General features: G+C 66.3%; 29 protein-coding genes and 1 pseudogene (2 of these 30 running past the window's edge). 9 read left to right on the top strand and 21 right to left on the bottom strand.

All coding sequences use genetic code 11. The annotated features are described in order from the left end of the window. From ACQP2U_RS17865 to ACQP2U_RS17850, 4 genes and pseudogenes are all read right to left on the bottom strand, one after another. A protein-coding gene (locus ACQP2U_RS17865) for a type I polyketide synthase (protein ID WP_433715686.1) crosses the window boundary here: on the bottom strand, window positions 1-1,186 show its beginning. It extends 4,028 nt beyond the left edge of the window; 1,186 of the gene's 5,214 nt are visible here — the first part of the coding sequence; it begins with the start codon at window positions 1,184-1,186; its stop codon lies beyond the left edge, outside the window. 73 nt (window positions 1,187-1,259) lie between these two features. Further along, complete coding sequence (locus ACQP2U_RS17860; protein ID WP_433715685.1) at window positions 1,260-7,541, bottom strand: SDR family NAD(P)-dependent oxidoreductase; 6,282 nt, start codon at window positions 7,539-7,541, stop codon at window positions 1,260-1,262. A gap of 292 nt (window positions 7,542-7,833) precedes the next feature. Next, window positions 7,834-18,819, bottom strand: a pseudogene (locus ACQP2U_RS17855) (SDR family NAD(P)-dependent oxidoreductase); the annotation flags it as partial. 253 nt (window positions 18,820-19,072) lie between these two features. Further along, window positions 19,073-21,574, bottom strand: a complete 2,502-nt coding sequence (locus tag ACQP2U_RS17850) for an FtsX-like permease family protein (RefSeq protein ID WP_433715684.1) — start codon at window positions 21,572-21,574, stop codon at window positions 19,073-19,075. Window positions 21,575-21,812: 238 nt separating this feature from the next. Here ACQP2U_RS17850 and ACQP2U_RS17845 point away from each other — a divergent pair, with 238 nt between their 5' ends. After that, window positions 21,813-22,355 carry a YaeQ family protein gene (locus tag ACQP2U_RS17845; RefSeq protein ID WP_433715683.1) on the top strand — a complete coding sequence of 181 codons (543 nt, stop codon included), beginning with the start codon at window positions 21,813-21,815 and terminating at the stop codon, window positions 22,353-22,355. An 11-nt stretch (window positions 22,356-22,366) separates the two neighbouring features. On the opposite strand, the gene ACQP2U_RS17840 is transcribed toward ACQP2U_RS17845, so the two are convergent. Continuing rightward, window positions 22,367-22,693, bottom strand: a complete 327-nt coding sequence (locus ACQP2U_RS17840; RefSeq protein WP_433715682.1) for a hypothetical protein — start codon at window positions 22,691-22,693, stop codon at window positions 22,367-22,369. A 257-nt stretch (window positions 22,694-22,950) separates the two neighbouring features. On the opposite strand from ACQP2U_RS17840, the gene ACQP2U_RS17835 reads away from it, so the two are divergent. Continuing rightward, window positions 22,951-23,286 carry an RNA polymerase-binding protein RbpA gene (locus ACQP2U_RS17835; RefSeq protein WP_387293736.1) on the top strand — a complete coding sequence of 112 codons (336 nt, stop codon included), beginning with the start codon at window positions 22,951-22,953 and terminating at the stop codon, window positions 23,284-23,286. Between the two features lie 240 nt (window positions 23,287-23,526). On the opposite strand, the gene ACQP2U_RS17830 is transcribed toward ACQP2U_RS17835, so the two are convergent. The 9 genes from ACQP2U_RS17830 to ACQP2U_RS17790 all read right to left on the bottom strand — a co-directional run bounded on the left by ACQP2U_RS17830 (window position 23,527) and on the right by ACQP2U_RS17790 (window position 45,854). Further along, window positions 23,527-24,309 (bottom strand): ABC transporter permease, encoded by a 783-nt coding sequence (locus ACQP2U_RS17830; RefSeq protein ID WP_433716508.1) that lies wholly within the window; start codon window positions 24,307-24,309, stop codon window positions 23,527-23,529. Between the two features lie 83 nt (window positions 24,310-24,392). Further along, the gene (locus ACQP2U_RS17825; RefSeq protein ID WP_433715681.1) at window positions 24,393-25,379 is read right to left on the bottom strand and encodes an ATP-binding cassette domain-containing protein; all 987 of its coding nucleotides are present in this window, start codon (window positions 25,377-25,379) and stop codon (window positions 24,393-24,395) included. Window positions 25,380-25,625: 246 nt separating this feature from the next. After that, on the bottom strand, window positions 25,626-39,275 hold the full coding sequence (locus tag ACQP2U_RS17820) for an amino acid adenylation domain-containing protein (RefSeq protein WP_433715680.1): 13,650 nt from the start codon (window positions 39,273-39,275) through the stop codon (window positions 25,626-25,628). Window positions 39,276-39,663: 388 nt separating this feature from the next. Next, window positions 39,664-41,364: an apolipoprotein N-acyltransferase gene (gene lnt / locus ACQP2U_RS17815; RefSeq protein ID WP_433715679.1), complete on the bottom strand. Its 1,701-nt coding sequence runs from the start codon at window positions 41,362-41,364 to the stop codon at window positions 39,664-39,666. Further along, complete coding sequence (locus ACQP2U_RS17810) at window positions 41,354-42,946, bottom strand: amidohydrolase (protein WP_433715678.1); 1,593 nt, start codon at window positions 42,944-42,946, stop codon at window positions 41,354-41,356. Before ACQP2U_RS17810 ends, lnt begins: the two co-directional genes overlap by 11 nt. Before the next feature lie 27 nt (window positions 42,947-42,973). Further along, window positions 42,974-43,261: a hypothetical protein gene (locus ACQP2U_RS17805; protein ID WP_397038503.1), complete on the bottom strand. Its 288-nt coding sequence runs from the start codon at window positions 43,259-43,261 to the stop codon at window positions 42,974-42,976. Between the two features lie 124 nt (window positions 43,262-43,385). Next, complete coding sequence (locus ACQP2U_RS17800; protein ID WP_433715677.1) at window positions 43,386-43,862, bottom strand: FxsA family protein; 477 nt, start codon at window positions 43,860-43,862, stop codon at window positions 43,386-43,388. Between the two features lie 83 nt (window positions 43,863-43,945). Then, window positions 43,946-44,605, bottom strand: coding sequence for a response regulator (locus ACQP2U_RS17795; RefSeq protein WP_397038507.1), 660 nt, complete (start codon window positions 44,603-44,605; stop codon window positions 43,946-43,948). A 70-nt stretch (window positions 44,606-44,675) separates the two neighbouring features. Further along, on the bottom strand, window positions 44,676-45,854 hold the full coding sequence (locus ACQP2U_RS17790) for a sensor histidine kinase (protein WP_433715676.1): 1,179 nt from the start codon (window positions 45,852-45,854) through the stop codon (window positions 44,676-44,678). 55 nt (window positions 45,855-45,909) lie between these two features. On the opposite strand from ACQP2U_RS17790, the gene ACQP2U_RS17785 reads away from it, so the two are divergent. Next, complete coding sequence (locus ACQP2U_RS17785; protein WP_433715675.1) at window positions 45,910-46,677, top strand: TSUP family transporter; 768 nt, start codon at window positions 45,910-45,912, stop codon at window positions 46,675-46,677. A 5-nt stretch (window positions 46,678-46,682) separates the two neighbouring features. Here ACQP2U_RS17785 and ACQP2U_RS17780 read toward each other — a convergent pair whose 3' ends face one another. Then, complete coding sequence (locus ACQP2U_RS17780) at window positions 46,683-47,336, bottom strand: TetR/AcrR family transcriptional regulator (protein WP_433715674.1); 654 nt, start codon at window positions 47,334-47,336, stop codon at window positions 46,683-46,685. A 76-nt stretch (window positions 47,337-47,412) separates the two neighbouring features. Further along, complete coding sequence (locus ACQP2U_RS17775) at window positions 47,413-47,736, bottom strand: ArsR/SmtB family transcription factor (protein WP_433715673.1); 324 nt, start codon at window positions 47,734-47,736, stop codon at window positions 47,413-47,415. A gap of 86 nt (window positions 47,737-47,822) precedes the next feature. Here ACQP2U_RS17775 and ACQP2U_RS17770 point away from each other — a divergent pair, with 86 nt between their 5' ends. The 3 genes from ACQP2U_RS17770 (at window position 47,823) to ACQP2U_RS17760 (ending at window position 51,631) form a co-directional block, all read left to right on the top strand. Beyond that, window positions 47,823-48,590 carry a glucose 1-dehydrogenase gene (locus ACQP2U_RS17770; protein ID WP_433715672.1) on the top strand — a complete coding sequence of 256 codons (768 nt, stop codon included), beginning with the start codon at window positions 47,823-47,825 and terminating at the stop codon, window positions 48,588-48,590. A gap of 111 nt (window positions 48,591-48,701) precedes the next feature. Continuing rightward, entirely contained in the window at window positions 48,702-50,231 is a 1,530-nt protein-coding gene (locus tag ACQP2U_RS17765) for a TldD/PmbA family protein (protein ID WP_433715671.1), read from the top strand. 8 nt (window positions 50,232-50,239) lie between these two features. Next, window positions 50,240-51,631 (top strand): metallopeptidase TldD-related protein, encoded by a 1,392-nt coding sequence (locus ACQP2U_RS17760; RefSeq protein WP_433716507.1) that lies wholly within the window; start codon window positions 50,240-50,242, stop codon window positions 51,629-51,631. Here ACQP2U_RS17760 and ACQP2U_RS17755 read toward each other — a convergent pair whose 3' ends face one another. Continuing rightward, window positions 51,632-52,015 carry a PPOX class F420-dependent oxidoreductase gene (locus tag ACQP2U_RS17755; protein WP_433715670.1) on the bottom strand — a complete coding sequence of 128 codons (384 nt, stop codon included), beginning with the start codon at window positions 52,013-52,015 and terminating at the stop codon, window positions 51,632-51,634. A 45-nt stretch (window positions 52,016-52,060) separates the two neighbouring features. Then, window positions 52,061-52,609 carry a PadR family transcriptional regulator gene (locus ACQP2U_RS17750; protein ID WP_433715669.1) on the bottom strand — a complete coding sequence of 183 codons (549 nt, stop codon included), beginning with the start codon at window positions 52,607-52,609 and terminating at the stop codon, window positions 52,061-52,063. 108 nt (window positions 52,610-52,717) lie between these two features. Here ACQP2U_RS17750 and ACQP2U_RS17745 point away from each other — a divergent pair, with 108 nt between their 5' ends. Then, complete coding sequence (locus ACQP2U_RS17745) at window positions 52,718-53,440, top strand: glyoxalase (RefSeq protein ID WP_433715668.1); 723 nt, start codon at window positions 52,718-52,720, stop codon at window positions 53,438-53,440. Window positions 53,441-53,445: 5 nt separating this feature from the next. On the opposite strand, the gene map is transcribed toward ACQP2U_RS17745, so the two are convergent. Next, window positions 53,446-54,210, bottom strand: coding sequence for a type I methionyl aminopeptidase (gene map, locus ACQP2U_RS17740; protein ID WP_433716506.1), 765 nt, complete (start codon window positions 54,208-54,210; stop codon window positions 53,446-53,448). Between the two features lie 193 nt (window positions 54,211-54,403). Here map and ACQP2U_RS17735 point away from each other — a divergent pair, with 193 nt between their 5' ends. Then, window positions 54,404-56,032: a hypothetical protein gene (locus tag ACQP2U_RS17735; RefSeq protein ID WP_433715667.1), complete on the top strand. Its 1,629-nt coding sequence runs from the start codon at window positions 54,404-54,406 to the stop codon at window positions 56,030-56,032. Window positions 56,033-56,069: 37 nt separating this feature from the next. Continuing rightward, a complete protein-coding gene (locus ACQP2U_RS17730) occupies window positions 56,070-56,333 on the top strand; it encodes a helix-turn-helix domain-containing protein (RefSeq protein ID WP_433715666.1) in 264 nt (87 codons plus the stop codon). A gap of 1 nt (window position 56,334) precedes the next feature. Here the strand turns inward: ACQP2U_RS17730 and ACQP2U_RS17725 are convergent, their stop codons facing one another. Continuing rightward, window positions 56,335-56,712 (bottom strand): PPOX class F420-dependent oxidoreductase, encoded by a 378-nt coding sequence (locus ACQP2U_RS17725; RefSeq protein ID WP_433715665.1) that lies wholly within the window; start codon window positions 56,710-56,712, stop codon window positions 56,335-56,337. Window positions 56,713-56,822: 110 nt separating this feature from the next. After that, window positions 56,823-57,671, bottom strand: partial view of an epoxide hydrolase family protein gene (locus tag ACQP2U_RS17720; protein WP_433715664.1) — the 3' portion only. It continues 318 nt past the right edge of the window; only the last 849 of its 1,167 coding nucleotides appear in the window; the start codon falls outside the window, past its right edge — the gene reads right to left on this strand; the stop codon is at window positions 56,823-56,825.

Below are 57,671 nucleotides of genomic sequence, written 5' to 3'. Positions count from 1 at the left end.
CCCGATGCCGCATCGCCTCGACCATCTTGATCACGCCTGCCATGCCGGCCGCGGCCTGGGAGTGCGCGATATTCGATTTCACCGAGCCCAACCACATCGGCCGCTCCCGGCCACGGCCGTAGGTGGCCAGCAACGCCTGCGCCTCGATCGGATCGCCGAGCGTCGTTCCGGTGCCGTGCCCCTCGACAATGTCGACATCGGCCGGCGACAATCCGGCATTCGCCAGCGCGGCTCGGATCACGCGTTCCTGCGACGGGCCATTGGGCGCGGTCAGTCCGTTACTGCCCCCATCCTGGTTGACCGCACTGCCACGGATAACGCCGAGCACCCGATGCCCATTGGCTTGGGCGTCCGAGAGTCGTTCCAGGACAAGCACTCCGGCACCCTCACCCCACGACACGCCGTCGGCGGAATCGGCGAACGACTTACAACGGCCGTCCGGTGCGAGCCCCCGCTGTCGGCCGAAGTCGGTGAACATTGTCGGCGTCGTCAACACGGTCACCCCACCCACCAATGCCAGGCCACATTCGGCCGCCCGCAGTGCGGCGCACGCCTGGTGGATCGCGACCAGCGACGACGAGCATGCGGTGTCGAGGGATACCGCAGGCCCGACCAAGCCCAAGGTATAGGCCACTCGACCCGACACGATGCTGGGCAGATTGCCGCTGATCCGGTAACCGTCGAGCCCGTCGTCGTCATTATCCAGTCCGTACACGCAGCCGCTGACGCCGGCGAAGACGCCGGTATCGCTGCTCCGCAACGACATCGCGTCGATACCGGCGTCCTCGAGCGCCTCCCAGGCGACCTCGAGCAGCACCCGCTGTTGCGGATCCATCGCCAGCGCCTCACGCGGGCTGATCCGGAAGAACTCGGCATCGAATTCCGCGGCGTCATAGAGAAACGCACCGGCCCGCGTGTACGTTTTGCCGTGCGTATCCGGGTCAGGGTCGTACAGGTCGCCCCAGCCGCGGTCGGTCGGGAAATCGCCGACAACGTCGCGTTCGTCGGCAACCAACTGCCACAGCGCCGCCCGCGATCCAACGCCACCCGGGAACCGACAGCCGACGCCCACGATCGCGATCGGGCCCTGCAACTGTTCGAACTGCTTGAGCCGCCGCTTCGTGCTCTGCAATTCGAGGGTCAGCCGTTTGAGGTAGGCGAGTGTCTTCTCGTCGCGATCGGTCACAGCCGCGCCTCGCTAACGGTCGGCGTCGCTGCGACCGTTGGTGCTGTACTGATGGTTCCCTCGCTGCGCTCGGTCACAGCAGCTCCTCATCGATGAGTTCGAACATCTCGTCGAAGCCCGCCTCCTCGATCGCATCCGCGGAGATCGCGTCCGGCTCTACCGCGGCGTCGAGTTCGTTCAGCGCGCGGGCGAGCCTGGCCGAGATCGCCTTTCGGGTGTCGTCGTCGAGCGATCGGTCACGCAGTAGCGTCAGCGTGCGATCCAGTGTCGACAAGATCTCGGTGTCATCATCGGTGGCGGCGTGTCCGAGCCGCGCCATCAGATACTCGGCGATGGCGGTCGGCGTCGGCTGATCGAAGACAGTGGTCGCTGGAAGCTGCAGCCCGGTCGCGGCTGCGAGGCGGTTGCGGAGTTCGACCGATGTCAGCGAATCGAACCCGAGTTCACGGAAGTTCACATCGGTGTCGACCTGTTCTGGGCCGCGGTGCCCGAGTACGGCGGCGACCTGTGATCGCACCAGCTCCAGCAACCGCTTGGCCTGCTGCTCGGGCGTCAACCCGGCGAGCTGTACCCCCTGATCCGCGAACGTGCCGGTATCGGCGGGCGGCCGACCGCCCAGCAACCTGCGCACCATCGGATGCAGCGCGGCCATATCCGCCGCTCCGGGCGGACGGAATTCGGTTGCCACGATCGATGGTGCGGGCTGGCCCACCGCCGCATCGAACATCGCCAGCCCGGCTTCGACACTCAACGGTGACAGACCCTCTCGGCCGATCCGCGCGGCATCGGCGGTATCCAACGTGGCGCCCATCCCCGATTCGGTCGTCCACAGGCCCCAATCGATCGATACCGCCGCCAGCCCCGACCGCTGCCGCAACGCCGCCAGCTCATCCAGAAAGGCATTCGCCGCCGCATAATTCGCCTGCCCCGGCGAACCGAGCACACCGGCAACCGAGGAGAACAACACGAACCACGCCAAATCCAGCCCACGCGTCAACTCGTGCAAATACCACGCAGCATCGACCTTCGGCGCCAACACATTCCGCAATCGCTCCGGCGTCAGCGCACCGAGCACACCGTCGTCGAGCACGCCAGCCGTATGAACCAGCGCGGTCAGCGGGTGCTCGCGCGGTATCTGCGCCAACAACTGCTGGCACGAATCGCGGTCGGCGACATCGCATTCCACAATGCGCACCTTCGCGCCTAGCTCGGTCAATTCGGCCGCTAACTGTCCCGCGCCTGGTGCCGCCCGGCCTCGGCGGCTGGCCAGCACCAGATGGCGCACCCCATGTGTAGTCACCAAATGCCGCGCCAAAAGCGCACCCAACCCACCCGTACCACCAGTAATCAGCACCGTCCCACCCGGATCCGGCCGCCGCGGCACCCTCAACACGATCTTCCCCACATGACGCGCCTGCCCGAAAAACCGGAACGCCGCACCCGCCTGCCGCACATCCCACACCGAAACCGGCAACACAGGCAGAACACCCCGCTCGAACAATCCAGCCAACTCACCGAACATCCACCCGACCCGATCAGCATCCACCCGGGTCAAATCAATCGCCTCATACCGCACACCCGGATAGGTGTCCGCAACCGTCTCTGGGACACGGATATCGGTCTTGCCCATCTCCACAAACCACCCCCCACGCGGCAACAACCGCAAACCCGCATCAACGAACTCCCCCGCCAACGAATCCAACACAACATCCATCCCCGCACCACCAGTCACGGTCAGAAACCGCTCCTCGAAACCAGTTGTGCGCGAATCAGCAATCCGATCGGCGTCGACCCCCCAGTCGCGCACTGTCGCCCACTTACCACGACTCGCCGTCGCATACACCTCGAGCCCCAGATGCCGCGCCAACGCCACCGCCGCCATACCCACCCCACCAGCAGCAGCATGAACCAACAACCGCTGCCCCACCCGAACCCCAGCCACCTCCACCAACGCCAACCACGCCGTCAAATACACCGTCGGCACACCAGCTGCTTGGACAAACGACCAACCCGACGGAACACGCGTCAACAAGCGACGATCAGTCACCACCACCGAACCACCCGCAGGCGCAAGCCCCATCACCGCATCACCCACCCGAAGACCCGACACCCCCACACCAACCTCGACAACAACACCGGCCACATCCGACACCAAACCCGCCCCATCAGCGACCACACCCAAACACACCAACACATCCCGAAAATTCACCCCCAACGCCCGAACACCAACCCGCACCATCCCAGCACCCAGCTCACCGCCGCCAGGTGAACCACTCACCACCCCAACCCCATCCAACACACCACTGTTCGCCACAGCCAGCCGCCACTCCCCCTCCGGCAGCACCAGGGCACCGGTATCCGCCGGTGCCAACCTGGGCACGAACACCTCGCCGTCGCAGATCGCGACCTCCGGCTCGCCCAACGCCCACAATCCGGCGAAATCCAGCTCACCGGCATCGCCGCGCAGGTCCACCAATAGGATTCGCCCCGGCTCCTCGGCCTGGGCGGAGCGCACCAGACCGCGCACCGCTGCGCCCGCGAGTCCGCCGGTCACGACGACCAGCCGTGCATGGTTCAACTGTTCGTCAGCCACGAACCACTGCACGAGCTCCAACGTGTCGACGACCGTGTCCGAAACGCTGCCCCCACCGGAGCAATTCACCACGAGCGCCTCCGGCGCCGCCCCGGCGTCGATGGCTGACCGCCAATCGGCAAGGTCCACGACCCGACCCGCGTCGCTGTCGGTGACGACGTGCCGACTGTGCACCGCGAGCCACTGCACCTGTTGCAGCGCAACCGTTTCCCGGTCACCAACAAGTGCCAGCTGGTCCGCGGTGACGGGTCGGGTCACCAGCCGCCGCACCGACACCACCGGACGGCCCGCACTGTCGAAGCCATCCAGCTGCCCGATATTGTTGTCCGACAAGGTGATCCGGACGCGAAGTCGACGCGCATCCCCCGCCGACAATGCCGTTCCCTCCCACACGAACGGTAACCGCAACTCCGCGCCCACATCCAGCGACCCGAGCGCGGCCGCATGTACGGCGGCGTCGAGCAACGCTGGATGGATACCGAACCCGGCGACCTCCACCGAATCGGGCAGGGCCACCTCCGCGAACAATCCATCGTGGTTGCGCCAGATACGGTGCACCGCCCGGAAAGCCGGGCCGTACCCGTATCCAGCTGCCGCCAACCGCTCATACGCGGCCTGCGCGTCCAGTTCCACCGCATCGGAGGGTGGCCATGCCGGGGCCATCGGGACCGATACCGTCTGTTCAGTGGCCAGCACTCCCTCGGCGTGGCAGACCCACCCGCCGTCGCCACCTTCGACCCGCGCGTACACCGACAGCGAGCGCTCCCGCGCACCTGAGTCGCCGCGGACGACCACTTGCACAGCTACCGCACCCTGATCGGGAACTACCAGTGGCGCTCGCAGTGTGAGCTCGCGAACGACCGGGCACTCGCACGCCGCACCGGCCTGCAATGCCAGCTCCACGAAACCCGTTGCCGGAAACAGCACGTACCCCAGCATCCGGTGATCGGCCAGCCACGGCTGACCCGCCAACGACAGACGACCGGTCAGGCGCAGCCCACCCGAGTCCGGTTCCTCCAACCCGGCAGCCAACACCGGATGCCGCCACTCGATCAGCCCCGAACCCGACACATCACCGCGCGACGCGGTCAGCCAATAGTGCTGCCGCTGAAACGCATACGTCGGCAGATCCACCCGCCGCGCACCTGTTCCCGCGAAGCAAGCGGCCCAGTCGACCGCACCGCCTGCGGTGCACAGTCGACCCACTCCGGATATCACCGAACGCGCTTCCGGCTGTCCGTGCCGCAGCAGCGGGATCGTCGTCGCCGCGGCGTCCGCCGTTTCGGCAACCATCGCCGATGCCGAACTGCCGGGTCCCAACTCCACGAATCGGGTCCCACCGGCGGCCAGTGCCGCGGTGACGCCGTCGGCGAACCGCACCGGCTCACGCACATGCCGCACCCAGTATTCGACCGTGCCGTACTCGGCGTCGGCCAACCGACCGGTCACATTCGAGACCACCGGGATTCGCGCCCGCCCCGGCCTGATCTCGGCGATTGCCGCCGCGAACTCGTCGAGCATCGGCTCCATCAGCTCGGAGTGGAATGCGTGACCGACCCGCAGCCGCCTGGGGCCGCGTTCCGCCCAACGCCGCTCGAGTTCGGCTATTGCGGGCTCCGGACCCGAAACCACCACCGATCCCGCCGTATTCGCCGCCGCGATCGACACACCCGCGGGCAGCTCACCGATCTCGTCGACCGCCACCGCGATCGAAGCCATGGCACCGCCGCTCGGCAGCCCGGCCATCAACCGCGCACGCACGCCGACCACGCGCGCCGCATCCGCGAGCGACAACACCCCGGCGATGTGGGCGGCGGTGATCTCACCTACCGAATGCCCGATCGCAAGCGCGGGCCGGACACCCCACGCGGCCAGGAGTCGGGAGAGCCCCACACCCATCGCGAACAGTCCGCACTGCGCGACGATCGTCGCCGCGACCGCTTGTTCGTCGTTGCCCCACAGCGTATTTCGCACGGGCACGGCGCCGACGAGCGGCTCGACCGCGGCCAGTGCGGCGTCGAAGCCCTCCGCGAATACCGGGAACACCTCGGCGAGCGCGCGGCCCATACCCGCCCACTGCGCACCCTGACCGGGAAAGACGAATACGGTTTCACCGGAAATGCCGCGCGCCGCGGCGATATCGGCCAACGCGACGACCAGTTCCGCGCGGTCCTCGCCCACGATCACCGCGCGATGTCCGAGCTGAGCCCGTCCGGCGAGGGAGACTCCGACATCGAGCGCCGTCGCCGCGGGGTTGGCGGACAGCCAGTTGCGCAGCCGATCGGCCTGGGCGGCAACCGCCTGCGGGGATCGACCGGACAGCACCCACGGCACCGCAGGTAGCACCGCCACCGGTGCCGTTTCGGGAGCCGGTGCCGCTGCCTCCTCGAGGATCACATGCGCGTTCGTGCCACTGATCCCGAACGACGATACGGCCGCCCGCCGCGGCCGCCCCGGCGACTCCTCCCACGCCCGCGACTCGGTGAGCAGTTCCACATTGCCCGCGCCCCAATCCACATGCGAGGTCGGCGCGTCCACGTGCAACGTGCGCGGCATCATCCGATGGCGCATTGCCTCCACCATCTTGATCACTCCGGCGATGCCGGCCGCCCCCTGAGTGTGGCCCATATTCGACTTCACCGAACCGAGCCATACCGGCTGATCCCGATTGCCTCCGTAGGTGGCCAGCAACGCCTGCGCCTCGATCGGATCGCCCAGCCGCGTTCCGGTCCCGTGTGCTTCGACGAGATCGATGTCCTCGGGCGCCAAACCCGCATTCGCCAATGCCGTGCGGATGACTCGTTCTTGCGACGGACCATTCGGCGCGGTCAACCCGTTGCTCGCACCGTCCTGGTTGACCGCACTCCCGCGGATCACCCCCAATACCTGGTGTCCCTCGGCTCGAGCGCGCGACAGCCGCTCCAGCACGACGATCCCCGCGCCCTCGCCCCACGCCACGCCGTCGGCGGACTCCGCGAAGGACTTACATCGTCCGTCCGGCGCCAGCGCGCCCTGCCTGCTGAATTCGATGAACATCGGCTCGGCCGTGGCCATCACCGTGACGCCACCGGCCAGCGCCATATCACAGTCATCGGAGCGCAGCGCCTGACATGCCTGATGCAGTGCCACCAGCGAGGACGAACACGCGGTGTCGACCGTCACGGCGGGGCCGATCAAGCCGAGTGTGTAGGCGACTCGACCCGATACGACGCTTGCCGTCGCGCCGACCGTAATATAGCCCTCCACTTCGTCGCGGCGCTCACTGCGCAAGGCCGCGAACCCGTAGTCGTGCTGCATGACCCCGGCGAATACACCAGTGTCGCTACCGCGCAACGAGTGCGGATCGATACCCGCGTCTTCTAGTGCCTCCCAGGAGATTTCGAGCAGCAATCGTTGCTGGGGGTCCATCGCCGCCGCCTCGCGCGGGTTGATGCCGAAGAACTCGGCATCGAATTCGGCAGCGTCATAAAGGAATCCACCCGTCCGGGTGTAGGACTTGCCGCGTGCGCCGGGATCGGGATCGTACAGGTCATCGGCCCAGCCGCGGTCGACCGGGAACTCGCCGACGACATCGCGGCCCCCGGCTACCAGATCCCACAGACCGTGCCGCGACGACACCGGCCCCGGAAACCGGCATCCGATACCGACGATCGCCACCGGCTCCCGCGCGGCCTCGACCAGCTCACGCTCGCGCTGGCGAACCTTGCGCAGTTCGGCCGTGACCCACCGCAGATTCTCGAGGAGTTCGTTCTCGGTGACCACTACGGTGCACTTCCCTTTCCCACTGCTTGCGCGCTGGTCATGACTTGCCGAACTCGCGTCGGATCATGTCGACGAGTTCATCCGCGCTCGCCGAGCGCAGATCGTCGTCGTCCGGGGGCTTCGGCCGGCCGCGCGCAGCGATTTCCCCTACCAGCGCCTCCAACCGGGCCGATACCTCCATCAGGACATCGTCGTCCGGCTCGAGCTGTGCCAGCGACGCCTCCAGACGTGTCAGCTCCCGTATCACCCCTGCCGGCCGCTCACCGACGACCTGCCGGTGTAGGTACTGCGCGAGCGCGGTGGGTGTCGGATGGTCGTAGACCGCGGTTGCCGGAAGCTGCAGCCCAGTCACGGATTTGACGCGATTGCGAAGTTCGACCGATGTCAGCGAATCGAATCCGAGGTCGCGGAAGTTCGCGACCGAATCGATCTGGTCGGACCGTCCATGCCCGAGCACGATTGCGATCTGTGTCCGGACGGTCTCCAGCAACTGCTTGACCTGCGCGTCGTCCGTGAGCCCGGCAAGCTCCAACCGAGCGTGCGCGACAGGCCCCTGCGCCGCGGCCGGGCGACCGCCGACAAGGTCACCGAGAACCGGCACCACGCGTGCGGCATCACGTAGTGCCGCCGGATCGAAGTCGGCCGCGACCACGACAGGATCGGCCTGTGTCACGGCGGCATCGAACAAGGCCAGCCCCGCTTCGGTCGACAACGGCCGCACACCGTCGCGCCCGATGCGTGCGGTATCGCCGGTATCGAGGGTGCCCCCCATTCCGGCCTCGGCGGCCCACAGGCCCCAATCGATCGATACCGCCGCCAGCCCCGACCGCTGCCGCAACGCCGCCAGCTCATCCAGAAAGGCATTCGCCGCCGCATAATTCGCCTGCCCCGGCGAACCGAGCACACCGGCAACCGAGGAGAACAACACGAACCACGCCAAATCCAGCCCACGCGTCAACTCGTGCAAATACCACGCAGCATCGACCTTCGGCGCCAACACATTCCGCAATCGCTCCGGCGTCAGCGCACCGAGCACACCGTCGTCGAGCACGCCAGCCGTATGAACCAGCGCGGTCAGCGGGTGCTCGCGCGGTATCTGCGCCAACAACTGCTGGCACGAATCGCGGTCGGCGACATCGCATTCCACAATGCGCACCTTCGCGCCTAGCTCGGTCAATTCGGCCGCTAACTGTCCCGCGCCTGGTGCCGCCCGGCCTCGGCGGCTGGCCAGCACCAGATGGCGCACCCCATGTGTAGTCACCAAATGCCGCGCCAAAAGCGCACCCAACCCACCCGTACCACCAGTAATCAGCACCGTCCCACCCGGATCCGGCCGCCGCGGCACCCTCAACACGATCTTCCCCACATGACGCGCCTGCCCGAAAAACCGGAACGCCGCACCCGCCTGCCGCACATCCCACACCGAAACCGGCAACGGAGCCAGGCCACCCTTGTCGAAGAGCTCGGACAGCTCCCCGAACATCCGCGCGATCCGATAGGGGGACACTCGGGTCAGATCGATCGCCTCATAACGCACACCGGGGTAAGTGTCATTTATCGTGTGCGGGTCGCGGATATCGGTCTTGCCCATCTCCACAAACCAGCCACCACGCGGCAGCAACCGAAGTCCCGCATCAACGAACTCGCCTGCCAACGAATCCAATACAACATCCATCCCGGCACCGCCGGTCGCTGTCAAGAAAAGTTGTTCGAAATCGGTTGTCCGAGAATCCGCGATCCGGTCAGCATCGACACCCAGGCCGCGCACCGTCGCCCACTTGCTACGACTCGCCGTCGCATACACCTCCAGCCCCAGATGTCCCGCCAACGCCACCGCCGCCATACCCACCCCACCGGCAGCGGCGTGCACCAACAACCGCTGCCCCACCCGAACCTCAGCCACCTCCACCAACGCCAACCACGCCGTCAAATAAACCGTGGGAACACCAGCGGCTTCGCTGAACGACCAACCCGACGGGATACTCGTCAGCAGCCGACGATCCGTGACCACCATCGACCCACCCGAGGGCGCAAGCCCCATCACGGAATCGCCAACCCGAAGATCCGACACCCCCGAACCGACCTCGACGACAACACCGGCCACATCCGACACCAACCCCGCCCCATCAGCCACGACACCGAGACATACCAACACGTCCCGGAAATTCACCCCCATCGCCCGAACATCAACCCGCACCATCCCGGTGCCGAGTACTTGACCGGACTCCAAAAGCCCCACTACTCCAACGCCATCCAATACACCGCTATTCGTCACCGCCAGCTGCCAGTCCCCCTCGGGCAGCACCAGTGCGTCGGTTTCGGCGGCGGCCAGCCGCGGAACGAAGACCGCACCATCGCGAACAGACAGTTCCGGCTCGCCCAGCACCGACAGGTGCGCGAAATCGACACCTTGCGCAGCACCGTCCAGGTCCATCACCGTGATCCGGCCCGGCTCCTCCGCTTGCGCGGAGCGCAGCAGGCCCCGCACCGCGCTCCCGGGCAGACCGCGCGTGAGCAGGACCAGTTGCGAGTGGCCGAACCGTTCCTCGGCGAGGAACCGCTGCACGAGCCGCAATACGCCGTCGAGCAAGGCGTGCACCTCGGCCACGACATCGGCAACGCCCACCGTGGCAACGCATTCGACAGCAAGGACGGCAGGAACGTCCGCTGTGCCCGCGACGAGCGCAAGCGCGTCCGCCAGACCCAGGACGGGCACGGTGCTCTCGTCGCGGTGATCCGGCACCGCTATCCAACGTAGCGTCTGCAGGCGCGATGGTCGGCGCACCACCTTGTGCGTCAGCTGCGCCAGCGGAACGGGTCGCGCGACCAAGCGGCGCACCGATACCACCGCACGGCCCGACGCATCAAATGCCTCGAAACTTCCTGCGTCACTGCCGGTCACAGCGATCCTAGCCCGCAACTGCCTGGCACCTCTGGCGTGCAGCGCCACGTCCTCCCATGCGAACGGCAATTGCACTTCGCCCTCGGACGGTGTCTCGTCCGCGCCGAGCACCCGCGCGTGCACGACCGCGTCGAGCATTGCCGGATGGATGCCGAATCCGGCGACATCGACCGAATCGGGCAGCGCGATATCGGCGTACAGCTCGTCGCCATGCCGCCAAAGGCGTTGCACAGCAGTGAATGCTGCGCCGTACCGATATCCTGCCGCAGCGAGCCGCGCGTAGCCCGCGCGAACATCCACCTCGGTCGCCCCCGACGGTGGCCAGGCACCCGACTCGAGACCGGCCACAACGGGCGGGCTGGCAGCCAGCTCCCCCTCGGCGTGCCGAACCCATTCGGCATCGGAGCGGTCTGGTCGTGAGTACACCGAGAACGACCGCTCGCGCAGCACCACCTGTACCGCGACCCCACCGCCCCGCGACAGCACCACAGGTGCCTGCAGTGTCAACTCTGTGAGCTGCCCATACCCGGCTTCGTCGCCCGCGCGAATGACCAATTCCACCAGTGCCGCACCGGGCAGGATGATCGAGTCGCCGATGACGTGATCGGCCAGCCACGGCTGCGCCGCCACCGACAGTCGACCGGTGAACACCCGATCGCCGCCCGGGACACCGGCCATGGTGCGCAGGATCGGGTGGTCCACTTCGGTGAGTCCCAGGCTGCCTACGTCACCGAATCCCTCGGACGAGGTGAGCCAATAGTGCTGCCGCTGAAATGGATACGTCGGCAAATCCACCCGCCGGGCACCTGTCCCGGCATAGAACTCAGCCCAATCGACATCGATACCGGTGCAATGCGCTTCGGCGACGGCGCGGACGAGGGTTTCGACCTGATCCCGCCCGCGACGCTGAGTCGCCACCACCGCCTCGGCATCGATCAGCCCGGCCAGCACCGCATCCGGACCGACTTCGATGAATCGCGACCCCCCAGCCGCCCGAGACGCGGCGATACCGTCGGCGAACCGAACCGGATCACGCACCTGTCGCACCCAATACCTCGGGTCCGCCATCAGGTCCGACTCGAACTCGCCGGTCACATTCGATGCGATCGGGATCTCCGGTGAATGCCACGCGAGCTGCGCACACACTGAGGCGAATTCATCGAGCATGGGCTCCATCAACACCGAATGGAACGCATGACTGACCGTCAGGCGGCGGGTGCTCCGATCCGCCCAGCGTCTTTCGAGTTCAGCGATGCCCGCCTCCGGGCCCGACACCACCACCGACCCTGGTGCATTGATCGCCGCCACCGAAACCCCATCCGGCAAGTCGTCGACCTGATCGACCGCATCGGTCTTGCCGTCTGCGCTGATCTGGACCGCCAGCATCGCCCCACCCGCAGGGAGCCCCGCCATCAAACGACCACGAACAGTCACTAAACGCACTGCATCCTCCAGCGACAACACCCCCGCCACATGCGCGGCGGTGATCTCACCGACCGAATGCCCGACCACCAAATCCGGTACCACACCCCAGGATTCGAGCAATCGCGTTAGCGCAACCTCGACGGCGAACACAGCCAACTGCGTGTTCTCAGTGCGATCCAAATCAGTGTCGTCCGCGAAAAGCCAAGTCGGATCACAGATCTCACGCACCGCCTCCGCGAACACCGGGAACGTGTCGAACAGCTCACGACCCATCCCCGAGTACTGCCCGCCCTGCCCCGGGAACACGAACACCGTCTTCCCGTCGACTACCCGTCGCGGTGTCACAGCACCCAGTTCGGATCGGTCCAACACCGCCGCCCGCCACGGCAAATGCGCCCGCGTCGTCGCCAACGAAAACCCCACATCGGACGCCGAGATCTCCCCCAACGCCGATAGTCGACCTGCTTGTGCCACAACAGCTTCAGCCGACCGACCGGAGATCAGCCATGGCACCACCGCCAACCCGAGCCCAACATTGCGCGACGCCGACCCATCCCTAGCTTCTGGCGACGCCCACTCCGCAGGGGCCTCCTCCACAATCACATGCGCATTCGTCCCACTGATCCCAAACGACGACACCCCAGCACGCCGCGGCCGACCCACCGACTCCCACACCCGAGCCTCCGTCAATAGTTCAATTCGACCCGAAGTCCAATCCACATGCGAACTCGGCAGCTCCACATGCAACGTCGCAGGCATCACCTCGTGCCGCATCGCCTCCACCACCTTGATCACACCCGCGACCCCAGCAGCCGCCTGCGTATGACCCAAATTCGACTTGACCGACCCCAACCACACCGGCTCGTCTCGGCCCTGCCCATACGTCGCCAACAACGCCTGCGCCTCAATCGGATCACCCAACCGCGTACCAGTCCCATGCCCCTCCACCACATCCACATCAGCCACACTCAGCCCCGCATTAGCCAATGCCGCCCGAACCACCCGCTCCTGCGACGGACCATTCGGCGCCGTCAAACCATTCGACGCACCATCCTGATTCACCGCACTCCCACGAACCACACCCAAAACCCGATGACCATTAGCCCGAGCATCCGACAAACGCTCCAACACCAACACACCCGCACCCTCACCCCAACCCACACCATCAGCCGACTCCGCAAACGACTTACACCGACCATCCCGCGACAAACCACGCTGACGCGAAAACTCCACGAACACAGCCGGTGTGCCCATCACCGTCACCCCGCCGACCAAGGCCAGACCGCACTCCCCCATACGTAAAGCCGCGCACGCCTGGTGCATGGCGACCAGCGAGGACGAACATGCCGTGTCCACCGAAACGGCCGGTCCGAGCAGTCCCAACGAGTAGGCGACGCGGCCGGTCACCAGCGATCCGGCAGGTGTCGGCACCCCATAGTCGTGGTACATGACGCCCGCGAATACGCCGGTATCGCTGCCCCGCAACGACATCGGATCAATCCCCGCGTCCTCGAGCGCCTCCCACGCCACCTCGAGCAGAATGCGCTGCTGCGGGTCCGTCGCCAGCGCCTCACGCGGGCTGATTCCGAAGAATGCGGCATCGAAATCACCGGCGTCGTAGAGGAATCCACCGGCGCGGGTGTAGGACTTGCCCTGCGCGTCAGGATCCGGGTCGTAGATGTTCTCGGCCCAACCCCGATCGGTGGGGAACTCGCCGATCACGTCGCGTCCGTCGGCGACCACCTGCCACAGGTCTTGCCGAGATCCGACGCCGCCGGGATAGCGACATCCCACACCGACGATCGCGACCGGTTCCGCCAGCTCGACGGAGCGCACCGCATCGGTGCGGTTCGGCTCGGTGGCGCCGCCGAGCCGTTCGCGTACATGCTCGGCAAGCGCGGTAGGTGTCGGGTAGTCGAAGATCACCGTCGCAGGCAGCGTCAACCCGATCGTCTCCTTGAGACGGTTGCGGACCTCGAGCGCTGTCAGCGAGTCGAACCCGAGGTCGCGGAAGTTCCGGTCGGGATCGACACTGTCCGGACCTCGGTGTCCGAGTACCGTCGCGGCTTCGGCGCGGACGAGCTCGAGTATCGACGAAAGCTGTTCTTCCGCATTGCCTTTGGTGTAGGCGGGGTGACGGTAGGCCCGCGCCGCGGGTCGTCGGGCGGGCGCGATGGTCTGCCAGATCGGTAGTCGATCCTGGCTGGTCCGCGTATCGAGCACTGCGGCAACTACTTCGGGGCGGCCTGAACTGATCGCGGCATCGAACAGTGCCAGACCGTCGCGCCGCGACATCGGCATGAACCCGAGGCGCTGGATGCGGGCGGTGTCACTCGCGCCGAGCATGGCCGTCATTCCCTGGTCGGCGGTCCACGGTCCCCACGCGATCGAGGTCGCCACCGAACCGGTCGTGTGGCGATGCCGGGCGAGGGCATCGAGAAACCCATTCGCCGCAGCGTAATTCGCCTGCCCGGGTGAACCGACGACGCCCGCCGCCGACGAGAACAGCACGAACAGGCGCAAGTCGCCGGTGAGCGTGTGCAGGTGCCAGGCACCATCGACCTTCGGCCGCAGCACGCGATCCAGCTGGTCGGGACCCAGTGACTCGAGCACACCATCGGCGAGCACACCGGCGGCGTGCACGACACCGATCAACGGCAGGTCGGCGGGGATCGACGACAAGATCTCGGCGACGGCGGCGCGATCGGCGACATCGCACGCGACGATCCGCGTGTCGGCCCCGGCCTCGCTCAGTTCGGCCTGTAGTTCCCTTGCACCCGGCGTCGCCACACCGCCGCGGCTCGCCAGCAGCAGATGCCGAACGCCGTACTCCCGCACAAGATGCCGCGCGACGACCGCACCCAGTCCGCCGGTGCCGCCGGTGATCAGCACCGTTCCGGTCGTCAGGTCCGGCGACAACCGCTCGGCCGGGGTGGCGGTGCGGGCGAGTCGCGGCACGTACACTGTCGCGTCCCGCAGTACGAGCTGCGGTTCTTTCGAAGCCACGGCGACAGCGACGATCTCGGCGAGGTCCGCTGCGGCGGTGTCGACCAGGGTGACGCGGCCGGGCTCTTCCGCCTGCACCGACCGCACGAGTCCCCAGACCGCGGCCGCGGCGCAATCCACCGTATCGGTGTCGGTGACCGACACGGCACCGTGCGTCAGCACCACGAGACGACTCTCGCCGAAGCGTTGGTCGCCCAGGAAGAATTGCAGGACAGTCAATATCGTCCGCGTTGTCGCGTGAACGGCCGCGACGGTGTCGGCCGCGATCGTTCGAAGGTCCGCGACGACCACGGCCGGTAGCGCGCCATCGCCGAGCCGCTCCCACTCGCCAAACGGCACCGGCGTCGCGGAAATCTGCCTCGGCTGCCATTCGACGCCGAGCAGTGCCGCCCGAGGAGCCACGATGCGTTCGGTCGGTGCGGGCCACGCCGTGAACTCGCCGATCGACAGCACCGCATTACCCTGCGGATCCACGATCTGCACTACCATCGCGCCGTTCGCCGTCGGCGCGATCCGCGCGCGCACCGCCGCCGCACCGGATGCGTGCAGTGTCACGCCTTCCCACCCGAACGGCAGGAGTACGCCATCATCGGCCGGACGTGTCACCAAGTGCGCGTGCAGAACCGCGTCGAGCAGAGCCGGGTGTAATCCGTATCGACTCGCATCCACCGCATCCGGCAGTGCCGCTTCGACGAACAGTTCATCGCCGCGCTGCCACACCGCGGTCAGGCCGCGAAACGCGTCGCCGTATCGGTACCCGTCGGCGGCGAGCCTGCCATACGCGCCGGTCAGATCGACCGGGTCCGCGTCTGCGGGTGGCCAGGCGAACGGTTCGACCGCAGCCGTGTGGTCGGCGGGCAGGAGCGTGCCGTGCGCGTGCAGGGTCCAGTCGTCCACTGACTTGTCGGCCCGCGCGTACACCGACACCGGCCGATCACCGGATTCGCCCGTCGCGCCGACGATCACGTGGACGACCACGCCGCCATCGCCGGGCAGATACAGCGGCGCGGTGAGCGATAGCTCGCGGATGGTCGGGTAACCCACCTCGTCACCCGCCCGGACGGCCAGTTCGACGAAGACAGTTCCGGCGAGCATGACGTGGTCGCCGATCCGATGGTCGGCCAGCCACGGCTGCGTCGCGATCGACAGCTGCCCGGTCAGTATCACCCCGCCCGAATCCGGGTTCGCCACCAGCGCATTCACCAACGGATGACCAGTGGCGCGCAGTCCGGCCGGTGTCTGGTCGGACTGCCCGGGCACCGCCCAATAGCGTTCGCGCGCAAAGGCATACGGTGGCAGTGGCACACCACGCGCACCCCTGCCGTCGAGCACCGCGGGCCAGTGCACTCCGGCACCGCCGCCCGCCAACGCCGCCATAGCACCGACCGTCGCGGCGACGTCACCGCGGTCCTTGCGTAGCATCGGCACCGACACCACATCGCCCGACCGCATCGAATCCGCCATCAAGGCGGCCAATCCGCCGTCGGGGCCCGATACCAGGAATCGAACGGTTCCGGCGTCCTCGAGCCTGCGCACCGCATCGGCGAATGCGACCGGCTCGCGCACCTGCCGAACCCAGTAGTCCGCCGTCGCCATATCCTGATCCGATGTCGCGCCGGACATGGTGGTGACAATCGGCATCGTCGGTGCCGCGTACCCGATGTCGCGGGCGGTCACCGCGAACTCGTCGAGCATCGGTTCGACAAGCGCCGAATGGAATGCGTGCGACACCGGCAGGCGATGCACCTTGTGCCCGCGCTGTTCCAGTCGCGCGGCCACGTCGTCGACCGTCGCCGCCGCACCGGACACCACGACCGACCTCGGCCCGTTGATCGCCGCGATCTCGGCGCCGGGAACGAGCGCCGAGCTGACCTCGGCCGTGGTCGCATGCACGGCCACCATCACGCCGCCGTCCGGAAGCGCCGCCATCAACCGCCCCCGCGCCGACACCAGCCGAGCGGCGTCGGCGATGCCGAACACACCGGCGACGTGGGCGGCCGCGATCTCCCCGATCGAATGACCGGCCACGAAATCCGCACGCACGCCCCAGGATTCGACCAGCCGGTAGGCCGCGACACCGATCGCGAACAGCGTCGACTGCGCGAAATCGGTGCGGTTCACCAGGTTCGGATCCTCGCCCCACAGCACATCGCGGATCGGCTGCGCCAGCGCGGCCTCCGCCGCGTCGAATGCCGCCGCGAACGCGGGAAACGTCGCGTACAACTCGCGTCCCATGCCGAGGTACTGGGCGCCCTGGCCCGGGAAAACGAATGCCGTCTTGCCCGCGACCGCGCCCGCCGGCGACCGTTGTTCGGCAATCGCGTCGAGTCCTTCGAGCAGTTCGGCGCGGTCGGCTCCCACCACGACAGCCGTATGCTCCTGGTTCGATCGGTTCGCGAGCGACCACGCGATGTCGAGGACAGACACGTCCTGCTCGGCTCGCACCCAATCCCGCAGCCGCGCGGCCTGCCGAGCGAGCCCGGCCGAATCCCGCGCCGCGACCACCCACGGCAGCACCGGCAATGCGGCACTGTCGGAGGCCCGCGACGCCGATGGTGCCGCCTCCTCGAGGATGAGATGCGCGTTCGTACCGCTGATGCCGAACGACGAAACCGCCGCCCGCCGCGGCCGGTCGCCAACCACCCACGGACTGGCTTCGACGGCCAATTCCACCGCGCCGCTGGACCAGTCGATCTGTGGACTCGGCGCGTCGATGTGCAGCGATTTCGGCACCACGCGATGGCGCATCGCCTCGATCATTTTGATTACGCCCGCGACACCGGCCGCCGCCTGGGTATGCCCGATATTCGATTTGAGCGACCCGAGGATCAGCGCGGGGCTCGATCCGCGGTCCTGACCGTAGGTGGCCAGCACCGCGTGCGCCTCGATCGGATCCCCGAGCGGTGTCCCGGTCCCATGTGCCTCGACGACATCGACATCGCGCGCCGCAATACCTGCCGCGTCCAATGCCGCCCGGATGACCTGCTGCTGCGAGAGCCCGTTCGGCGCGGTCAGCCCGTTGCTCGCGCCGTCGTGGTTGATCGCGCTGCCGCGAATAACGGCGTGCACGGTGCGCCCGTTACGCTCGGCATCCGAGAGCCGCTCCAGCAGCAGCACGCCGACGCCCTCGGACCAGGCGACTCCGTCGGCGGCGGCCGCGAACGACTTGCTCCGGCCGTCGGCGGCGAGCCCGCGCTGGCGCGAGAAGTATTGGAACATTCCGGGTGTCGCCATCACCGTCACACCACCGGCGAGCGCGGTCTCACACTCTCGCGACCGCAGCGATTGACACGCCTCGTGCAGTGCCACCAGCGAGGACGAGCACGCGGTGTCGATGGACAGCGCCGGGCCGTGCAGACCGAGGTGGTAGGCGATGCGGCCGGATACGACACTGATCGTGCTCCCGGTCAGCCAGTGGCCCTCGATCTGCGGCCATGCGTCGGTGTCGAGCAGGCGCGCCGCATAATCGTTCGCGCTCGCACCCGCGAAAACACCGGTTCGGCTACCGCGCAGCGCCTTCGGATCAATGCCGGCATGCTCGACCGCCTCCCATGAGGTTTCCAGCAGCACCCGCTGCTGCGGGTCCATCGCGAGCGCTTCGCGCGGTGAGATGCCGAAGAATGCGGCGTCGAATTCGGCGGCGCCGTCGAGGAAACCGGCTTCGCGCGCGTAACTCCGTCCCGGCGCATCCGGATCGGCGTCGAAAAGGTCGGCCAGCTCCCAGCCGCGGTCGCGCGGGAACGAGCCGATGGCATCATGCTCGCCGGCGACGAGATCCCACAGCTCGGCCGATGTTGTAACACCGCCTGGAAAGCGGCAGGCCATTCCGATGACCGCGATCGGCTCGGAGCGCTCCGCTCGCAAACGGTTCAACTCGCCGCGTGCTTCGCGCGCTTCCCCAAGCGTGCGCTTCAGATACTCCCTGAGCTTTTCCTCGTTCGACATGCCGTGGGCCAGTCATCGGAGGCGGCGGGGGGCGGTCAGCGATCCGACATGACGCAGAATGATCGACCTCCATCGGCCCGGGCGGCACCGGTTGAATCGAGTTGCCAGAGACACCGCGCCCGCATCGTAACCCAGACGCCAGGAACACATCGGCAAACCAGCGCTGGGAACAAATCGGCACCGGTCGACTACGAACTCGATTGCGGCGATACCGCTTTCGATCAAACTTTCCCGAAGTTATACGCGTCAGGCATCATTCGACGTCGACCGCGTCAACAATGTTGAGCCGCGCCGCGTGCATGGCTGGCGGAACCGCCCCGACCAGGCACAAGAGCAAAGCTCCCAGCCCGAAGACCACAGTCGCCGGCGTGAGTACGAAGGCTATGTCCAGCCCGAGAACATGTGTGAACGCAAGCGTATTCACATATTGGTTCGCCACGCCGATGACCAGCCCGCAGATGCCGCCGACCACGCCGATCGCCGCCGCCTCCGCGAGCACCATAAGCATCATGAAGCGCCGTGATGATCCGATCGCTCGGAGGACACCGAGTTCGCGGCGGCGTTCGAGCACCGACAGCATCAACGTATTGACAAGGGCGACCGAGGCGACGAATACGACGATCCAGGTAATGGCACTGATCAGCACGGTTGCCTGCCGCAGGCTCGCGGTCGTCCCGGCAAGCTCCTGCTGCCCGGAGTACACGTGCACCGACGTCGGCACGGCCGCACCGATCGCACGCTGCACCGCCGCCCGATCCGCGCCCGGTTGCACGGTCACCTCGAGCAGGGTCGAGCCGGGCCGGTCGAACCACTGCCGCAACTGCGGCAGGCTCATGCCGACGAATCCGGTCAATGCGGAGAAATAGGGAAACACCTCGAGCACCTCGACGTGCTGGAAACCGTGCGGCGTCGGGATCGTCAGATCGTCGCCGGCGCGTACGCCGAGCGTCCGCGCGATATCGCGCGACACCACCACACCGGCGCCGGCCAACATTCCCGCCCGTGCCGAAGCACTCAGGGACTCGAAGAGCGGATGCCGCGTTCCCGCCGCGAGACCCTGCACGATCACCTTTGCCCCGTTGATCGACGCATAGGCCATCTGTCCCGGCACGACACCGGCGACCCCGGGCAGCGCGGCGATCGTCTGCTCGATTCCGTTGGGCAGCAGCGGTCCGGTCGGAAACACCTCGTTCGACGTCGGCTGAACCCACACGTCCACCGCCGCCGCCGGGCGGAAGGCGTCGACGGCCGAATCGATCCCGTTCTTGTTCGATCCGGTGATCGACACCGTCATCGCCACCGCGATCAGGACCGATATCACGGTGACCCAGACCCGCCGCGGCGCACGCTCGATGGTGGCCGCCGCGAGCGCGCCCGGTGCGCCGAAATACCTGGCAACCGCGACGGTCGCCGCGACCAGCTGATCGAAGCATGCGAAGCAGACGAAAACGGCGCCGTCGAGGAACAGCGCTACCGCGCCGATCGACCAGAGACCGAGATCAATGGTGGCGGCAGCAATCGACACAGCGAGAGAGCCCACGCCGGCGACGGCGGCGACGATCCGCAATGACAGGTGGATCCGGTCCGCCGACGAGACGCCGACCGGCGCGAGTGCCTCGATCGGCGCCACCTTGTACACCTGACGCGCCGCAGCCGCCGCCGCACCGACGCACGAGACCACACAGGCGGTGAGCACCAGCGGTACGGTGAACCCGGGCAGGGCGTACCCGATTCGGACCTGCAAGGACTGGACGAGGGCAGCGGGCAGCAGACCGATTGTCCAGCGCCCCATAAGGATGCCGATGCCGATGCCGAGTACCCCGCCGATGGCACCGAGCACCGCGGCTTCGGCGAGCAGGTCGCGCACGATGACCTGCTTGCGGCCGCCGATGGCGCGCAGCGTCGAAATGACGTTGCGGCGCTGGTTGATCGCCATGCTCATCGCGTTGTAGATAAGGAATCCCGCGACGACGAGGCCCAGTGCTGCGGCCATCAGCGTCGTTGAACGCAGCACCGCGATGACACCGCCGGCCTGCGCGGCACGGAAGTTCGGGTCGGTCACCACCGCCCGCCCGGCGACCACATTGTCAACCGCGGACCGCACCACACCGACGTCGGAACCGGGCGCGGCTAGCAGCAATATCGAGTCGATCGTGCCGGTGCGACCGGTGATCCGCTGTGCCAGGCCGAGCGTCGACATGATGAAGTGGCCGTCGTTGAGCCGCTGCGCCGCCGGTCCGTCGATAACCGCCGCGACGGTGACGGCGGTATCGGCCACCTCGAATTTTTCGCCCTGGGACCAGCCGGTGCCAGGACCGACCAGCACGCCGTTGGGCACCGTGAGCAGCTTCGCGCCGCCACTGGTCTGCGCGGAGACGGCGCGCTGCAGATCGCTGTGCAGGGACGCGGCCGAAACCGGATCAATCCCGATGAGCAGGGTATGGGTGCCTCCGGACCCGACGTCGGCGCGGATCATCGGCACGGCGGTGGACACCCCGGGCACCCGCGCGACCTCCGATTGCAGCGCCTGGCCGAACCCGGCGTCGGTCACGCCCGATACCTCCAGCGCTGCGTTTCCGGCGATATCGGCGCCGAGCCGGTTCACCGATTCCGTGATAGACCCCGAGATCCCGAACACCGCCACGAGCAACGCGGCCGAGACCGCGAACACCGCGACCGACATCGCCGTCCGGCTCAGATGCACGAATAATTCACGAATGTTGAACAGCCGCAGCCGATCCAGCGTCGCGAACATTACAGATACTTACCGACGATATTCGTCATCGCGACGGGCAGCGGCACTGCGTATCCGACGACATCTCCTGCTGGCGGCATGGTTCGGAGCATGCCACACCTGATTCCGGTCGGTAGGCCATAGACGGGGGCACGATCTCGGCTGAGCAGCGTGTTGAAGCGGACTGTCGCGGCCGTGGCGCAGTTCGTGGATCGCATCCAGCCTGTGCCGTAGACCACACCGTTAAGCTCCTGCACCTATGGCCCTCAGCGCAACACTGCACAACTTCGCCGTCCACCTCGCCGATGTCGACCGTGGCATCTACCAGGAGCTGGAGTTGCGGGTTGCGCGCCACCCATCCGAAACCGCCGAGTTCATGGTCACGCGACTGCTCGCCTACTGCCTCGAATACGAGGACGGCATCGCCTTCAGCGATGGCGGCGTTTCGTCCACCGACGAGCCCGCGGTGCTGGTGCGCGATCTCACCGGACGGGTCACCGCCTGGATCGAGGTCGGAGCACCCGATGCCGATCGAGTCCACCGCGGCAGTAAATCGGCGGAGCGCGTCGCCATCTACACCCACCGCGACCCGGCCAAAGTGCTCGCACAGCTCACCGGCAAGCGAATCCACCGCGCCGAAGCGATTCCGCTGTACAGCTTCGATCGCGACTTCATCGATTCCGCGGCAGCCGCGATCGAACGCCGCAACACGGTCACGCTATCGATAACCGAGCGACTGCTGTACTTGGACCTGAATGGCATCGGCCTGAGCACGTCGGTCGAAGAGCACAGCCTCGGCTAGCGGCCGACCACTCATCGGAGACGTTCGGCCTCGCGGGTGAGGGTCAGCAAGATGGCACTCAAGGCCTTTAGCTCTTCGGTTTCGGCACCCTCGCCGATGGCGGTGGCCACGTCCTCGGCGGCGCAGCGGGCGGCGAACCAGCGGTCGGCCAGGTCGGCCGCCTCCTGGGCGCTCAGTACCACCGAATCCGCCGGAATTCCGGTTCCCTTCAAACTGTTGCGGTGTTCGTAGGCGCGTTGGCGACAGGACTGACGGCAGTACCGGCGACGACGTCCGGCCTCCGATTCGACGATCTCCCGCCCACACCACAGGCAGCAGGACAGCAAGCGGCGCGACATGACGCAGAACCCTAATGGTTGTGCCGACCGAATGGGACTCGCGACCCCGGTTCATCGGCGCGGCGCGGGCGTGGCGGAGTGTGGCCGGGACACCGACTACAATGGAACGGTTCGCCAGAACGCCGATGGGGAACTATTGGCGCAGGCACGATCGTTACATCTAAGGTCCAGCGAGCGTCACGCGTTCATCCGGCAATGACCGATGAGGGACGCGGTCGCAGCGCAACAAGACTCGAGCACACAGGGAGAGGCACACCATGGCAGATCGCGTACTCCGGGGCAGTCGGCTCGGAGCGGTGAGCTACGAAACCGATCGCGACCACGACCTGGCCCCGCGACGGATTGCTCGGTACCGGACCGATAACGGCGAGGAGTTCGACGTTCCCTTCGCCGACGACGCCGAGATCCCCCCGACCTGGCTCTGCCGCAACGGCCAGGAGGGCACCCTCATGGAGGGCACCACCCAGGAGACCAAGAAGGTCAAGCCGCCGCGCACGCACTGGGACATGCTGCTGGAGCGTCGCAGCAAGGACGAGCTGGAGGAGCTGCTGAAGGAGCGGCTCGACCTGCTGAAGACGCGGCGTCGGGTCTAGGTTTCAGTAGGCGACGTCCCGGTGGAGGCCGCGGTAGCGCCCCGAGCCGGAACCAGCCTGACTCAACAGAAGGCCGCTTGCGCCAACCGGTGTAAGCGGCCTTTCTCGTACCCGAGTGCAATGCGCGCACCCCATGTGGCGGCTGCACACCCGGTATAACGGGTGTGCAGCCGCCACAAGGGGTTACCGAGAACTTGCCCGCGGGCGCCGATCCCGTGCTGCCCGAGGATGAATTGCGGCCTACTTACTGGCGACCTTGCGGTAGCGCAGCAGCGCCAACGGCACGACCACGATAAGGATGGCAAGGGAACACGCCACCGAGTATTCGATGCAGTGGTCGGCGGGCCAACCGGTCGGCGTGCCGAAGGCGGGTGGCGCACCGTTGTCGAAGAGCTTGCGACCGGCGGCGGAAACCGCGGTGATGGGGTTCCATTCGGCGACGGTGCGCAGCGGGCCGGGCAACGACTCCGCGGAGATGAAAGCCGAGGAGATGAAAGTCAGCGGGAACAGCCAGATCAGGCCCGCACTCTGGGCGACTTCGACGGTGGGTGAGAACAGACCGGTGATCGCCCCGACCCAGGACATCGCGAATGCGAACAGCAGAATTATCGCGAAAGCCAATACAGCATCGACGATCCCGCCGTTGATACGCCATCCGACGATATAGCCGCAGCCGACCATGACGGCCACGCTCAGAATATTCACCACCAGATCCGAGAGCGTGCGCCCCATCAGCACCGCCAGCCGCGACATCGGCAGCGTACGCATTCGGTCGATGATGCCCTTCTCCAGATCGCCCGCCAGGCCTACGGTGGTGAAGGCGGCGTTGAAAGCGACTGTCTGGGTGAAGATTCCGGCCAGCAGGAATTCGCGGTACTGGCCGCCGCCGAGTGAAGCGCCGAAGATGTAGGCGAACAGGAATACGAACATCAGCGGCTGGATCGTCGCGGTCACCAGCAGGGTCGGGACCCGCAGGATCGTCAGCAGATTCCGGTAGGCGACGATGCCGCTGTCTCGGATGATCCGGACGTGCGGCTGCCGAATCTCCTGCGGGGATTCGGTGTGCGCCGTCGGTGCCGGTTCGGCGTGCGCGACTGCGGTGCTCATCAAGACAGGATCTCCTCTTGTACATCGTCGATTTCCGGCTCGAGGTCGTGCGCCGGGCTGCCGGTGAGGGACAGGAATACGTCGTCGAGACTGGGCCGATTCACCTCGGCGTCGACCACGCACACCCCGGCGTCGTCGAGCCTGCGCAGCGCTTCGACCATGGTGCGGGAGCCGTCGGCGACCACGATGGAGACTTCGTCCGCGCCCAGATCGTGCGTCGGCTCACCGATGCCGACCTGCGCGAGGATCGTCAGTGCGGGCAGCACGTCCTGACCGGGGGCCAGCGTGACGGTGAGCCGGTCGCCGCCGATGGAGGTCTTCAGCTCATCGGCCGACCCCTTGGCGATGACCCGCCCGCGATCGATGACCGTGATGCGGTCGGCCAGTTGGTCGGCCTCTTCCAGGTACTGGGTGGTGAGCAGGACGGTGGTGCCGTCGTCGACGAGGTCGCCGATGACGCGCCACATATCGAGACGGCCACGCGGATCCAGGCCGGTGGTCGGCTCGTCGAGCACCACCACCGCTGGCCGTGCCACCAATGCCCCGGCAAGATCGAGTCGCCGCGACATACCACCGGAGTAGGTACCCGCCCGACGGTGCGCCGCATGGTCCAACCCGAAGGAGCTCAGCAACTCCGCCGCGCGCGATGTGGCCTGCCGCTGCGACATCCCGTACAGCCGCGCCACCATGCGCAGGTTCTCGTATCCGGTCAGGTTGGCGTCGACCGCCGCGTACTGACCGGACAGTCCGATGCGCCGACGGGCGGCCGCCGGATCGCGCAGCACGTCGATGCCCGCCACCCGCACCGATCCGGCACACGGCCGCAGCAGAGTGGTCACGATGCGCACTGTGGTCGTTTTACCCGCGCCGTTGGGCCCGAGTAGCGCCATCACCGTGCCCACCGGAATCTGTAGGTCGACCTCATCGAGCACCCGCAGCCGGCCGTAAGTCTTGACCAGGCCGCGCACCTCTACCGCCAGACTCACGACACGACCTGCCGAGCACTCGCCCCCGACGCCCGCACTTCGGACGTGCCTGCCACGGCGTGCTCCGCATTGTGCTGATGGCTCACTCGCTGACGCTCACTCACGATTCGCTCCTACTCCTACCCTCGGCACCGGCGTCCCTGCCCGTGCGGTCGTCGGCGCTATCGCGCGCGAACCCGCTTCGGTGACAACAGGTTTCATCGATGTATATGGGCGTTGTGTCGGTGGATTGTTCGAAACGCTCTCTCACGACCATGCCTCCTGCCCCGGTGCGCCTTCCAGGTGCTCGTTGAGCACCGGACCGATGATGGCGAGTGATTCCGGTGTCGTCATGGCCGAGTGTTTGCAGGGCAGGTCGTGGTTGTGAATCGTGCCGGTGACGAAGGGTTCCCACGCCGCGGCACAGCGGGTCGGGTCGGTGTGGTTGATCTCGTCATCGGCCGCGGTGAAGAAGAGCACGTCACCGTCGAAGCTCCTGGGGCGGAAGCTGTGGGCCAGGACGGTGCCATTGGTGTAGCCCGCGTACAGGCGCTCCAGGTGTTCGACGGTCAGGGCGGCGAACGGTCCGGGACGCGAGCGCAGCAGTTCGGCGGCGTCGCGCAAGGTTATGCGCGGGTCGAGTTCGACGTCATCGGCGTCACTGCCGAATTCGCCGATGATCTCGGCCACCGTGGGGATCGCATGCTCGAGCCATTCATCGGTGAGCTGGTAGCTGTCCATCATCGACAGCAGCGCGACCTGCTCGCCCGCATCCTGCAGTTGGACCGCCACCTCGTGCGCGATCAGGCCGCCCAACGACCAGCCGAGCAGATGGTAGGGCCCTTCGGGCTGGATCGACTTGATATGCGCCACATAATTTTCCGCGGCCTCGACGATCGAATCGAACCCGTCCTCGCCCGCCACATGCGGCGCCTGCAATCCGTACACCGGGCGCTCCGCGGGCAGATGCGCGAGCAGGCCCGAGTAGCACCAGGACAGTCCGATCGCGGGATGGATGCAGAACAGCGGATGCCGGCTTGCGGCGGTGCGGGCCCGGATCGGCAGTACCGGCTCCAGCGTCGCGGCGATGGCCGCACCGGGGTGTCCGGCACCGTCCAGCCGGGCCGCGATGGCGGCCGGGGTGGATTCGCCGAACATCAGCTGAACCGGGATGTCGATACCGTTGGCGCGCAACTCTGCCACGACCTTGGTGGCCAGCAGGGAGTTGCCGCCGAGTTCGAAGAATCCGTCGTCGACACCCACCGCTTCGACACCGAGCACTGTCGCGAAGGCGGCGCACAGCTGCGCCTCGGTCGGGGTGGTCGGCGCCCGATAGCCTTCGCTTGCGCTGAAGACCGGTTCCGGCAACGCGTTTCGGTCGAGCTTGCCGACTGGGCTGAGTGGGACCTCGTCGATCAGCATGATCGATTGCGGAACCATGTAATTCGGCACCCGCTCGGCGAGATGTTCGGTGAGCTCGGCAGCGCTCAGCGTTACGCCATCGCACGGCTTCACGTACGCCACCAGCGCCGTCGCACCGGCGGGGGTCCGATAACCGATGGTCGTCGAGAACTCGACCGCCTGGTGCCGCGCGAGCGCGGCGTCGATCTCGCCGAGTTCGATGCGGAAGCCACGGATCTTCACCTGATGGTCGGTGCGGCCGAGGTATTCGATTTCGCGAGCCGAGTCGCAGCTGTAGCCGAACCAGCGCACGAGATCGCCGGTGCGATACATCCTTTCCCCCGGCTTGCCGTACGGATTCGCGATGAACCGCTGCGCGGTCAGCCCCGGACGGTTCAGATAACCTCGTGCCAGCGCACTACCCGCCAGATGCAGTTCACCGGTCACCCCGACCGGCGCGGGATGCAGCCGCCCATCGAGGATGGTCGCGTTGACGCCGCGGATCGGCTCGCCGATCGTGATCGGTCCGTCCGGCGTCATGGGCTGGGAGATCACCGTGACAATGGTGGTCTCGGTCGGCCCGTACACGTTGTACAGATTGCGCCCAGGCGCCCAGCGCGTAACCAGCTCCGGCGGCAGCGCCTCGCCGCCAACCAGTACATGCGCCAGTTCGGTGACGCCGGTCGGATCGACCGTGCCGAGTGCGGAGGTGGTGATGAACGCGTGCGTGATCCCCTCGTCGATGAAGACCCTGCCCAGTTCGGCGCCGCCGACCACGCCCGGTGGCGTGATCACCAGCGTCGCCGCACCACCGAGCGCGAGCAGCAGGTCGAGCATGGCGGCATCGAAGCTCGGTGTCGCGAAATGCAGGACCCGGCAACCCGGGTGTACCTCGAAGCGCTCCGCGGTCTCCGCCGCGAAGTTCGAAAGGCCACCATGGGTGACCACGACACCCTTGGGTGTACCGGTCGAGCCGGAGGTGTAGATGACGTAGGCCGGGTTGTCCACCCGCAGCACACGGGTCCGCTCGCCCGTCCCGATCGGCGCATCGGAGGTATCCAGCACTCGCGCACGGAATTCGGCATCGTCGAGCACGATCCACTCGGCATCGCCTGGCATCTGGTCGCGGTGCGTGGCCAGCGTGATCCCCAGTGCCGCACCGGAATCGGTGAGCATATGGGAGATCCGCTGCGCCGGATACATCGGATCGACCGGCACGAATGCCGCCCCCGCCTTGGCCACCGCGAGCATCGTCGCCACCGATTCGACCGAACGCGGAATCCCCAGCGCCACTAGCGTTTCGGGTCCGACCCCGTACTCGATGAGCACCCGCGCCAGCCGGTTGGTCCACCGGTCGAGCGCCTCGTAGCTCACCTGGGTCTCGCCCGAACGCAGCGCGATGGCCTTGCGATCGATATTCGCCACGGTCTCGAACACCTCGGGGAAGGTGACCGGCCGGTCCGCCTCCGCGCCGCGCACCGGGGCCAGCCCGGACCATTCGGCGGGATCGAGCAGTTCCAGATCACCAACGGCGGTAGTCGGATTCGCGGCGACGCTGGCGAGCAGCCGGACCAGTCGCCTCCCGAGCCGCTGTGCGGTCTCCGCGTCGAACAGATCGCTAGCGTAGTTCACCGACAGCTTGATGCCGGCAGCTTCCCTTGTGCCGGATTCGGATTCGGTCAGCGTGAACTGCAGATCGAACTTCGCGATACCGGTGTCGATATCCTCGGACTCGATGCGCAGCCCGGGCAGCTCGAGCACCCGCACCGGGTGGTTCTGCACCGAGAGCATCACCTGGAACATGGGGTGATGGGCCTGCGAGCGGACCGGATTCAGTACCTCGACGAGCCGCTCGAACGGCAGGTCCGCATGCGCGAACGCATCCAGATCGGTATCGCGCACGGCGTGCAGCAGGTCGGTGAAACTGCCGTCCGGATCGATCCGGGTGCGCAGTACCAACGTGTTGACGAACATGCCGACCATCCGATCCAGCTCTGGGTGGCCGCCGCGACCGACGATCGGCGTGCCGACGGCAATATCGTCGGTCGCGGTCATCCGGTGCAGCAGAATCGCGAGCGCGGCGTGCAGCAGCATGAACATGCTGACGTTATTGCTGGTGGCGATCGTGCGCAGTTCCCGATGGGTCAATGCGTCGATCGGGCACTCCACGATGCCCCCGCGATAGCTCGGCGCGGGCGGACGCGGCCGGTCCGTGGGCAAGTTCAGCAGCTCCGGAATTCCGTCCAGGGTCTCGCGCCAATAGTCGAGCTGGCGATGGACCACCGAATCGGGATCGTCCTCGGTGCCGAGCATGTCCTGCTGCCAGAGCGTGTAATCGGCGTATTGGATCTCCGAGTCCGGCCAGTCCGGCGCCTTCCCCGCACATGCGGCCGCATAGGCGGTGGCCACATCCGCGGCCAGGGGTGCCAGCGACCAGCCGTCCATCGCGATGTGGTGGACGACGAGCACCAGCACGTGCTCGCTCGATGCCCCTGATTTCGCGTCGGTGGATCTGTCCTGGTCGACCGTGATCAGCGCGGCGCGCAGCGGCACGGTCGTGGCGAGATCGAATCCCGGAGTCGCGAAACTCTGTACCGCGCCGGGTATTTCGGACGGCCGCATGGTCGCGAGCAACATCGCGACGGCCGCATCGGCCGGATCGAGAATCTGCTGCGTGGGAACCCCATCGATCTCCGGGAACACCGTCCGCAGCGTCTCGTGCCGCTGCTGGACGGCGTGCAATGCCCGCGTCAGCGCATCGACATCCAGCTCACCGCGCAACCGCAGCAGCACCGGGATGTTGTAGGCGCCGCCGACATCCCCCGCGCCGTCCCCGACCTGGTTGAACCGGTTCAGGAACCACAGTCGATACTGAGCCGCCGACAGCGGGATCCGCTCCGGCCGATCGCGGCGCACCAGCTCCGGCCGGGTATCCGCACCGGATCCGGAATCGAGCAGCGTCGCGAGTTCGGCGACAGTCGGCCTGGTGAAGACGGTGCGCACCTCGAGCCGGATATTGGTCGCCGCCGCCAGCCGAGCCACGAGTTGGGTTGCCAGCAGCGAATTTCCGCCGATATCGAAGAAACTGTCCTCCGCGCTCACGTCCTCGACACCGACCAGCTCACCCATCACCTCGGCTACCAGCCGCTCGGCATCGGTCTCGGGTGCCCGCTGGGCCGTGCGCACCATGAGCTGCGGTTCGGGCAGTGCGGCGACATCCAACTTGCCGGTGGGGGTCAGCGGAATCCTGTCCAGCACCGTGATGCTCGCCGGAACCATATGCGCGGGAAGGTGTTCGGCGACATGGGCGCGCACAGCGTCGATATCCGGTGTGGTGTCGTCGGCGGGCTGGATGAACGAGACGATCCGATCCGCGCCCGCGATATGGCGCACCTCGGTGTGCGCGAATCGCACATGCTCATGCGCGGCGAGCGCACTGCTGATCTCGCCGAGTTCGATACGGAAGCCGCGCACTTTGACCTGATGGTCACTGCGCCCGAGGTAGACGATTTCGCCCGCGGCATTCCAGCGCACCACATCACCACTGCGGTACATCCTCGACCCCGGCGGTCCGAAAGGATCGGCGACGAATCGCGTCGCGGTGAGCTCGAACCTGTCGAGATATCCACGTGAGACACCGAGTCCGCCCAAGTAAAGATCACCGGGAACGCCGACCGGCACCGGACGCAGCCGCTCGTCCAGCACCAGCGCCCGCGCACCGCGCACCGGGGTTCCGACGGTGATCGGTTCGCCGATCGCCATCGGATCGGAGATGGTGATGACGACAGTGGTTTCGGTCGGGCCGTATACGTTGCGCAGCTGCCGACCGGGTGCCCAGCGGGCCACCAACTCCGGACCGTAGGCTTCGCCGCCCACCATCAGTGCACGCAGGCTCGGCAATGACCACCGCTCCCGATCAATGGTGGCCAACGCGGCGGGAGTGATGAACGTATGGGTGACACCCTCGCGCTCCATCAGCGCGGCCAGTTCATCGCCGCCGTAGACATCGGTCGGGACGATCACCATGGTCGCACCGGAGCCGATGGCGAGCAGCAGATCCAAAATGGCCGCGTCGAAGCTCGGGGAGGAGAAGTGCAGCGTGCGCGAATCCTTGTCGATCCGGATCCGCTCGCGGAGTTCATCACCGAAGTTCGACAACCCGCTGTGCGTGACGGCCACGCCCTTGGGTGTGCCGGTCGAGCCCGAGGTGTAGATCACATAGGCCAGGTCGGCGATCTCGACGCGACGATGGCGTTCGTAGTCGTCGACCAGGCAATCGTCGAATTCGTCCAGTTCCTCGATGAATTCAGGCGCGTCAAGCAGCAGCCAGTCGGTGCCCGCGGTCGCGGGCAGCCGCTCGACATGCTCGGCCAGCGTGACACCCACCTCGCACCCGGAGTCGACCAGCATGTGCCGTACGCGGTCGGCCGGATAGTTCGGATCCACCGGCACGAATGCGGCGCCTGACTTGGCGACCGCGAGCATCGTGATAACCGAGTCGACCGAGCGGGTCAGGCCGAGTGCCACCCGGTCACCCGGGCCGAGCCCGCGCTCGATCAGCGCCCGTGCCAACCGATTCGAGCGCGCGTCGACCTCGGCGTAGGTCAGCGAGGTGCCGCTCGCGCGGATCGCCGTGCGCTGGGGATGCATATGCGCGGTGGCAGTGAAGTAAGCGCCCAATGTGCACTGCGGCGTTGTCGCGCCGCCGGTAGCCGGGGTGAGCTGTCGTCGCTCGAACTCGGTGCGCACGTCGATATCGCGGACCAGCACCTGCGGAGCGGCGGTAATGGCCGCCAGCACCGCCAGGAACCGATCGGCCATCGTTGTGACCGTTGCCGCATCAAAAAGTTCTGCGGCATAGACGAATTCGAAGGCACGCGCCGACGCGTCCGCTCCGGCGTCGCGGGCGCCGGCACCGACCCGCAGTTCCAGATCGAATTTGGCCAGCGCGATATCCAATTCCTCGGCATGCAAGGCCAAGTCGGGCAGTTCGAGCGAGGGAACCGGACCGTCCTGCACCGTCAGCGCCACCTGGAACAGCGGCTGGCGACTGCTGCCGCGCGCCGCCTCGCGCCCCATCTCCTTGACGATGCGCTCGAACGGAATATCCGCATGCGCCATGGCGGCCAGCTCGTTATCACGATCCGCGCGCAGCAGCGTCGCGAACGGAATATCCGGGTCGACGTCCGAGCGCAGTACCAGCGTATTGACGAACATGCCGACCAACTCGTCGAGCTTCGTATCGGTGCGCCCCGCGACCGGCGTGCCGATCACGATATCCCGACCGCCGGTAATGAACCGCAGCATGACCGCGAGGGCCGAGCGCAGCACCATGAACATGCTGACGCCGTGTTCGCGGGCGAGTTCGGCCAGTGCCCGCCGCATCGGCTCGGGCACCGTGAAGCGCACCGATCCCGCCTGCTGCGTCGGCTCGGCCGGCCGCAGGCGATCGTAGGGCAGCGGCAGTTCGTCGGGCAGATCCGCCAGTGCGGTGTGCCAGTACGCGAGTTGCTCGCCCGCGAGGCTTTCCGGATCGGCCTCGTCACCGAGGTAGGCGCGCTGCCACAGCCCGAAATCGGCGTACTGCACCGGAAGTGGCGTCCAACTGGGTGCGACACCCTTCCGCCTTGCCATGTAGGCTGCGGCCAGATCCCTGGTCAGCGGGCCGAGCGACCAGCCGTCGGCGGCGATGTGATGTAGCACGATGCCGAGCAGATGCCGCCGAGACTCGATGCGCAGCAAGCTGATCCGCAGCGGAATGTCTTTGGTGAGATCGAATCCGGTACGGGCCATGGCCCGAAGTGCCCGCTCGGCGGCGCTCTCATCGGTAGCCACCGGCTCGACCACCGGCATGGCCTTGGCCATCGGCAGCACCGACTGCCGCGCGCCGAGATTGTCCTCCGGGAAGACGGTGCGCAGCACCTCGTGCCGCTCGACCAGATCGGTCAACGCCGCGCGCAGCGCATCCGCGTCCAGATCGCCGTCGATCCGAATGACGAATGCGATGTTGTACGCGCTCGATTCGGGTGAAAATCGATTGAGGAACCACAGTCGCTGCTGCGGCAGCGACAATGGAATGCGTCCCGGACGCGGGGTATGCACAGCCAGCGCCGCCCGTTGCGTCCGGGGCGCTTCCGTTATCCGTTCCGCGATGCCCGCGACAGTCGGCGCCTCGAAGATCAGCCGAACGGGCAGGTCGACGCCGAATTCCGCGTGCAATGCGGCGGCGAGGCGGGTGGCCAGCAGGGAGTTGCCGCCCACGTCGAAGAAGCTGTCCTCCGCGCCCGTCATCGGGCGGCCGAGAACTTCGCCGAACGCGGCGGCGACGCGCTGTTCCAGCGGTGTACTCGGCGCACGCGAGGAACCCGCGGCCGCGAAAACCGGTGCGGGCAGGGCCTGTCGGTCGAGCTTCCCGGCCTGGGTGACGGGCATCTCGTCCAGTACGGCAATCGAGGCGGGCACCATATAACCGGGCAGCCGCTGGCGTGCGGTCTCGGTGATATCGGCGGCATCGATCGGTTCGTCCGCGCTCACATACGAGACCAGGCGGGGCTGGCCGTGTTCGTCGGTGTGCACGACGGTGAGCGCGGCGTTCACACCCGGATGGGCGCGCAGTACATGGTCGATTTCGCGCAGTTCGATACGGAAGCCGCGGATCTTGATCTGGTCGTCGGCGCGGCCGAGGAAGCGCAGCTGGCCGGTCGGATCCGCGACCACGAGATCGCCGGTACGGTACATCCTTTCACCGCGCCTGCCCAGCGGGTTGGCCGGGAAGCGCTGTGCGGTAAGGCCGTATCGGCCCAGATAGCCGCGGGCCAATCCGGGACCGGACAGGTAGAGTTCGCCCGGGGTGCCCGGTGGCACCGGATGCAGTCGAGCGTCCAGCACGAACAGCCGCATACCGCGCACCGGCATGCCGAGCGGCACCGGGCGGCCCGCCTGCATCGCAGCGCTGGCGGTGGCGGCGACGGTCGCCTCGGAAGGTCCGTACATATTGTGGATGCGGTGCTCGGCCGACCAGCGTTCGACCAGTTCCTCCGAGCACGCCTCACCGCCGACGATGACGGCCTCGAGCTCGTCGAGCCTGTCCTCCGGCACGGTGGCCAGCGCGGCCGGTGTGATGAAGGCATGGGTGACCCGCTCCGTGCGCAGCAGATCGGCGAGTTCGGTACCGCCGTACATGCCCGCGGGTGCGACGACAATGGTGGCGCCCGCCGCGAACCCGAGCAGTATCTCCAGCACCGACGCGTCGAAGCTGGGCGAGGAGAAGTGCAGCGTGCGTGCCGAATCCGTGACACCGAACAGATACATCTGCTCCTGTGCCAGCGATGCGATACCGGCGTGAGTGACGATCACGGCCTTGGGCTTTCCGGTGGAACCCGAGGTGTAGATCAGATAGGCCGGATGGCTGGTGCGCAGCGGATAGTGGCGATCCGCATCGGTGACGCGATCGGTTGAGTGGCGGGCGGATTCGGCGGCCAACTCCTCGGACCCGAGCACCAGCCAATCGACATCGTGCTTGCGGTGCTTACCGCGCGCGGCGGGCCAGGCGGGCATAGTGGCCAGGGATTCCGGAACGGTCAGCCCGAGCATGGCACCGGAATCGGCGATCATATGTCCGATTCGCTCGGCCGGGTAGCTCGGGTCGATCGGCACATATGCCGCACCGGTTTTCGCCACCGCCCAGATGGCCGCGATGGAATCGAGACTGCGTGGCAAGGCGATGGCCACCACGACCTCGGGTCCGGCACCGTGTTCGATCAGCGTGCGCGCCAGCCGGTTCGACATCTCGTCGAGTTCGCGATAGCTGGTATCGACACCCTCGTAGCGCACAGCGGTCGCATCCGGCAGCCGCTCAGCGATGTCGGTGAACAGTCGCGCCAAGGTCATCGCGGGCTCGCCCGGGGCACCGGCTATCGGTACGAGTTTCGCGTTCTCGCGCAGGTCCAGGATCTCCAGATCACCGACCGGGCGATGAGGCTCGACGACGACGGCACCGAGCACGGCGAGGAAGCGCCGGGCGAACGCTTCGATCGTGCGCTTGTCGAAAACGTCGGTGGCATAGCCGAATTCGGCAGGCAGTGGACCGTCGGCGAGGCTGTCGTGCAGTTCCAGCTGCAGATCGAATTTGGCGATATCGGCGGCGATCGGCAGCACCTGCGCCCGCACACCGGGCAGATCGATACTCAGATCCGGTGCGCGGTCATAGGACAGCATCACTTGGAACAGTGGATGCCTGGCGGCGGAGCGCTCCGGGTTGACGAGTTCCACCAGCCGCTCGAACGGCACATCCGCATTGGCGAAGGCATTGAGATCGGTTTCGCGGACCACATCGAGCATCTGATCGAATCCGGCGGCCGGATCCACCTCGGTCCGCAATACGAGGGTGTTGACGAACATGCCGACGAGATCGTCGAGTGCGGGATCCGAGCGGCCCGCGATCGGCGTGCCGATGGCGATATCGGTGCTCGCACACAGCCGCGCGAGCAGAGTAGCCAGTGCGGCATGTAGCACCATGAACATGCTGACGCCGCGGTTGGCGGCGAGTTCGCCTGCGGCGCGGCGGATCTCGGGCGGGATGGTGAACTCGACCCGGCCGCCGTCGGTCGAGCGACGCAACGGACGTGCGCGATCCAGCGGCAGGTCGAGCTGGTCCGGCAGACCGGTGAGGGCCGAGCGCCAGTAGGCGAGCTGGCGGCTCAGCGCACTCGCCGGATCGGTTTCGTCGCCGAGCAGCTCACGCTGCCACAGGGCGAAATCGGCGTACTGCACCGGCAGCGGGTTCCACTGTGGTGCTATGCCCTTCGCACGCATGGCCACCGCGGACATCAGATCCCTGGCCAGTGGTGCGATCGACCAACCGTCACCGCAGATGTGGTGCAGCACGACGAGGAATACGTGCCGATCGGGTCCGGTGGTCCACAGCGCCACCCGGATCGGTGCCTGGCTACGCAGATCGAAGCCGTATCCGGCGAACTCCTCGGCGAGTGCGCGCACGTCGGCGTCGGTCGCGTCGATCGGATCCAGGGTGAGCGGGATGTCGGTGGCCGGATGCACGAGCTGGTACGGCCCCTCGGGCGTATCCGGGAAGGTGGTGCGCAGGGATTCGTGCCGTTCGATCACATCGACGAGTCCGGCACGTAGCGCGTCGATATCGATGGGTCCATCGATATCGACGGCCAGCGGCATGTTGTAGGCGGCGGCATGTTCGGCGAAGCGGTTGAGAATCCACAGGCGCTGTTGTGCCAACGACAACGGGATCCGTTGCGGCCGTTCGGCCGGTACCAGCTTCGGAGAGGACGCATCCGGATTGTGCGTGGCGAAGCGCTCGATCAAGGCGGCGATGGTCGAGGCCTCGAACAGGTCGCGAATGGTCAGGCCGGTACCGAGGGCGGCGTTGATCCGCGCGACGGCGCGGGCGGCGATCAGCGAATTGCCGCCGAGATCGAAAAAGCCGTCCTCGACACCGATTCCGTCGATGTCGAGCACTTCACCGAAGATTCTGGCGAGCACCCGTTCCACCTCGGTGCGTGGTTCGGCGGTGAGGTGGCCGGACGGGCGGGCGGCAACGGGTTCGGGCAGCGCCTTGCGGTCGATCTTCCCGTTCGCGCTCAGCGGTAGTTCGTCGAGCAGCATGAGCACCGAGGGCACCATGTAGCCGGGCAGCGTGCGACGCAAGGCATTCAGCAGTGCGGTACTATCCAAAACGCCCGAAAAGGCGGGTACGGCAACAACATAGGCGACGAGTTCGTCGCCGGTGCGGCCGTGATGGGCGACACAGACGGCACGGGCGACCCGTTCGTCGGCCAGCAGTGCCGCCTCGATTTCGCCGAGTTCGATACGCAGACCCCGGATCTTGACCTGGAAGTCGCTGCGGCCCAGGTATTCGAGGACACCCCGACCCGAAACACCACGATGGTTGCGAAGGTCCGGGACGCCCTGCCAGCGAGCCAGATCGCCGGTGCGGTACATCCGCGTGCCCGGGGTGAACGGGTTGGCCACGAAACGTTCAGCGGTCAACCGGGATTGGCCGAGATAACCGCGCGCCAATTGGACGCCCGCGAGATACAACTCACCGACGACCCCCGGCGGCACCGGCCGCAACTGTGCGTCCAGGACGTAGGTCTGGGTGTTCCACACTGGCGAGCCGATCGGCACGGTATCCGGATCGGCCGGGCACCGCCAATAGGTGACATCGACGGCGGCCTCGGTCGGCCCGTACAGATTGTGCAGTTCCGGCCCATACAGGGCCGCGTGGAAATCACGAACGGTGGCCGCGGGCAACGCTTCACCGCTGCAGAACACCCGGCGCAGCGTGGTGCAGCCGCGCACGTCGGTGTCGGTGACGAACACCGAAAGCATGGACGGCACGAAATGCGCTACGGTAATCGACTTTTCGGCGATTATCCGAGCTAGGTAGCCCGGGTCGCGGTGGCCGTCGGGCGTCGCGACGACCAGTCGGGCGCCGATCTGCAAGGGCCAGAAGAACTCCCAGACCGAAACGTCGAAGGTGGCCGGGGTCTTCTGCAGCACCGCGTCGGTGGCGCCGAGCGGATATTCGTGCTGCATCCAGCGCAGCCGGTTGACGATCGCGGCGTGGGTCACGCCGACGCCCTTGGGCATTCCGGTCGAGCCCGAGGTGAAGATCACGTATGCGAGATGATCGGCACGCAGAGGGGTGAGCCGGTCGGTGTCGGTGATCGGGTGGGCGTCGAAATCCGCGAGGTCGACGGTATCGATCGCCACCGCGTCCGCGCCGTCGGGCAGCGCGAGTTCGTCTCGGGCCGCGGTCAATACACAGACCGGATCAGCCTGTTCGAGGAGCTGTTCGATCCGCTCCACGGGGTGATCCGCATCCAATGGCAGATACGCAGCGCCCGCCTTGACGATCGCGTACATGCCGACGACCAGTTCCAGGCTGCGTCGCAGGTACAGTCCGACCACTTTTTCCGGGCCAGCACCACGCGCGATGAGCAGTCGGGCCAACCGGTTGGCACGCTCATCCAGTTCGCGGTAAGTCAGTGTCTCGTTACCGAATTCGAGTGCGACCGCATCCGGGCAGATCATCGCGCGATCGGTGAACAGGCCCGGGAGGGTCCCTTGCTGCGTGGTTGTCCCGGTGGCGTTCCAGGTGTGCACCACGCGCTCGTGCTCCTCATCGGTGATGGCGATGAGACTCGCGGCACGTGTATCGGGTTCGGCGGCGAAGAATCGGGTCAGGAAGTCCAATAACCGGGTGTGGTGCGCGATGACCTCGGACTCCGCGTAGAGCTGCGGATTCGCCTCGAAGTCGATATGGATGCGGCCGCCCTCACCGTTGTACAGATTGATCGACAGGTCCTCGACCGGGCCGGTGGCCAGCACATGCAGCGAGCCGACCAGACTGCCGAACTTCAACTCGTCGTGGAACAGCATGATGTTGACCATCGGGCCGAAGAATCCGCGTGCATCGCGGGAGTAGCCACAATCGCGGCGGATGTCGTCGTGCCGGTAGCGCTGGTGCCGCAGCGCGCCGGTGATCTGTAATTCGGCGGTGCGCACCACATCGCGCACTGTGGTATCGGGATCGAAACGCACCCGGATCGGCACCACATTCGAGACCACGCCGGCGGAGCGGCGCAGCGCGACCGTGGTCCGCGCCGAGACCGGCAGGCTCAGCACCACGTCGGGATTGCCGGTCACCGACCTGACGTAGGCGGCCAGTGCAGCGACGAACATGGTCGAACTGTTGGTCTCGAGTGCGGCGGCGGCCGCGGTCATGACGGCCTCGGCACGGTCGTCGAGGACCGCGCAAGCACGCCGCCGCCCCGCGTCGGGGGCGGCGGTTAGGCCGTTCACGCTGGACAGAGACATCGGTCCACCCGCGCCCGCTAGTTGCTCGAGCCAATAGTCACGGTCGTTGCGGAATCGGCTGGAGTCGCGGTATGTGGATTCGTCGGCATAGATTTTGGCCAGCGATGTGGCCCGGGATGCTTCGGGTTCGGTGTGGTTCTCCACCGCCGTATAAATCTCCGCGGTCCGGGTGAGCGCGTTCATCGCGCCGTAACCGTCGATCACGATGTGATGGCCGCGCGCATACCAGATGTAGTCGGATTCACCGGTCCGCAGCACGATGTTCGTGGTCAGCGGATCGCGCTCGAAATCGATCGGGGAGCTGGCGTGCTCGTTCATCCAGCGCAGCGCGGCAGCGTGTGGATCGGGCTCGTCGCGCAGATCGATCCGGCCCCAGCCCGGACGGCGGCTGTGGTCGATCACCTGATGTGGAACACCATCGATCTCGATCAGCCGCACATGTCCGACCTGCGTTTCGAGGCCGAACCGTTCGATCGAGTACAGCAGGCGTCCGACGTCCAAGTCTCCGTGGATCTCGACATACTGCGCAATGGTCAGCGGGACATCCGGGCGGATACGTTGGGCGTACCAGAGGCCTGTTTGCGCTGGCGACAGTGGGAATGGTTGTGCCGAGAACTCACCGGAAGAGCATTGGTCGACGCGATCCGTGGCCAATGACTTCATCAATCACTCCTTCTGCCGCTGTTGATGCACAACTCCCCGAGCACCGCCACCGCAGGCGCGCACGCGCCAGCCGTAGGACGTGATCCACGCCCATTGATTCGGAGCATCGAATGCAACGGATGGCCAGCGTTGCGGATTTGTTTCACTTCCAACGATGTTGGCAGCAAGGCACTTTCGTGAGCTACATTCTCGCAAACCCTCCAATCTGTGGCTTGAGCAGCCCAAATACAGGAAAACGACAACTTGCACCAGCCTAAAATGACAAGCTGGCTAACTGCACGCTAACGCTCAGGGCGGTCCGAAAGACGGTTTCGAGGCCCCGAAACATACCAATTGTTTGATTAGGGAAAGCCCTACTCATTCATCGCGCTCGAACGATCTCGCGAGCTCAGCCGACCGGCTGGTCCATGGTGGCTTGGTCGTTCGCAGACTTGCCGCGAGCATGCTGCCGCCGGAAAACTGCCACCATGACGGCAGCCGCGGACAGGATAACCGAGACAAGCTCCAGTTGGGCGCCGAATCGGGTCGCACGTGTTGTGTCGCTGCGCAATGGCAGTTCGGCGACCAACGCAGCGGGGACGAACTCGGGTGTCTGCTGCTGGACCGTGCCGTCCGCGGTGATGATGGCGCTGACACCGGAAGTGGCGGCGACCACGAGGGCACGGCCATGCTCCACGGCGCGGACCCGGGACATGGCCAACTGCTGATAGGTCATCTCGCTGTCGCCGAAGGTGGCGTTATTGGTGGGCACGGTCAGCAATTGCGCGCCCGCGTGCATGGAATCGCGGAAGGCGCGGTCGAAGGCGACCTCGTAGCAGGTCGCCACGCCGATATCGATACTGCCGCCGTAGTGGCTGCTTGCGGTTGGCTCGAGAGGGGCGACGTGGACGGTGCCGTCGCCGTTACCAGGCACGAAGTATCCGGCGCGGTCGGCGTACTCGGAGAACAGCCGGAAGAACCTGCGCATCGGCAGATACTCGCCGAACGGCTGGATAATCTTCTTGTCGTGCCGCTCCCCCGGACCGGCCGCGCCGTTCCAGACGATGACCGAATTCGTCGTCGTGCGGTCGCCGTTCACCAGCACGGCGCCGACGAGGATCGGCGCGCCGATCTGTTCGGACGCCTCGGTGATCTCGGCGGCCGCGTCGGCATTGCGCAGCGGATCGATATCGGATGAGTTCTCCGGCCAGATGACCACGTCCGGCTTGCGTGTCGTTCCCTCCGCGACCGCGCGAGCCAATTCTTCGGTGCGCAGGACATGATTGTCCAGGACGGCGCGGCGCTGGGCATTGAAGTCCAGCCCGAGCCGCGGCACGCTGCCCTGGATGGCGGCGACCGTGATCGTCCGGTCCCCCTCCTCCGGCCCGGGCAGCGCGGTCCGCAGGATCGCTCCGGTGCTCGGGATGACAACGAGCGCGGTCGCCGCGGCGATAACCCCAATGCGGGTCGTCGTGGTAGCACGACCCGGCTCGGTAGCCGAGGGATCGTCCATCGGCGCGACCGTCACATGAGTCCACAAGTACACCAGCACTGCCGCCGCAGCGGTTGCGGTGAGCGCCACCGCGAACCCGATGAGCGGCGCTCCCCCGACCATCGCCAGCGACAGATACCAGCCGTCGGCCTGACCGAATGCCAAGCGCCCCCACGGGAATCCACCGAACGGAAAGCTCGATCGCAGCCACTCGGTGGCCGTCCACGTCAACGCGACCCACACCGGCCACCCCGGCAGCGAAAACAACAACCGCGCCAAAAGCCCGAATAGTCCTATATATACGGAACACACCGTCGACAACGCGAGCCACGGCACCGGCCCGACGTAGATCCCGGTCCACGGCAACAGCGGAACGAAAAACCCGAGCCCCGCCAGGAACCCATACCCGAACCCCCCACGCAACCGCGCGGCGCCGCGTACGGTCAGCGTCAGCACCACCATCCCGATCGGCGCAAGGAACCAGAACGGCCGCGGCGGAAAGCTTCCGAAGATGAGCAGGCCCGAAACCACCGCAGCTACCGACCGACTCAGCACCGGATACCGACTGAACGCGGCCGCCACGCGGCGCAGCGCCGCGCCGGGTGTTTCAGGCCTCATGGATCGTGACTCCGCGGTGGACGGTGCGCAGGCAGGTGGGCAGGGATGCGTCGGGGTCGAGCGGAGGTAGACCTGGGACTCGGGAGCGCGGATCGGTGGACCAGCGTTGGACGGTGTCGGCGGCTGCGGCGACGACGAGCTCGGCGGCGTCCCAGATCGCATAGGAGGCGGGAGCACCCGGAACCAACGTGCCCGCGACGCCGTCGCGAATGCCGCCGGCACGCCAGGCGCCGCGGGTGGCGGCGGCGAAAGCGGCCCGCGGTGAGAGGCCATGACCGGGGGTGCGGTGGTTGACCGCCGCGCGGACCGCCGACCAGGGGTCGAGTGCGGTAACCGGTGCGTCCGAGCCGATAGCGAGCGCGATGCCCGCCGCGGCCATGGCCGCGAAGGGATTCAGCGTTGCGGCGCGTTCGGCACCGAGGCGGGTGGCGTACATGCCGTCCGGACCACCCCAGGTCGCGTCGAAACCCGGTTGGACACTGGCGATTACACCCCAGGCGGCCAGTTTCGCGATCTGATCGGCATCGATCATCTCCGCATGCTCGACGCGGTGCGCGCGGGACGCGACGGCCGGACCGCCGAGCTCGTCGACCACCTGGCCGAATCCGGCGACGACAGCATCCATCGCGGCATCGCCGATGACGTGGAATCCGGCTTGGATGCCCGCCTCGGTGCAGGCTCGCACATGTGCGGCGATCGTGTCCGCGTCGAGGTGGCCGAGACCGGTTCCGGCGTCATCGGCGTACGGCGCGCGCAGCAGGGCGCTGCGCGAGCCGATCGAACCGTCCACGAACAGATCGCCCCCGAGCGCGTGCACCCCGAGTTCCGTCACCAGCGCCCGTGCCTCATCCGCGGTGCGCACCGCCGCACCCCAAAAAGCCCGGACCTGCACACCGTGCTCGAACTCGAGCAACTCACGAATATCGGTGCGCCCGGCGATCTGCGGTCCCCCGCATTCGTGCACGGCAACAACACCGTGCGCGGCCGCCGTGTCCAGCGCTGCCTTGCGCGCCCGATCCCGTCGTGCGCGATCCAATCCCGAGAGAACCGCGGTGCGCACCAGATGGTGCGCGTCGGCGCGCAAGGGCGCACCGCGGGTGAACCCCGTCGCGGCGGTGACTGCCGAAGTCAACAACACCGACGACACCACCGCCGAATGCGCGTCCACCCGTGACAGATACACCTGTCGGCCGGGCTGCACCGCCGCGTCGATCTCATCGACAGTCGGCGCCCGCCCCTCCGGCCATTCCGTCTCGTCCCAGCCGTCACCGAGGATCGCGCCGTCGGGATGTGACACCGCGAACACACGCAACAGTTCCAGACAATGTTCGAGTGAGCGCGCCGCCCACAGATCGAGTCCGGTCAGCTTCAAGCCCAGTGCCGTTACGTGCACATGCGGGTCGACGAACGCCGGTGCCACGAAAGCACCGTCGAGGTCGATGATCTCCGCACCCGGATGCAGGGCGCGCCCCGGTTGCTCAGCGCCCAGCCACACTACGGTGCCGTCGGTCACGGCCATTGCCGTCGCATCGGGTGAACTCGAGCTGTAGAAACGACCGCCGATCAGCAACTGGGTACTCACGAGACACCAGTCTGCCGTATGGGTGTTTCAGTCCGTCGGGTCGGACAGCTTCCGCTCGGTAGCGACTGCTCGCGGATCGCTCGAAAGGCCCGGCGGCGAAACGTCCGCGGGTTGTGCGAGGACCGCCATGACCTCCGCGTATCTCGGCGGCGCAGCACCGGGCGCGGCCCGCATACCGGCCTCCACCGCGATCAGTTCCAGCCGCAGTGCCGCAGCCGTGAATCCGGAAATCGACTGTCCCGCAGCCGCCGCGGCCTGCCGCACCGCTGCCGCCAGCTCCTCACTCACCGTGACGGTGAGCTCCTCGGTCGCCATCCGGCCACCCTAGCCCTTTGATCCGTCTCACGAAATGGGCAAGAGGGTGATAGTCGGCACGGTTTATGGAAACGGCTCGGCGTGATCAGGCGGTTGCCCCTCTCGAGCGACCTGCAACCAGTCGCTACGGAAGAGCCGGGCGGCTCGACGGGCGGGGGTCGTCGTACCACTCGGTGACGACCGTGCCGTCGACCACATCGTCACCGTCGATGATCACGCCGCGATACGGCATCGCCGCGGCCAGACGGCTGAAGCGGCGCGCGGCGAACGCGGCGACCAGCGGACGAACCAGGAAGCGAGTCGGCGGCAGCAGCAGAAGCAGCCCGAAGAGTGAGGTGATCAGGCCCGGGATGAACATCAGGAACCCGCCAGCTGCGACGAGCGCGCCATCCGCGACCGCGGTGCTCGGATTGATCTCACCGCGCCCGGCGCGTCGGAACTGCTCGAAGACGCGACGGCCTTGGGAGCCGATGAGCAGCATGCCCGCGGCCGAACCGGCGATGAGCAGCAGGATGGTCGGCATCACACCGATCAGATGACCGACGCCGACCAGCGCGGCGATCTCGACGATGACGTAGAGCACGAACAGTACGGCGGGCATGGCGATCCTTTCGGACGATCTACCCGATTCAACGTCGCACAGTCCGATTTTTCTCCCGACCCAGCTGATAGCTGACTGAGAGCTCAGCCGCCCGGTCGCACCAAACCGGTCTCGTAGGCCAGCACGACGGCTTGAACCCGGTCGCGCAGACCGAGTTTCGTCAGTACCCGACCGACGTGCGTCTTGACTGTGGCCTCCGACAGGTACAACTGCTCGGCGATCTCGGCATTGGACCGCCCCGCCGCGATCTGCTCGAGCACCTCGCGTTCCCGCGCGGTCAGTACCTCGAGTACCGCCGGGTCCCGCATGCCACCGGGATCGTCGGCGATGAGCCGGTCCAGCAGTCGCTTGGTCACCTTCGGCGACACCACCGCGTCACCGCCGGCGACACTTCGGATCGCCGAGACCAGATCCTCGGGCGGCGTGTCCTTCAACAGGAATCCGCTCGCGCCCGCTCGCAGCGCACCCAATGCGTGTTCGTCGAGATCGAAGGTCGTCATGACCAGCACCTTGCAGCCGTCACCGGCCTCCACGATGCGCTGCGTCGCCGATACCCCGTCGACGACCGGCATCCGCACATCCATCAGCACCACATTCGGCCGCAACTCCTTGGCCCGGGATATCGCGGCGGCCCCGTTCTCGGCCTCCCCGATCACCTCGATGTCCGGGTGCGCACCGAGCACCATCTTCAACCCCATGCGCATGAGTTCTTGATCATCGACAACGAGAACGGTAATCGGCACGTCCCTAATCTATCGGCACCGTCCACCGTGTTTTGCGCACCGTGCGCGCGACGCCGAAAGAGGCCTGCCGCTAACCGTTTTCGTTGCCACGCACCAGCGGGATCGTCGCGTATACCCGCCACGCGCCAGCGGATGTGCGACCCGCTTCCAGCGTGCCACCGAGTACGGCGACCCGTTCACGCATGCCGACCAATCCCATGCCACCGCCGACGATCGGGCTCGCGGACTGCTCCTGCACCGGAACCCCGCCGCTATCGCTGACTTCGATGATGACATCGGTTTCGCGGCGCTGCACCCGCACCCAAGCCTTCGGATGCGAGCCCGCGTGGCGCAGCGTATTGGTCAGCGATTCAGTCACGATGCGGTGCATGCCCAGACTCACCTCGGGGGCGATATCGTCCAACTGCCCGGTCATTTCGAGTTCTACCGCGAGTCCGGTATCGCGCATCATCTCGACCACCTTCGCCAGACCCGCGGTTCCGTGCTGCGGCAGCTGATCCGGTGCATGTTCGATGCGCAGCAGCGCGACGGTTCGGCGCAATTCCCGCAAGGCCTCGCGACCGGTGCTCGCGATCGTGGTCAACGCTCGTTCGGCTGAGTCCGGATCGAGGCGCAGCGCGTACTTCGCCCCGTCGGCCTGCACGATGATCACACTCACCGCATGGGCGACGACATCGTGCAGTTCGCGGGCGATACGGGTGCGTTCGGCGGCGACGGCATCGTGCGCGCGGCGTTCCCGGTCGTAGTCGGCGACCGCGAGTCGCGCCGCTACCTCTTGGTCGTAAGCGTGCCGGGCACCGATGAACTCGGCCAGTGTCCAGCACAGCGCGTAGAACATCGCCGTGAAGATCAGATCCGAACCGGCTGGCTTGTGTAACAGGAAAAATGAGCTGGTGCAGTCGGCGACCAGACCGAGCGCGTACCAAAGTCCTTCCTTGCGACCGACATACGCGACCAAGGTGTACAGCATGATGCCGAGCCCCAACAGCGCGATGTGGTCGGCATCGTCTTCGGACGCGTAGCTCACCATCGTCGAGCCGATCGAGAGTCCGAGCATCGCGGCCGCCATCGCCCGCGGGTACAGCCGCCGAAACGCCACCGGCACCGGCAACAGCACGCCGATTCCCAGGTAGGTCAGCTTGCTATCGGAATTGCTGACCCCGAGAATCTCGAGCAGCAGCAGTACGGCGGCCAGCATCGAATCCGAGATGAGGGGCTTGCCGCGAAGCCACAGACTGAACCGGCGCACGACCATCAGCCTAGGTGCGGGCGGGTCGGATCCAACCATCTGGTTGGCTGGCCGGGTGGATTTTGCAGACTGGGCGACCTTACTAACGGCCGCGACCGCCGCGGGCTGGGTTGATGCGGTGGTCGGCGGCGGCGGATTGATCATTCTCCCGACACTTTTCCTGGTCGCACCGGGCATCGCACCACAGACCGCGCTCGGCACCAATAAGCTCGCCGCGGTCGCGGGCACCAGCGCCTCGGTCATGACATTCGCGCGCAGAGTTCCGCTGCGGTGGCGCACGCTGCTGCCAGCGGCGGCGATCGCCGCGGTCACCGCGGCGACCGGCGCGGCGGCGGTATCCCTGATCGATCGCGACCTGTTCATCCCGATCGTGATGGTGGTGCTGGTCGGTGTCGCCGTGTTCGTCACGCTGCGCCCGTCGATCGGCATCACCCTGGCCACGCACCCACCGACCCGGCGCAAGTTCGTCCTCGTGATCGCCCTGGCCGCCGGTTTGATCGGGTTCTACGACGGACTGCTCGGCCCCGGCACCGGGACCTTCCTGATCATCACCTTCGCCACCTTGCTCGGCACCGAATTCGTGCGCGCGGCCGCGATGGCGAAGGTGATCAACTGCGGATCGAATGTCGGTGCGCTGATTTTCTTCGGCTTCACCGGCCACATCATGTTGGCGCTCGGCGCGGCCATGGCGGTCGGCAATGTGGCGGGTGCGATCATCGGCTCGCATATGGCATTACGCAAGGGCGCTGAATTCGTGCGCGTGGTACTGCTGGTGGTCGTCATCGGTATGGTGATCCGCTTGGGCTGGCAGCAATTCGGCTGAGCCAATCAATGCATAGATCCCACGTGCATCTTGGCATTCGAGGCGAGCCAGGGCTGCAGCACCCGTGAGGTCGTTTCGTGGATCTGTCGGTGCAGCCGTTCGCCGTCCAATCCGGCCACCGGACTCTGGAACAGCACCGTCAGCGCACCGGAGACCGCGCCGACCACGGCCCCGACCAAGGCGGCGGCCCCGACCTCGTCCAATTCGGTGGGAAATGCCATATACAGCTGCCGCGCGATCTCGCGCTGCGCGACCAACTGCGCGTGCGCGGCCCGCCCGCTCACCGCGGGCACCGTACGCGAAACCTGTGCGCGTAGTGCGGCAACGCGCGCACTCAGATCATCGACGAGATGTTCACCCGGATTGTCACCAGCCGCCCGCAACGCGCGCAGCAGCACCTCTACCGGCCGCTCGCCGGGCCGACGACTTGCGATGGCCGCCACCGCAGCACGCACCCGTTCGTCCTGTTCCGGGAAGAGTAATTCTTCCTTGCTGGCAAAGTAGTTGAAGAAGGTCCGGGTGCCGACTTCGGCGGCAGCGGCGATATCGGCCACCGTGGTTTCCTCATAACCTCTGTTCTCGAAAAGTTCGATGGCTGCCTCGAGGAGGGCACGGCGGGTACGTTCTCGTTTGCGATCGCGGAGGGCGGATGGCGGCACGCGGGCACAGTACGGCATAACCCGACTTGGGTACGGTAACCACGACTTTCGCGCGCGCCATGCTGCCAAACCGTGATCAAATTCGAGTCGCGTGCGACTGATCCCGGCGGGCCGCGTCGATTACCGAATCCAGTAAACCCGGGAATCGGGCGTCGAGATCGTCACGCCGCAACGACTGCAAGGTTTCCCGGCCGGACGGTCGCTGCCAGATGATGCCCGCATCGCGCAGCACCCGATAGTGGTGTGTCAGATTCGATTTCGGCACACCGTCCACGATCGAACCGCAGGTGTGTTCCGCCCCATCCGCGAGCACGCGAACGATCTGCAGCCGCAATGGATTTCCCAGCGCGGCGAACACATTCGCCAACTCGATCCGATCCCGCTCGGGATGTGCCGTCATCACGCGGACCAGATTACTCGATTGTTGACATACAGTCGAACTGTTCATATGTTCTTGAACTATCCAACTGTATGAGAGGTCGTGCCATGCCGAGCAATTCCCGATTCGACGACAAGATCGCGTTGATCACCGGCGGAACCAGCGGTATGGGATTGGCCACCGCGCGCAGGTTGCTCGACGAGGGCGGGCGGGTTGTGATCACCGGGCGGGACAAGTCCCGTCTGGATGCCGCGATCGACGAGCTGAACGGTGGCCATCGCGTCCTCGGAATATCCGGCGACGCAGCAAATCTCGCCGATCTGGCGGCATTGACGACCGCGATCCAGGACCGTTACGGACGCTTGGACGTGATTTTCGCCAACGCGGGCATCGGCGCATTCCAGGCGGTCGCCGATGTCACCGAGGCCGAGTTCTACCGGGTCGTCGATATCAATTTCAAGGCCGCGTTCTTCACCATCCAGCAGGCCCTGCCCCTGTTGGCCGATGGCGGCGCCATCGTGATCAACGCATCGTTCGCACTGCATCGGGGCGGGCCCGGCGCGGCGCTCTATTCGGCGACGAAGGCGGCAGTGCACAACCTGGCCAGGACGTTAGCCGCCGAACTGGCACCGAGGCGAATCCGGGTCAACTCGGTGAGCCCGGGTTACACCGGGACTCCCGCGTTCTATGCGGAAGCGTCGCCGCAGGTGCAGGCCGCCGCCATCGCCACAGTGGCCGCCGGGCGCATCGGAACCTCGGAAGATGTCGCCGCCGCAGTTGCCTTTCTCGCCTCCGACCAGGCGTCATACATCAACGGCCAGGACCTGCTCATCGACGGCGGTCTCGTCGCCGCCACCCCTGCGGCCATGGTCTAGAACTGCGCTGCTGGGCATTTCGTGCGACATTGCGGTCGATGCATGTCCGCAAGGTCTGCGTCAGCACATCGGAAGCGGCGCTCGTCAGCCCGACCGGCTAGGTTGGGTCGGGTGAGCATCGCGACTTCCAAAGATGTGGACGCCGAGTTCCTTGCGTTACCACTGCACGCGCTCGCCGACGCAGCCCTGTCCGCGGCGCGCGCGGCGGGCGCACAGCACGCCGATCTGCGGGTGCATCGGCTGGTCACCCAATCGATCCGGCTGCGCGACGGGCGGGTCGAAGCGATCAGCAATGCCACCGACCTCGGCTTCGCGGTGCGCGTGATCGTCGACGGCACCTGGGGTTTCGCCTCGCATGCCGCGCTCACCCCCGAGACCGCGGCCGAGGTGGCGCGGCGGGCGGTCACGGTGGCGACGACCCTGCGCGCGCTCAATCGCGAGCGCGTCGAACTCGCCGACGAGCCGCGATACGACAATGTGCACTGGGTTTCGACCTACGACGTGGACCCGTTCACGGTGCCGACCGCCGATAAGGTCGCTGTGCTGCAGGACTATTCGGGCCGCTTGTCCGCCGCCGACGGCGTCGATCATGTCACCGCCTCGGTACTGCAGGTCAAGGAGCAGACCTTCTACGCCGATACCGCGGGGGCCGCGATCACCCAGCAGCGCGTGCGCCTGCATCCGCAGCTCGAGGCGATCACCGTGGACGCGGCAGCGGGTGTTTTCGAGACCATGCGCACCCTCGCCGCTCCCGCGGGACGCGGTTGGGAATACGTCACCGGTGCGGACGGAATCTGGGATTGGAGTGCCGAACTCGCGCAGATCCCCGGCTGGCTGGCCGAGAAGGTGAAGGCGCCCAGCGTCGAGGCGCGCCCCACGGATCTGGTGATCGACCCGACCAACCTGTGGCTGACCATCCACGAATCCATCGGCCACGCCACCGAATACGACCGCGCCATCGGCTACGAATCCGCCTACGCTGGTACTTCTTTCGCCACCCCGGACAAGCTCGGCACGCTGCGGTACGGAACGCCGATCATGCATGTCACCGGTGACCGCACCGAGGTGCACGGTCTGGCCTCGGTGGGCTATGACGACGAGGGCGTCGCCGGACAGCGCTGGGATCTGGTGCGCGACGGCATTCTGGTCGGCTATCAACTCGACCGCGTCTTCGCCCCGCGCTTGGGCCTGGAACGCTCCAACGGCTGCTCCTACGCGGATTCACCGCACCATGTGCCGATCCAGCGCATGGCCAATGTCTCGCTGCAACCGGACCCCGAAAACGACACCAGCACCGCCGAACTGATCTCGCGGGTCGAGAACGGCATCTACATCGTCGGCGACAAGTCGTGGTCGATCGATATGCAGCGCTACAACTTCCAGTTCACCGGCCAGCGGTTCTTCCGCATTCGCGACGGAAAGCTCGACGGTCAGCTGCGCGATGTCGCCTATCAGGCCACCACCACCGACTTCTGGGGTGCGATGGAGGCGGTCGGTGGTCCATCTACTTGGCGCCTCGGCGGCGCGTTCAACTGCGGTAAGGCCCAACCCGGCCAGGTCGCCGCGGTCAGTCACGGCTGCCCGTCGATCCTGGTGCGTGGCATCAACATTCTCAACACCCGGACGGAGGCAGGTCAGTGATCGAGGTGATGTTGCCCGCAGGTGCGCTCGTCGAGCAAGCGCTGGCGCTTTCGCATGCGGATGAGGCGATGGTCATCGCCACCGATGCGCACGAGGCGTCGCTGCGCTGGGCGGGCAACTCGATGACCACCAATGGGTCCTCGATTTCGCGGGAGTGGGCGGTCATTTCGATTTTCCGCGACGGCCCGAACTCCGCGCGTGTCGGGAGCGTCCGCTCCACCAGCGTCGACCCGGCCGAGATCGAGGCCGTTGTGCGCGCCAGCGAGACGGCGGCCCGCACCGCCGAGCCCGCCGAGGATGCGATGCCGCTGCTGACGCCGGATTCGGATGGTCTGCCGGACGCCGGGAGCGATTGGGTGTCCGCACCCGGCAGCACCGGAATCGAGGTCTTCACCGACCTCGCACGCGACTTGGCGGGCGGGTTCGACGGCGCTGACCGGCTCTACGGTTTCGCCTACCACCAGATGCACACGACGTGGCTGGGTACCTCCACCGGTATTCGCCGCCGCTTCGTGCAGCCGACCGGTTCGGTGGAGATCAATGGAAAGCGTGGCGATGGTGCGGATCTCGCGAGTGCGTGGGTCGGTGTCGGCACCGCGGACTTCACCGATGTCGACGTGCCCGGGCTGCTCACCGAATTGTCGCGGCGGTTGAATTGGTCCGAGCGCCGGGTCGAGCTCCCGGCGGGTCGCTACCAAACCCTGCTGCCGCCCTCGGCGGTCGCCGACCTGATGATCTATCTGGCGTGGTCCATGGAGGGCCGCGGCGCCCACGAGGGACACAGCGCCTTCGCCAAGGCGGGCGGCACCCGCATCGGTGAGCGGCTCAGCGATATTCCCTTGACGCTCTACTCCGATCCGAGTGCGAGCGGCCTGGAATATCGTCCATTCGTGGCGACTTCGTCGTCCTCGGAATCGCTGTCGGTCTTCGACAACGGTCTTGCGGCCCGCCGCGTGGACTGGCTGCGCGACGGCGTCATCGAATCGCTGGTCTACCCGCGTGCCACCGCCGCCGAATTCGGTGCTCCCCCCACTGTTCCCGGTGAGAACCTGCTACTGACCGGCGGCTCCGGCGCGAGCATCGATGAGATGATCGCCGATACCGAGCGCGGCCTGCTGCTCACCACGCTCTGGTACATCCGCGAGGTCGATCCCGCGACCTTGCTGCTCACCGGCCTGACTCGTGACGGCGTCTATCTGGTCGAAAACGGCGAAGTCACTGCCGCGGTCAATAACTTCCGCTTCAACGAAAGCCCCATCGATCTGCTGCGCCGCACCACTGAGGCGGGCGCTACCGAAACCACGCTGCCCCGGGAATGGAAGGATTGGTTCACCCGAACCGCCATGCCGCCCTTGCGCATCCCGGACTTCCACATGTCCTCGGTGAGCCAGGCGACCTGATTACCCGGCGGGGGTGATCTCGAGACCGATGGTGCCGGACTTGCCGCGGCGAATACTGCTCGCGGTCACCAGAATCGGGCCGAGGAGCCAGTACTTCTTCTTGATCAGCTTGCGCACCCGTTCGGTTTCGACCGCATCGAGCACCCGGCCGGTACCTTCGATGACTTCACCGCTCGGCTTACCCGACGGGCCGCACGGCTGGAGGGTGACGGCGGGATTATTGCGCAGCCGCTTGACCTTCCAGCTGTTGGTTTCGGTCCACACATACAGCTTGCCGTCGTCCTCGGCGGCCCAGACGGCGGTGCCGACCGGTGTGCCGTCCTTGCGGAAGGTGGTCAGCAGCACGTAGTCGGCCTTGCCGACCGCACCCAGCGTGTTGGTCATGTGGGGCAGCCTATCCGCCATCTGAGCGGCGGGCGCGCCCTGCCACTAGTCCGACATCCGGTATTCACCCGCCTCCAAGCGCTCGAGCACGCCGCCGGTCCAACTCGACAGGTTGTCGAACACACCGCTCCACAGCTCGAGTAGATCGGTGGCATGCGGCGGTTCGTACCGGCCGGGAAATGTCGGAATCATGGCGAGAAGATCGTCGCGAACCGCTGCGGCATTGCGGCGTTGTTCGCGCAACTTCTCGATGACGTGCGCGCGTGGCAGCGCATCCATGAACGCGATACCCGCACCGAGTTCTTCCATATCAACGCTGACCAGCGCCTCGTCCATGAGCTTGCGAAACTCGGCCTCCCCCGCCTCGGTCAGTTCGAACAGCGTCCGCCCCGGTCCCTCGGTACTCCCCTGGGTTCCGAAGGCACTCAATTTGCCTTCCTGCGTCAGCTGTTTCAGCGCGTGATAGATCGACCCCGGCTTCACATTGGTCCAGGTTTCGGCACGCCAGGACAGTAGTTCGCGACGCACCGCGTAGCCATAGGTGGGCTGACGCAACCGCATCACGCCCAGGACGAGCAGGCGCACCGCCGACATCCGGATATCCCTTCGCTAGAAACGCCATACTACTCAAATTTGACTTCCGGAATTGGACCGACCTAGCCTCGGGTAGTCAAAATTGATTACCGTAACGAGGCAGGGGCGATGACAAGCGATACAGCGGTTCCGGTGTTGTGGAGCGGTGACCTGAAGGACACCCTCGACTTCTATCGAACCCTCGGCTACACAGTGACCCACGAGCAGACCAGGCCATACGCCTACGGCGCGATCGAGGCCAATGGTTGCGCGGTCCACTTCGCCGCCGCACCGCCGAGCATCGAACTCCCCATCGAACAGGTCGGCTGCCTGATCATGCTCGACGATGTTGCCGAGCGACACAGCGCATTCACCGCCGCGCTGCGCAAGCGCTACGGGAAAGTCCCCGCGAAGGGCTGCCCACGCATCACCAGATTCCGCCCCGGCCAAAGCAGATTCAGCGTGGTCGACCCGGTCGGCAATACCATCATCTACATCCAGCGCGACGAGCCCGAAGACGTCGAGTACGGCGGTTCCCGCGAACTCGACGGCCTGGCAAGGGTTTTGGACAATGTCCGCATCCTGCGCGATTTCAAGAACGACGATGCGACCGCGGTTCGGGTGCTCGAGGTCGGTCTGCGTCGCTACGGCACGCAAGCATCGGCCGTCGACAAGGCGAGGGCGCTTGCCGCGCTGACCGAATTGGCCATCGCCACCGACGATTTCGAGCGGGCCGAGAAGTTGCGCGCCGAACTCAGGGCCATGTCGCTGTCGGAAGCCGAACGTGCGAGCGTTGCGGGCGAGCTGCGCGCCGCTACCGATCTCGCGGATTGGCTCTCCGAAACGGATTGAGTCTGTTAGGCGGCGGTCAGCACTTGCGGCCCGTCCGCGGTGATCGCGACCGTATGTTCGGAGTGCGCGGTCCGCGAACCATCCGCCGAGCGGATCGTCCAACCATCCGGATCGGTATAGATCTGGTCGGTCGTTCGCGCGAACCACGGTTCGATCGCAATCGTCAAACCTGGTCGCAGCGCATACCCGCGACCCGCACGTCCCGCATTCGGCACATGCGGATCCTCATGCATCGTTCGGCCAAGCCCGTGGCCGCCGAATTCGGTATTCACCGGATAGCCGTTTGCCCGCGCGACCTGCGCGATAGCGGCGGAGATATCGCCGATCCGGTTGCCGGGGAAGGCAACCGCGATCGCGGCCGCCAGCGCGTCCTCGGTGGCCTTGATCAGCCGCAGATCCTCCGCATCGGCGGTGCCGACAATCACGCTGGTGGCCGAATCGGCAACCCACCCGTCGATCCCCAGCGCCAGGTCCATACTCAGCACATCACCGTCGCGCAGCGCATAGTCGAACGGAAGACCGTGCAGTACCGCATCGTTCACCGAGAGGCATACCGTATTGCGGAATGGACCATGACCGAACGATGGCGCATAGTCCCAGTAGCACGACACCGCGCCCCGGTCCCGAATCCGCTGCCGCACATGCTCTTCCAGCTCCAGCAGATTCACCCCGACGCGAGCCAGCGCACGCAGTTCCGCCAGGATCTCGGCGACGAAGCGCCCCGCCACCCGCATGCGTTCGATCTCGGCAGGCGACTTCAACTCCACCATCTCAACCTCCAACTCGGTATTTTAATACCGAGCATAGCGGTGACCGGTATAAAAATACCAATCATCCACCGTGACCAGGCGATGTGTTATGTTCGCGAACGCGAAAGAGCACTGGTTTGTTTCGTTGTTCGCCGCCCCGAGCGGTATGCGTTCTGCCCGATCGACCCCGATAGCGAACGTAGAGGAGCAAGCGATGAGCCCGCGCCGCAAGGCACTTGTCGTCGCCGTCGCGTTGGCCGTGGCCGTGGCCACCCCCGCCTGCGGTAGCGATTCGGCGAAGAACGAGAACCAGTCGGGCATCGCCGCAGGCCCCGCGCGCAATCCCTACCTCGCCGCCGCGACCTACGGGCTCACTCACATAGATCCGGGTCAGTCCGACACCTTCCCGTACCAAACACTGCAGGGCGAATTCCATATCGACCCGAAGCAGCAGCAGCGCATCACCTCGGGACCGGTCAACATCATGACGCTCGCCGCCACCGATCCGGAGCACATGTGGGTCTCCTCCACCCAGGGCGTGGTCTACGTCCAGGTCGGCAATGGCATGTTCCACGAGATCGCCCGCGCGGACGCACCCGGCGTGAAACCCCTAGCACCGCAAGCGTTGGACCATGTGCTCGAGCAGAACTTCACCGACGCAGGTCAGGTCGACGCCGCGGTGCACAACGACTGGGGCATCGATTGGACGCGCATCGTCAATGGCGTCTACAGCCTCGTCGACAAGGACAATCGAGTCTACTACGTCACCCAGAACGCGCAGATCGTCGTCTTCGGCCTGGTTAATGCGAACAATCCCGAAGCGGGCGTAAGGATTCTGCGCACCCTCGACTTCAAACCGTGGCTCGGCACGGGTCCAGGCCTCGGCGGTCAACCGGAATCCATCGTCGGCCTGAATATGACCTATGACGGCAAATTGGCCGTACTCAGCACCCGCGGGCTATCGATCATCGACCGCAGCCTGCAGGGCGAACCGCAGCAGGTCCACTTCGGCGCGGACGAGGTGGTCTCCAACGCGATGGCCGTGGACGATAAGGGCGGGATCTACGCCGCTTCCGACAAGATCATGCGCAAGGTCGTCTGGACCGGATCCAAACTCTCGACCGAGGCCACCGACGGGGCGTGGGCATCGCCCTATGATTTCGGGCGGCAGCCGCCCGCGGTGAAATTCGGCATCGGCACCGGCTCGACACCCACCCTCATGGGCTACGGCAAGGACGACCGACTCGTGGTGATCACAGACGGCGCCGACCGGATGAAACTGGTCGCGTTCTGGCGCGACGCCATTCCCGAGGGTTTCCAACCGAAGCCGGGCAGCAAATCCAATCGGATCGCCGACCAGATCCAGGTGACGGCCGGTCTGAATCCGCAGCCCGAATTCATCCAGAGCGAGCAGTCGGTCGTGGTGGACGGCTACGGCGCATTCGTGGTCAACAATGCCCGGCCGCAAGGCGCACCGGACCGGCTCATCGATGTGCTCGCGGGCGGTCCGGTATTCGGGCCGCCGTCGGGTATCGAGCGGTTCCAATGGGATCCGGCAAACCACAGCTGGTCATCGGTGTGGTCGCGTGCCGATGTGGTCTCCACGAGTATGGTCCCCACCGAGAGCAGTAAATCCGGCGTGGTTTTCGTCAACGGCTACACCACGACCGACGGCTGGGAAGTGACCGGCCTGGACTGGCAAACCGGAAAGACGGTGCATCGCACTATTTTCGGGCAGAGCAATCTCGGTAACGGCGCCTACGCGCTGGTCCAGTTCTTTCCGAATGGGGATCTGCTGTTCAACAGTGTCGGCGGACCGTTCCGAGTGAAGTACAACGGTTGAGCTTGCGGTATTTAAATACCATCCATAGTCTGGACGCATGGTCCGACTTCCGCTGACTCCCGCTCAGGTCGAGGCCGGGCGCCGCCTCGGAGCCCGGCTGCGGGCCGCACGCGCCGATCGCGATCCGGCCCTGATCGCCCATGCCGCCGGAATTTCACCGGAGACGCTGCGCAAGATCGAGACCGGACGGCTGCCGACGCCCGCATTCGGCACAATCGTGTCGCTTGCGGCCGCCCTGGAGATTCCGCTGCAGGAACTCGCCGATACCTGGCGCACGGCCGGGCTGGCGGAATCCGCCTGACCTACGCGGGTGTAATCGCGATCCCGACGGAGCCGTCCGTGCCCTTGAACAGCTTGTGCAGGCGAATCAATACGGTGCCGATGATCCCGTACTTGCGTGAGACGAGATCGCGTACCCGCTGCGTGCCTGCCGCATCCAGCACCTCGGCCTTGCCCACAACCTTCTCCTCGCTCTTCGGGCGGCCGCGGCCGTCGCATATCTGCAGGGTCACCGCCGGATTGCGGCGGATCCGCTTGACCTTCCAGGTCTTCGAATTGGTCCACACCACGATCCGCTCACCGTCCGGAGCCACCCATACGGGAGTACCGACCGGCGTGCCGTCCTTCTTGTACGTGGTCAGCAGGTCGAAACGGCTCGCGCTCACTTCGTTCCAAGTCATACCTGAAACGGTAGGCCCGTCCGGTCACCGCGACATCCGTATACGGACAGACTTGTTCGTACGCCTGCCGACGTAATGGGGCGAGCCGGGGCCCGCCCCATTCCACCTGCTCAGCCGCGATAGGTACGGAAGAACGTACGGATATCGTCCACGAGAAGTCGCGGCTGCTCCAGGGCGGCGAAATGACCGCCCTCGGCGTATCCGTTGAAGTGCTCGATATGCCCGTCCGGATTCATCACCCGACGCATGAGCGGATCGGTATTGAACACCGCCCACCCCTGCGGCACGCCCGACGGCGACACCCAGTCCATACCGGAATGCGCTGTTTCCCAAAGGAATTGCGCGGCCGAGGCACCGCTGCGAGTGAACCAGTAGATGCTGATATTGGTCAGCAGCAGGTCACGGTCCACCGCCTCGCCGGTTGCGCGGGTCGGGTCGGTCCAGGCCTGGAATTTCTCCGCGATCCACGCCAGTTGCGCGATCGGCGAATCGGTCAGCGCGGCGGCAATGGCATTGGGCTGGGTGGACTGCAGGACCAGATAGCCCTTCTGCTGATTCCACCGAGCCCGCGCGGCCTCGATGGCGGCGAGTTCGTCCTCGCTCAAACAGTCGGGCATCGGCAGCTGCTCGCCCACCAGACCGAGTGAGCCCCGGTCACTGTTCACATGCGTCGCGATGAGCCGCTCCGGATGCGTGGTGGCCAGGCGCCCGGTCACACCCGCACCGATATCACCACCCTGAGCGACGAACTTCTCGTAGCCGAGCCGAGCCATGATTTCGGCGAAAGCCTCGGTGGTGCGCGCCAACTCCCATCCGATCGACGCGAGCGGCGTGGAGAACCCGAAACCCGGCAGCGACGGTATTACGACATGGAACGCGTCCGCCGGATCCCCACCGTGCGCCCGCGGATCGGTCAACGGCCCGATCAACTCGAGGAACTCGACGACCGAACTCGGGTA

This window comes from Nocardia sp. CA-084685 (assembly GCF_050955785.1).
In the GTDB taxonomy this organism is placed as follows: domain Bacteria; phylum Actinomycetota; class Actinomycetes; order Mycobacteriales; family Mycobacteriaceae; genus Nocardia.
Note: the sequence above shows the minus strand (reverse complement) of the source record. Positions and strands in the feature narration are given on the sequence as shown.

What these genes read in the sequence shown, in the direction of transcription:
- ACQP2U_RS17850 (WP_433715684.1), bottom strand. Translation starts at nt 21,574, where the DNA reads ATGTTCGCGACGCTGGATCGGCTGCGGCTGTTCAACATTCGTGAATTA.
- ACQP2U_RS17845 (WP_433715683.1), top strand. Translation starts at nt 21,813, where the DNA reads ATGGCCCTCAGCGCAACACTGCACAACTTCGCCGTCCACCTCGCCGAT.
- ACQP2U_RS17840 (WP_433715682.1), bottom strand. Translation starts at nt 22,693, where the DNA reads ATGTCGCGCCGCTTGCTGTCCTGCTGCCTGTGGTGTGGGCGGGAGATC.
- ACQP2U_RS17835 (WP_387293736.1), top strand. Translation starts at nt 22,951, where the DNA reads ATGGCAGATCGCGTACTCCGGGGCAGTCGGCTCGGAGCGGTGAGCTAC.
- ACQP2U_RS17820 (WP_433715680.1), bottom strand. Translation starts at nt 39,275, where the DNA reads ATGAAGTCATTGGCCACGGATCGCGTCGACCAATGCTCTTCCGGTGAG.
- lnt (WP_433715679.1), bottom strand. Translation starts at nt 41,364, where the DNA reads ATGAGGCCTGAAACACCCGGCGCGGCGCTGCGCCGCGTGGCGGCCGCG.
- ACQP2U_RS17805 (WP_397038503.1), bottom strand. Translation starts at nt 43,261, where the DNA reads ATGGCGACCGAGGAGCTCACCGTCACGGTGAGTGAGGAGCTGGCGGCA.
- ACQP2U_RS17800 (WP_433715677.1), bottom strand. Translation starts at nt 43,862, where the DNA reads ATGCCCGCCGTACTGTTCGTGCTCTACGTCATCGTCGAGATCGCCGCG.
- ACQP2U_RS17775 (WP_433715673.1), bottom strand. Translation starts at nt 47,736, where the DNA reads ATGACGGCACATCCCGAGCGGGATCGGATCGAGTTGGCGAATGTGTTC.
- ACQP2U_RS17770 (WP_433715672.1), top strand. Translation starts at nt 47,823, where the DNA reads ATGCCGAGCAATTCCCGATTCGACGACAAGATCGCGTTGATCACCGGC.
- ACQP2U_RS17760 (WP_433716507.1), top strand. Translation starts at nt 50,240, where the DNA reads ATGTTGCCCGCAGGTGCGCTCGTCGAGCAAGCGCTGGCGCTTTCGCAT.
- ACQP2U_RS17755 (WP_433715670.1), bottom strand. Translation starts at nt 52,015, where the DNA reads ATGACCAACACGCTGGGTGCGGTCGGCAAGGCCGACTACGTGCTGCTG.
- ACQP2U_RS17750 (WP_433715669.1), bottom strand. Translation starts at nt 52,609, where the DNA reads ATGTCGGCGGTGCGCCTGCTCGTCCTGGGCGTGATGCGGTTGCGTCAG.
- ACQP2U_RS17745 (WP_433715668.1), top strand. Translation starts at nt 52,718, where the DNA reads ATGACAAGCGATACAGCGGTTCCGGTGTTGTGGAGCGGTGACCTGAAG.
- map (WP_433716506.1), bottom strand. Translation starts at nt 54,210, where the DNA reads ATGGTGGAGTTGAAGTCGCCTGCCGAGATCGAACGCATGCGGGTGGCG.
- ACQP2U_RS17735 (WP_433715667.1), top strand. Translation starts at nt 54,404, where the DNA reads ATGAGCCCGCGCCGCAAGGCACTTGTCGTCGCCGTCGCGTTGGCCGTG.
- ACQP2U_RS17730 (WP_433715666.1), top strand. Translation starts at nt 56,070, where the DNA reads ATGGTCCGACTTCCGCTGACTCCCGCTCAGGTCGAGGCCGGGCGCCGC.
- ACQP2U_RS17725 (WP_433715665.1), bottom strand. Translation starts at nt 56,712, where the DNA reads ATGACTTGGAACGAAGTGAGCGCGAGCCGTTTCGACCTGCTGACCACG.